This window comes from Pseudomonas sp. NPDC089741 (genome assembly GCF_044748825.1).
Classification (GTDB): domain Bacteria; phylum Pseudomonadota; class Gammaproteobacteria; order Pseudomonadales; family Pseudomonadaceae; genus Aquipseudomonas; species Aquipseudomonas helmanticensis.
On record NZ_JBIVGT010000040.1, the window covers coordinates 1 to 54,751 of the forward strand.

Annotated in this window: 54 protein-coding genes and 3 pseudogenes; 38 read left to right on the top strand and 19 right to left on the bottom strand. The window is 59.2% G+C overall.

Annotated elements, in window-relative coordinates:
- A pseudogene (locus tag ACIPZE_RS25610) lies at window positions 1–1,208 on the top strand (hypothetical protein); the annotation flags it as partial.
- A gap of 306 nt (window positions 1,209–1,514) precedes the next feature.
- On the opposite strand, the gene ACIPZE_RS25615 reads toward ACIPZE_RS25610, so the two are convergent.
- A complete protein-coding gene (locus ACIPZE_RS25615) occupies window positions 1,515–1,835 on the bottom strand; it encodes a DUF2288 domain-containing protein (RefSeq protein WP_283437417.1) in 321 nt (106 codons plus the stop codon).
- Between the two features lie 353 nt (window positions 1,836–2,188).
- On the opposite strand from ACIPZE_RS25615, the gene ACIPZE_RS25620 reads away from it, so the two are divergent.
- The 5 genes from ACIPZE_RS25620 to ACIPZE_RS25640 all read left to right on the top strand — a co-directional run bounded on the left by ACIPZE_RS25620 (window position 2,189) and on the right by ACIPZE_RS25640 (window position 7,189).
- Entirely contained in the window at window positions 2,189–3,316 is a 1,128-nt protein-coding gene (locus ACIPZE_RS25620; RefSeq protein ID WP_129390189.1) for a branched-chain amino acid ABC transporter substrate-binding protein, read from the top strand.
- Between the two features lie 230 nt (window positions 3,317–3,546).
- Window positions 3,547–4,470: a high-affinity branched-chain amino acid ABC transporter permease LivH gene (livH, locus tag ACIPZE_RS25625; RefSeq protein ID WP_034154997.1), complete on the top strand. Its 924-nt coding sequence runs from the start codon at window positions 3,547–3,549 to the stop codon at window positions 4,468–4,470.
- Complete coding sequence (locus ACIPZE_RS25630; RefSeq protein ID WP_129390186.1) at window positions 4,467–5,723, top strand: high-affinity branched-chain amino acid ABC transporter permease LivM; 1,257 nt, start codon at window positions 4,467–4,469, stop codon at window positions 5,721–5,723. The genes livH and ACIPZE_RS25630 overlap by 4 nt, the downstream gene beginning before the upstream one ends.
- Window positions 5,720–6,487: a high-affinity branched-chain amino acid ABC transporter ATP-binding protein LivG gene (gene livG / locus ACIPZE_RS25635; RefSeq protein ID WP_129390183.1), complete on the top strand. Its 768-nt coding sequence runs from the start codon at window positions 5,720–5,722 to the stop codon at window positions 6,485–6,487. Before ACIPZE_RS25630 ends, livG begins: the two co-directional genes overlap by 4 nt.
- A complete protein-coding gene (locus tag ACIPZE_RS25640; protein WP_129390180.1) occupies window positions 6,488–7,189 on the top strand; it encodes an ABC transporter ATP-binding protein in 702 nt (233 codons plus the stop codon).
- Between the two features lie 161 nt (window positions 7,190–7,350).
- Here the strand turns inward: ACIPZE_RS25640 and acpP are convergent, their stop codons facing one another.
- Both acpP and ACIPZE_RS25650 read right to left on the bottom strand, forming a co-directional pair.
- Complete coding sequence (gene acpP / locus ACIPZE_RS25645) at window positions 7,351–7,590, bottom strand: acyl carrier protein (RefSeq protein WP_400776122.1); 240 nt, start codon at window positions 7,588–7,590, stop codon at window positions 7,351–7,353.
- 93 nt (window positions 7,591–7,683) lie between these two features.
- Window positions 7,684–7,935 carry a hypothetical protein gene (locus tag ACIPZE_RS25650; RefSeq protein ID WP_283437421.1) on the bottom strand — a complete coding sequence of 84 codons (252 nt, stop codon included), beginning with the start codon at window positions 7,933–7,935 and terminating at the stop codon, window positions 7,684–7,686.
- A 399-nt stretch (window positions 7,936–8,334) separates the two neighbouring features.
- Here ACIPZE_RS25650 and ACIPZE_RS25655 point away from each other — a divergent pair, with 399 nt between their 5' ends.
- The 5 genes from ACIPZE_RS25655 (at window position 8,335) to ACIPZE_RS25675 (ending at window position 13,087) form a co-directional block, all read left to right on the top strand.
- Complete coding sequence (locus ACIPZE_RS25655) at window positions 8,335–8,637, top strand: DUF2282 domain-containing protein (RefSeq protein ID WP_008086321.1); 303 nt, start codon at window positions 8,335–8,337, stop codon at window positions 8,635–8,637.
- Between the two features lie 25 nt (window positions 8,638–8,662).
- Window positions 8,663–9,550, top strand: a complete 888-nt coding sequence (locus ACIPZE_RS25660; protein WP_400776126.1) for a DUF692 domain-containing protein — start codon at window positions 8,663–8,665, stop codon at window positions 9,548–9,550.
- Window positions 9,547–10,305: a DUF2063 domain-containing protein gene (locus ACIPZE_RS25665; RefSeq protein ID WP_400776128.1), complete on the top strand. Its 759-nt coding sequence runs from the start codon at window positions 9,547–9,549 to the stop codon at window positions 10,303–10,305. Before ACIPZE_RS25660 ends, ACIPZE_RS25665 begins: the two co-directional genes overlap by 4 nt.
- Window positions 10,302–10,778 (top strand): DoxX family protein, encoded by a 477-nt coding sequence (locus tag ACIPZE_RS25670; protein WP_400776131.1) that lies wholly within the window; start codon window positions 10,302–10,304, stop codon window positions 10,776–10,778. Before ACIPZE_RS25665 ends, ACIPZE_RS25670 begins: the two co-directional genes overlap by 4 nt.
- Before the next feature lie 107 nt (window positions 10,779–10,885).
- A complete protein-coding gene (locus tag ACIPZE_RS25675) occupies window positions 10,886–13,087 on the top strand; it encodes a hypothetical protein (protein ID WP_283437425.1) in 2,202 nt (733 codons plus the stop codon).
- Between the two features lie 38 nt (window positions 13,088–13,125).
- Here ACIPZE_RS25675 and ACIPZE_RS25680 read toward each other — a convergent pair whose 3' ends face one another.
- A complete protein-coding gene (locus ACIPZE_RS25680) occupies window positions 13,126–14,034 on the bottom strand; it encodes a LysR family transcriptional regulator (RefSeq protein WP_400776134.1) in 909 nt (302 codons plus the stop codon).
- A gap of 104 nt (window positions 14,035–14,138) precedes the next feature.
- On the opposite strand from ACIPZE_RS25680, the gene ACIPZE_RS25685 reads away from it, so the two are divergent.
- The 3 genes from ACIPZE_RS25685 to ACIPZE_RS25695 all read left to right on the top strand — a co-directional run bounded on the left by ACIPZE_RS25685 (window position 14,139) and on the right by ACIPZE_RS25695 (window position 17,290).
- Window positions 14,139–14,738: a short chain dehydrogenase gene (locus ACIPZE_RS25685; protein ID WP_400776136.1), complete on the top strand. Its 600-nt coding sequence runs from the start codon at window positions 14,139–14,141 to the stop codon at window positions 14,736–14,738.
- 187 nt (window positions 14,739–14,925) lie between these two features.
- A complete protein-coding gene (locus ACIPZE_RS25690; RefSeq protein ID WP_283437428.1) occupies window positions 14,926–15,579 on the top strand; it encodes a COG3650 family protein in 654 nt (217 codons plus the stop codon).
- Between the two features lie 97 nt (window positions 15,580–15,676).
- A complete protein-coding gene (locus ACIPZE_RS25695) occupies window positions 15,677–17,290 on the top strand; it encodes an NAD(P)/FAD-dependent oxidoreductase (RefSeq protein WP_122591545.1) in 1,614 nt (537 codons plus the stop codon).
- A 115-nt stretch (window positions 17,291–17,405) separates the two neighbouring features.
- Here ACIPZE_RS25695 and ACIPZE_RS25700 read toward each other — a convergent pair whose 3' ends face one another.
- Complete coding sequence (locus ACIPZE_RS25700; RefSeq protein ID WP_283437429.1) at window positions 17,406–18,500, bottom strand: PLP-dependent cysteine synthase family protein; 1,095 nt, start codon at window positions 18,498–18,500, stop codon at window positions 17,406–17,408.
- Between the two features lie 250 nt (window positions 18,501–18,750).
- Here ACIPZE_RS25700 and nhaA point away from each other — a divergent pair, with 250 nt between their 5' ends.
- The 4 genes from nhaA (at window position 18,751) to ACIPZE_RS25720 (ending at window position 21,926) form a co-directional block, all read left to right on the top strand.
- The gene (gene nhaA, locus ACIPZE_RS25705) at window positions 18,751–19,941 is read left to right on the top strand and encodes a Na+/H+ antiporter NhaA (protein ID WP_283437430.1); all 1,191 of its coding nucleotides are present in this window, start codon (window positions 18,751–18,753) and stop codon (window positions 19,939–19,941) included.
- Window positions 19,942–20,190: 249 nt separating this feature from the next.
- Window positions 20,191–21,420, top strand: a complete 1,230-nt coding sequence (locus ACIPZE_RS25710) for an S-type pyocin domain-containing protein (RefSeq protein ID WP_283437431.1) — start codon at window positions 20,191–20,193, stop codon at window positions 21,418–21,420.
- A gap of 8 nt (window positions 21,421–21,428) precedes the next feature.
- Window positions 21,429–21,683, top strand: coding sequence for a colicin E3-like toxin immunity protein (locus tag ACIPZE_RS25715; RefSeq protein WP_283437432.1), 255 nt, complete (start codon window positions 21,429–21,431; stop codon window positions 21,681–21,683).
- 9 nt (window positions 21,684–21,692) lie between these two features.
- Window positions 21,693–21,926 carry a hypothetical protein gene (locus ACIPZE_RS25720; protein WP_283437433.1) on the top strand — a complete coding sequence of 78 codons (234 nt, stop codon included), beginning with the start codon at window positions 21,693–21,695 and terminating at the stop codon, window positions 21,924–21,926.
- A 63-nt stretch (window positions 21,927–21,989) separates the two neighbouring features.
- On the opposite strand, the pseudogene ACIPZE_RS25725 reads toward ACIPZE_RS25720, so the two are convergent.
- Window positions 21,990–22,250, bottom strand: a pseudogene (locus ACIPZE_RS25725) (hypothetical protein); the annotation flags it as partial.
- Between the two features lie 10 nt (window positions 22,251–22,260).
- Between ACIPZE_RS25725 and ACIPZE_RS25730 the strand changes: the two are divergent.
- From ACIPZE_RS25730 to ACIPZE_RS25740, 3 genes and pseudogenes are all read left to right on the top strand, one after another.
- Window positions 22,261–22,437: pseudogene (locus tag ACIPZE_RS25730) on the top strand (Na+/H+ antiporter NhaA); the annotation flags it as partial.
- Between the two features lie 249 nt (window positions 22,438–22,686).
- Complete coding sequence (locus tag ACIPZE_RS25735; RefSeq protein WP_400776142.1) at window positions 22,687–23,874, top strand: colicin E3/pyocin S6 family cytotoxin; 1,188 nt, start codon at window positions 22,687–22,689, stop codon at window positions 23,872–23,874.
- A gap of 19 nt (window positions 23,875–23,893) precedes the next feature.
- The gene (locus ACIPZE_RS25740; protein ID WP_283437435.1) at window positions 23,894–24,145 is read left to right on the top strand and encodes a pyocin S6 family toxin immunity protein; all 252 of its coding nucleotides are present in this window, start codon (window positions 23,894–23,896) and stop codon (window positions 24,143–24,145) included.
- Window positions 24,146–24,217: 72 nt separating this feature from the next.
- Here the strand turns inward: ACIPZE_RS25740 and ACIPZE_RS25745 are convergent, their stop codons facing one another.
- Window positions 24,218–24,682 carry a glycine zipper 2TM domain-containing protein gene (locus tag ACIPZE_RS25745; protein ID WP_008086349.1) on the bottom strand — a complete coding sequence of 155 codons (465 nt, stop codon included), beginning with the start codon at window positions 24,680–24,682 and terminating at the stop codon, window positions 24,218–24,220.
- 180 nt (window positions 24,683–24,862) lie between these two features.
- Here ACIPZE_RS25745 and ACIPZE_RS25750 point away from each other — a divergent pair, with 180 nt between their 5' ends.
- A complete protein-coding gene (locus ACIPZE_RS25750; protein WP_400776146.1) occupies window positions 24,863–25,099 on the top strand; it encodes a hypothetical protein in 237 nt (78 codons plus the stop codon).
- A gap of 5 nt (window positions 25,100–25,104) precedes the next feature.
- Here ACIPZE_RS25750 and pdxH read toward each other — a convergent pair whose 3' ends face one another.
- From pdxH to dinG, 5 genes are all read right to left on the bottom strand, one after another.
- Complete coding sequence (pdxH, locus tag ACIPZE_RS25755; RefSeq protein WP_283437437.1) at window positions 25,105–25,752, bottom strand: pyridoxamine 5'-phosphate oxidase; 648 nt, start codon at window positions 25,750–25,752, stop codon at window positions 25,105–25,107.
- Between the two features lie 24 nt (window positions 25,753–25,776).
- The gene (locus ACIPZE_RS25760) at window positions 25,777–26,883 is read right to left on the bottom strand and encodes an OmpA family protein (protein ID WP_283437438.1); all 1,107 of its coding nucleotides are present in this window, start codon (window positions 26,881–26,883) and stop codon (window positions 25,777–25,779) included.
- Window positions 26,884–26,996: 113 nt separating this feature from the next.
- Window positions 26,997–28,142, bottom strand: a complete 1,146-nt coding sequence (locus tag ACIPZE_RS25765; protein ID WP_283437439.1) for a serine hydrolase domain-containing protein — start codon at window positions 28,140–28,142, stop codon at window positions 26,997–26,999.
- Between the two features lie 191 nt (window positions 28,143–28,333).
- Window positions 28,334–30,814, bottom strand: a complete 2,481-nt coding sequence (locus ACIPZE_RS25770) for a beta-galactosidase (protein WP_400776150.1) — start codon at window positions 30,812–30,814, stop codon at window positions 28,334–28,336.
- A 95-nt stretch (window positions 30,815–30,909) separates the two neighbouring features.
- Window positions 30,910–33,054: an ATP-dependent DNA helicase DinG gene (gene dinG / locus ACIPZE_RS25775; RefSeq protein WP_008085357.1), complete on the bottom strand. Its 2,145-nt coding sequence runs from the start codon at window positions 33,052–33,054 to the stop codon at window positions 30,910–30,912.
- Window positions 33,055–33,153: 99 nt separating this feature from the next.
- Between dinG and ACIPZE_RS25780 the strand changes: the two genes are divergently transcribed.
- Window positions 33,154–33,618, top strand: coding sequence for a CopD family protein (locus tag ACIPZE_RS25780; protein WP_400776153.1), 465 nt, complete (start codon window positions 33,154–33,156; stop codon window positions 33,616–33,618).
- A gap of 221 nt (window positions 33,619–33,839) precedes the next feature.
- Here the strand turns inward: ACIPZE_RS25780 and ACIPZE_RS25785 are convergent, their stop codons facing one another.
- The 4 genes from ACIPZE_RS25785 to ACIPZE_RS25800 form a co-directional block, all read right to left on the bottom strand.
- On the bottom strand, window positions 33,840–34,598 hold the full coding sequence (locus ACIPZE_RS25785; protein WP_400776155.1) for a collagen-like protein: 759 nt from the start codon (window positions 34,596–34,598) through the stop codon (window positions 33,840–33,842).
- Complete coding sequence (locus ACIPZE_RS25790; protein WP_400776157.1) at window positions 34,591–34,872, bottom strand: DUF1145 domain-containing protein; 282 nt, start codon at window positions 34,870–34,872, stop codon at window positions 34,591–34,593. The genes ACIPZE_RS25785 and ACIPZE_RS25790 overlap by 8 nt, the downstream gene beginning before the upstream one ends.
- 162 nt (window positions 34,873–35,034) lie before the next feature.
- Entirely contained in the window at window positions 35,035–35,757 is a 723-nt protein-coding gene (locus ACIPZE_RS25795) for an OmpA family protein (RefSeq protein ID WP_283437441.1), read from the bottom strand.
- An 89-nt stretch (window positions 35,758–35,846) separates the two neighbouring features.
- The gene (locus tag ACIPZE_RS25800) at window positions 35,847–36,542 is read right to left on the bottom strand and encodes an OmpA family protein (protein ID WP_064120833.1); all 696 of its coding nucleotides are present in this window, start codon (window positions 36,540–36,542) and stop codon (window positions 35,847–35,849) included.
- Window positions 36,543–36,741: 199 nt separating this feature from the next.
- On the opposite strand from ACIPZE_RS25800, the gene ACIPZE_RS25805 reads away from it, so the two are divergent.
- From ACIPZE_RS25805 to ACIPZE_RS25820, 4 genes are all read left to right on the top strand, one after another.
- Window positions 36,742–37,239, top strand: a complete 498-nt coding sequence (locus ACIPZE_RS25805; RefSeq protein WP_283437442.1) for a DUF6231 family protein — start codon at window positions 36,742–36,744, stop codon at window positions 37,237–37,239.
- Window positions 37,240–37,243: 4 nt separating this feature from the next.
- Complete coding sequence (locus tag ACIPZE_RS25810; RefSeq protein WP_283437443.1) at window positions 37,244–37,720, top strand: YchJ family protein; 477 nt, start codon at window positions 37,244–37,246, stop codon at window positions 37,718–37,720.
- Between the two features lie 119 nt (window positions 37,721–37,839).
- The gene (locus tag ACIPZE_RS25815) at window positions 37,840–38,334 is read left to right on the top strand and encodes an LEA type 2 family protein (protein WP_129390104.1); all 495 of its coding nucleotides are present in this window, start codon (window positions 37,840–37,842) and stop codon (window positions 38,332–38,334) included.
- Window positions 38,331–38,540, top strand: a complete 210-nt coding sequence (locus ACIPZE_RS25820) for an SEC-C metal-binding domain-containing protein (RefSeq protein WP_008083915.1) — start codon at window positions 38,331–38,333, stop codon at window positions 38,538–38,540. The genes ACIPZE_RS25815 and ACIPZE_RS25820 overlap by 4 nt, the downstream gene beginning before the upstream one ends.
- Window positions 38,541–38,688: 148 nt before the next feature.
- Here the strand turns inward: ACIPZE_RS25820 and ACIPZE_RS25825 are convergent, their stop codons facing one another.
- Window positions 38,689–39,246, bottom strand: a complete 558-nt coding sequence (locus tag ACIPZE_RS25825) for a cysteine hydrolase family protein (RefSeq protein ID WP_283437444.1) — start codon at window positions 39,244–39,246, stop codon at window positions 38,689–38,691.
- 146 nt (window positions 39,247–39,392) lie between these two features.
- Here ACIPZE_RS25825 and ACIPZE_RS25830 point away from each other — a divergent pair, with 146 nt between their 5' ends.
- From ACIPZE_RS25830 to pdeM, 11 genes are all read left to right on the top strand, one after another.
- Complete coding sequence (locus ACIPZE_RS25830; RefSeq protein ID WP_400776163.1) at window positions 39,393–40,037, top strand: glutathione binding-like protein; 645 nt, start codon at window positions 39,393–39,395, stop codon at window positions 40,035–40,037.
- A 191-nt stretch (window positions 40,038–40,228) separates the two neighbouring features.
- Complete coding sequence (locus ACIPZE_RS25835) at window positions 40,229–42,679, top strand: penicillin acylase family protein (RefSeq protein WP_400776165.1); 2,451 nt, start codon at window positions 40,229–40,231, stop codon at window positions 42,677–42,679.
- A 163-nt stretch (window positions 42,680–42,842) separates the two neighbouring features.
- The gene (locus ACIPZE_RS25840) at window positions 42,843–43,877 is read left to right on the top strand and encodes a ligase-associated DNA damage response exonuclease (RefSeq protein ID WP_400776168.1); all 1,035 of its coding nucleotides are present in this window, start codon (window positions 42,843–42,845) and stop codon (window positions 43,875–43,877) included.
- On the top strand, window positions 43,874–45,562 hold the full coding sequence (locus tag ACIPZE_RS25845; RefSeq protein WP_400776171.1) for an ATP-dependent DNA ligase: 1,689 nt from the start codon (window positions 43,874–43,876) through the stop codon (window positions 45,560–45,562). Before ACIPZE_RS25840 ends, ACIPZE_RS25845 begins: the two co-directional genes overlap by 4 nt.
- A 373-nt stretch (window positions 45,563–45,935) precedes the next feature.
- Entirely contained in the window at window positions 45,936–46,718 is a 783-nt protein-coding gene (locus tag ACIPZE_RS25850) for a transporter substrate-binding domain-containing protein (protein ID WP_129390082.1), read from the top strand.
- 56 nt (window positions 46,719–46,774) lie between these two features.
- Window positions 46,775–47,503 (top strand): ABC transporter permease, encoded by a 729-nt coding sequence (locus ACIPZE_RS25855; protein WP_400776174.1) that lies wholly within the window; start codon window positions 46,775–46,777, stop codon window positions 47,501–47,503.
- On the top strand, window positions 47,500–48,210 hold the full coding sequence (locus tag ACIPZE_RS25860) for an ABC transporter permease (protein WP_158832068.1): 711 nt from the start codon (window positions 47,500–47,502) through the stop codon (window positions 48,208–48,210). Before ACIPZE_RS25855 ends, ACIPZE_RS25860 begins: the two co-directional genes overlap by 4 nt.
- Before the next feature lie 13 nt (window positions 48,211–48,223).
- Window positions 48,224–49,342 (top strand): succinylglutamate desuccinylase/aspartoacylase family protein, encoded by a 1,119-nt coding sequence (locus tag ACIPZE_RS25865; protein ID WP_283437449.1) that lies wholly within the window; start codon window positions 48,224–48,226, stop codon window positions 49,340–49,342.
- A 13-nt stretch (window positions 49,343–49,355) separates the two neighbouring features.
- The gene (locus ACIPZE_RS25870; protein WP_034154958.1) at window positions 49,356–50,120 is read left to right on the top strand and encodes an ABC transporter ATP-binding protein; all 765 of its coding nucleotides are present in this window, start codon (window positions 49,356–49,358) and stop codon (window positions 50,118–50,120) included.
- Between the two features lie 169 nt (window positions 50,121–50,289).
- Window positions 50,290–52,779 (top strand): ligase-associated DNA damage response DEXH box helicase, encoded by a 2,490-nt coding sequence (locus ACIPZE_RS25875; RefSeq protein ID WP_400776179.1) that lies wholly within the window; start codon window positions 50,290–50,292, stop codon window positions 52,777–52,779.
- Window positions 52,776–53,432, top strand: coding sequence for a ligase-associated DNA damage response endonuclease PdeM (gene pdeM, locus ACIPZE_RS25880; protein ID WP_283437451.1), 657 nt, complete (start codon window positions 52,776–52,778; stop codon window positions 53,430–53,432). The genes ACIPZE_RS25875 and pdeM overlap by 4 nt, the downstream gene beginning before the upstream one ends.
- A 116-nt stretch (window positions 53,433–53,548) precedes the next feature.
- Here pdeM and ACIPZE_RS25885 read toward each other — a convergent pair whose 3' ends face one another.
- Window positions 53,549–53,758: a hypothetical protein gene (locus tag ACIPZE_RS25885; protein WP_283437452.1), complete on the bottom strand. Its 210-nt coding sequence runs from the start codon at window positions 53,756–53,758 to the stop codon at window positions 53,549–53,551.
- A gap of 107 nt (window positions 53,759–53,865) precedes the next feature.
- Window positions 53,866–54,432, bottom strand: a complete 567-nt coding sequence (gene dcd, locus ACIPZE_RS25890; protein ID WP_129390062.1) for a dCTP deaminase — start codon at window positions 54,430–54,432, stop codon at window positions 53,866–53,868.
- Window positions 54,433–54,751: the final 319 nt, after the last annotated feature.

Sequence of the window (54,751 nt, forward strand, 5' to 3'; positions counted from 1 at the left end):
GGCTGCTGTGCAAATACCTCTCGGAAGAATGGGATTTCTCCTACAACTTCGCCAACGACGACAGCAGCGACGCCAGCGTAATGGGCCGTATCCGCCCATGGAACGCGATGAAGCTGATATCCAACGACATCATGCGTTACGCCGAAGAAAGCGATGACGGCAACATCCAGAACATTGATGTCAATGCGATGGAAAAGCACGCCAACCAGTACATCTCGCAGCAGATCTTCAACATTCTGACGGCGCAGGCAGTTACGACTGACTACGACCAGAACTACTTCCGTCGCGCCGGCATCGACATCGGCGAAACTATTCGCCTCGACGCCAACGACCTGTTCATGAGCCTGGCCGGCCCGGTAGCGATTGCCTACGCCGAATCGGTGGTGCCGGAAACCCCGCCGCCGAGCAGCGACAAATTCAAGGTGTTCGACAAAGAGCCGCAGCGCCTGAACATCGATGACCTGTTCTTCCGCTCGATCGACCTGCCGCACTTCAACAAGGTCACCCAGGCGATCGAAGGCATCAGCCTGCTGCCGATCGAGTCCAAGCGTTATCGCGCGTCGCTTGAGCAGTACAAGAATTCCGGCTACGACGCCGCCGCTTTGCACGACCTGCACTTCTTCAAGAACTGCTCGTCGGTGGTCTCGATCGTGTCGTTGCCGAAAGACTACAAGCTGTCGTACATGGACCTGAACCGGTTGAAGACTCACCTCAATAGCCTGTTCCCCAACACCACGCTCAAGCGTTACGCACTGGTGATCGGCGCCTCGGCCAACCTCTCGCTGACCACTTTGATCGCGAAGAGCCCGTGCCTGTCAGACGACTTCCTGACGCTGATCGTGGCGTTCATCAAGCGATGCTTTGCGAAGAACCCGTACCGTTTCGACGAGACCCTCGACAACTCGATTCTCGACTTCATCATCAACGAAGAATTCGACGAAGACCGTATCGACGACCTGCTCAACGAATTCGAAAACCCGGCGAAGATCCTTGATACCAACTGGTACGCGATCAAGCCGATGTACGAGAAGAAGTATCGCGAACTGATCAACGACAAAGAGAAGTTTGTCTCGATCAATGACATTCGCCTGTCGCGCGATTGTGTGAAGAAGTCGATCAAGTACCTGCGCGAGATTTATCGTCACCGGATTGGCAAGACCAAGGTTATTTCGCTGAATAACCATACCGGGAAGTCGTTTACGGTCTGATCCGGAACCGAGTCGCCGCCTTCGCGAGCAGGCTCGCTCCCACGATCGTTCCCACGCTCTGCGTGGGAATGCCGCCCGGGACGCTCTGCGTCCCATGCGGACGCAGAGCGTCCATTGATGCATTCCCACGCGGAGCGTGGGAACGATCATATCCAGAAACAATTAAGCAGCCGTTAGGCTGCTTACTAAACTGTTCCCGTTACGTTTACGTCACCGTGATGCCACCCTCGCTTGGGGTGTTTCTCTACGGCAACGTGCCATCACGCTACTCGGCTACACACTTTTCGCTGACGACCGGTCGCACCATCAAGGTGCGACGTCTGCAGCGACTGCCCTTTCCTGGATCAGAATCCACGGCGAAACCACCACCGCCCACAACGGCGGATCACGTTCGAAAAGATCCAGCGCCCGCGTTTCAGACAGCTTGGCGACCTTGTCTTCGGCCAGCCAGGCAGCCACTTTCTCGCCTTCGTCCGAGGCTACGGCCTCGGCAGCGGCGATCAGATCCAGCGTAGGGTCGACCCACAATAGGGCACCCTTGGCGAAGAACGGCTCCAACTCCTTCCAGGTAATAGATGCGGTTTCACCAAGCAGCTTGGCATAGAGGGTGCTAGGTTCTTGATTCATGGGCGCTGTTCCGGAAAAGAAATCGACGCAAATGATAACGTCGGTGGTCCGTCAGCAAAACCCGGTTGCAAATGGCTGCACCGAACGAAAAGAGCAGGAACGCCAAGGAATGCTGTTGATTGGGATATATGCCCACGAACGCCCCGCCGCAATTCTGTCTTTTTCATTCAAAAATGCGACACCCCCAAGTTTTGCCCCTCGGCGCCCGCTTCCCAGGCTGACAACCGGCGCTCTACACTGTACCGGTACAGTTGCCGGGGGCATTTCCGGAGGGTATCGCAAAGATATCTGACCCGGTTCTGCTGCTACGGCGCCAGAACTCAAAAAAATTACAACAGTAAGAGTGGAGCACTATGACTAAGGCTACTAAGCAGATTTCCAAACTGTTTGCCGCTATGGTTCTGGCCGGGGTTGCCAGCCATTCGTTCGCAGCTGACACCATCAAAATCGGTATCGCCGGCCCTAAAACCGGTCCAGTAGCCCAGTACGGCGACATGCAGTTCAGTGGCGCCCGCATGGCCATCGAACAGATCAACGCCAAGGGCGGCGTCGACGGCAAGAAACTCGAAGCCGTTGAATACGACGATGCCTGCGATCCGAAACAAGCGGTAGCGGTAGCGAACAAGGTCGTCAACGACGGCGTCAAGTTCGTCGTCGGTCACCTGTGCTCCAGCTCCACTCAACCGGCTTCGGACATCTACGAAGACGAAGGCGTGATCATGATCACCCCGGCTGCCACCAGCCCGGACATCACCGCCCGTGGTTACAAAATGGTCTTCCGCACCATCGGTCTGGACAGCGCCCAAGGCCCTGCCGCCGGTAACTACATTGCCGATCACGTAAAACCGAAAATCGTTGCTGTGCTGCACGACAAACAGCAATACGGTGAAGGCATCGCCACCGCCGTCAAATCCACCCTTGAGAAGAAAGGCGTGAAAGTTGCCGTGTTCGAAGGCGTCAACGCCGGCGACAAGGACTTCTCCTCGATCATCGCCAAACTCAAGCAAGCCAACGTCGACTTCGTTTACTACGGCGGCTACCACCCGGAGCTGGGCCTGATCCTGCGTCAATCGGCTGAAAAAGGCCTGAAAGCCAAGTTCATGGGTCCGGAAGGCGTGGGTAACGACTCCATTTCGCAGATCGCCAAAGACGCTTCCGAAGGTCTGCTGGTAACCCTGCCGAAATCCTTCGACCAGGATCCGGCCAACATTGCCCTGGCGGATGCATTCAAGGCGAAGAAAGAAGACCCGAGCGGCCCGTTCGTGTTCCCTTCCTACTCGGCGGTTGAAGTGATTGCCGGCGGTATCGCCGCTGCCAAGAGCGAAGACCCGGCCAAAGTGGCTGAAGCCATTCACGCCGGCACCTTCAAAACCCCGACTGGCGATCTGAGCTTCGACGCCAAGGGTGACCTGAAGGACTTCAAATTTGTGGTTTACGAGTGGCACTTCGGCAAACCAAAAACTGAAGTTTCGCCTCAGTAAGGCGCGCCCTGACTGACTGCCAATAAAGCCCACGGCGTGCCGTGGGCTTTGTTTTACGAATGTATGGGCCGCGCTGGCGTGATCCGCCAGTCTCCCCACCTGAAAATCTCAAAACCGTCATCAGCGGTTCGCTGGCAAAACCCGGATTCGAAGTGGATATAGATCCACGGGGCCGGGCGGGAAAATGACTCCACCAGTGAAATGCGTATCAGGTTTTTAGGAGCGTTGTAATGCCTGACCTCTATCACTTCTTCCAGCAGCTGGTTAATGGCCTGACCATTGGCAGCACGTATGCCCTGATCGCCATCGGCTATACGATGGTTTACGGCATCATTGGAATGATCAACTTCGCCCACGGCGAGGTGTACATGATCGGTTCCTACGTGGCGTTCATCGCCATCGCCGGGCTGGCCATGATGGGAATCGACAACGTCCCGCTGTTGATGACCGCCGCCTTCATCGCGAGCATCGTTGTCACCAGTTCGTATGGTTACAGCATCGAACGGATCGCCTACCGCCCCCTGCGCGGCAGCAACCGTCTGATCCCGCTGATCTCCGCCATCGGCATGTCGATCTTCCTGCAGAACACGGTTCTGCTGGCGCAAGACTCCAAGGACAAATCCATCCCCAACCTGATCCCCGGGAACATTTCCTTCGGACCAGGTGGCGCACATGAAGTGCTGATTTCCTACATGCAAATCGTGGTGTTCGTGGTGACCCTGGTCGCCATGCTCGGGCTGACGCTGTTCATCTCCCGTTCTCGTCTGGGCCGCGCCTGCCGCGCCTGTGCCGAAGACATCAAGATGGCCAACCTGCTCGGCATCAACACCAACAACATCATCGCCCTGACCTTCGTCATTGGTGCTGCGCTGGCGGCCATCGCGGCCGTGCTGCTGAGCATGCAATACGGTGTGATCAACCCGAACGCCGGTTTCCTCGTCGGCCTCAAAGCCTTCACCGCAGCGGTACTCGGCGGTATCGGCAGCATCCCCGGCGCCATGCTCGGCGGGCTGGTGCTGGGGGTGGCGGAAGCGTTTGGTGCCGATATCTTCGGCGACCAATACAAGGACGTCGTGGCTTTCGGCTTGTTGGTTCTGGTGCTGTTGTTCCGTCCGACCGGCATTCTGGGCCGTCCGGAGGTTGAGAAAGTATGACTAGGAATCTTAAACAGGCGCTGTTCAGCGCTTTGCTGGTGTGGGCCGTGGCCTACCCGGTACTCGGTCTGAAACTGACCATCGTCGGCATCAACCTCGAAGTGCACAACACCAGCCCGATGATTCTGGCGACCATCGCCATCTGCTCGGTGCTGATGTTCCTGCGGGTGCTGTTCAACCAGCAGATCAGCAAGGCGTGGAATTCCTCGCCGGGCCTGCCGCTGATCCCGGCCAAGGCCAGTAACTTCCTGACCCTGCCGACCACGCAACGCTACTTCATCATTGCGCTGATCATCGGTGCGCTGGTGTGGCCGTTCTTCGGCTCGCGCGGTGCGGTGGACATCGCGACGCTGATCCTGATCTACGTGATGCTTGGCCTTGGCCTGAACATCGTCGTCGGTCTGGCCGGTCTGCTTGACCTCGGTTACGTCGGCTTCTACGCCGTCGGCGCCTACAGCTACGCGCTGCTGTCGCACTACTACGGTTTGAGCTTCTGGATCTGTCTGCCGATTGCCGGCCTGATGGCGGCGACGTTCGGCTTCCTGCTGGGCTTCCCGGTATTGCGTTTGCGCGGTGACTATCTGGCGATCGTGACCCTCGGCTTCGGCGAGATCATCCGTCTGTTCCTGCGTAACCTGACCGACATCACTGGCGGTCCGAACGGCATCAGCAACATCGAGAAACCGACGTTCTTCGGCCTGACCTTCGAGCGTAAAGCCGCGGAAGGCATGCAGACCTTCCACGAGTATTTCGGCCTGCAATACAACTCGATCAACAAGGTGATTTTCCTCTACCTGGTGGCCTTGTTGCTGGCACTGGCGGCGCTGTTCATCATCAACCGTCTGCTGCGCATGCCGATCGGCCGTGCGTGGGAAGCGCTGCGTGAAGATGAAATCGCCTGTCGGGCACTGGGTCTGAATCCGACGATCATCAAGCTGTCGGCGTTCACCCTCGGCGCGAGCTTCGCCGGTTTCGCCGGTAGCTTCTTCGCTGCCCGTCAGGGCCTGGTGACCCCGGAATCGTTCACCTTCATCGAGTCGGCGATCATCCTCGCCATCGTCGTGCTGGGTGGCATGGGCTCGCAGTTAGGTGTGATCCTCGCCGCTGTGGTGATGATCCTGTTGCCGGAAATGATGCGTGAGTTCAGCGAGTACCGGATGTTGATGTTCGGTGCGCTGATGGTGTTGATGATGATCTGGCGTCCACAAGGTCTGCTGCCGATGCAACGCCCACACATGGAGTTGCGAAAATGAGCCGCGAGATTCTTAAGGTCGAAAACCTGAGCATGCGCTTCGGCGGTTTGCTCGCGGTCAACGGCGTGGCCCTGACCGTCAAAGAGAAACAGGTGGTTGCGCTGATCGGCCCGAACGGCGCCGGCAAGACCACCGTGTTCAATTGCCTGACCGGTTTCTACCAGCCAACGGGCGGCAGCATTCTGCTCGACGGCGAGCCGATTCAAGGCCTGCCGGGCCACAAGATCGCCCTCAAAGGCGTGGTGCGCACCTTCCAGAACGTGCGCCTGTTCAAGGACATGACGGCGGTCGAGAACCTGTTGATCGCCCAGCACCGTCACTTGAACACGAACTTCCTGGCTGGCCTGTTCAAGACTCCGTCGTTCCGCAAAAGCGAGCGCGAGGCCATGGAGTTTGCCGAGTACTGGCTGGAAAAGGTCAACCTCAAGGAGTTCGCCAACCGTACCGCCGGCACCCTGGCCTACGGTCAGCAACGGCGTCTGGAAATCGCTCGCTGCATGATGACCCGTCCGCGGATCCTCATGCTCGACGAACCGGCCGCCGGCCTGAACCCGAAGGAAACCGAAGACCTCAAGGCGCTGATCGGCATGCTCCGTGAAGAGCACAATGTGACAGTGCTGCTGATCGAACACGACATGAAACTGGTCATGAGCATTTCCGACCACATCGTCGTGATCAACCAGGGCACGCCTCTGGCTGACGGCACGCCGGAACAGATCCGCGACAATCCTGAAGTGATCAAAGCCTACCTGGGGGAAGCGTAAATGCTGCAGTTCGAAAACGTTTCCACCTTCTACGGCAAGATCCAGGCCCTGCACAGCGTCAACGTCGAAGTCCGTCAGGGCGAGATCGTCACCCTGATCGGCGCCAACGGTGCCGGCAAATCCACGCTGCTGATGACGCTCTGCGGTTCGCCGCAAGCGCACAGCGGCAGCATCCGCTACATGGGTGAGGAACTGATCGGCCAGGACTCGTCGCAGATCATGCGCAAGAGCATCGCGGTGGTGCCGGAAGGTCGTCGGGTGTTTGCCCGTCTGACCGTTGAAGAAAACCTGTCCATGGGCGGCTTCTTCACCGACAAGGGCGACTATCAGGAGCAAATGGACAAGGTCCTCGGCCTGTTCCCGCGCCTGAAAGAACGCTTCAACCAGCGCGGCGGCACCATGTCCGGCGGCGAACAGCAAATGCTCGCCATCGGCCGCGCGCTGATGAGCAAGCCCAAGCTGTTGCTGCTCGACGAGCCGTCGCTGGGCCTGGCACCGATCATCATCCAGCAGATTTTCGACATCATCGAAATGCTGCGCAAGGACGGTGTGACGGTGTTCCTGGTCGAGCAGAACGCAAACCAGGCGCTGAAAATCGCTGACCGGGCGTACGTTCTGGAGAACGGCCGCGTCGTCATGCAAGGTACCGGTGAAGCACTGCTGACCGACCCGAAAGTACGCGAGGCGTACCTCGGCGGCTGATGCATGCGCCCAACAAAAAAAACGGCCCTCGGGCCGTTTTTTTATACCCCACACATCCCCCCTGTATTATCTGGAAAAATTGCGATGAGTTGAGACTGAGGCGTCAGGTCGAACAAAAAACGGCGTTCTGGCCGTTTTTTGTGTCGTTCAATAAAAAGACCTCAGGTTTTGATATGCGCGTGCAGATAATCAAGCGCCTTTTGCACGGTATGGATTTTTTCGGCTTCTTCTTCTGGGATTTCCGTCTCGAACTCATCTTCTAATGCCATGACCAGTTCAACGGTATCGAGCGAGTCCGCACCCAGGTCATCAATAAAATGGGAAGACAACAAAATATTGCTCTCGGACAAACCTAATTGCTCAGCAACAATTTTAATCACACGCGACTGTATGTCATCCATCTTAAAACCCCACTTTCTCAACCTTGCAAACTTCAATTGCCTTAAGCAAATAAATATTTGCCGGTGATTAATTAGCTAAATTTCAATGCGCAGTTATTTTTCAACTCTCGATCGAAGCGTCTCTTTTGCAGCTAGCACCCCCAACGCCTGCAGGACTTTATTGACTGCGTGCAGGGCGCCCACATCCTCTAACGTAGCCTTTTTATTGAGAATTCTTCGAAAGCAAAAATAAATCTGCATCTCTCCCAATGCGGCACCATCGTGAACCATATCCTCATCAAGGATGATTTGAGCCTTTTCATTGATCTTGATTTCTAGAAACTCCATTAACTCAGCCCTGGTCATAACTCTCTCCTTTTTAAAAACCGCTAGCCTTTGAGTGTATTCAGCTGACTCAGAACCTCGAACTGTCAGAAATAACAGTCTTTTATGACCATTCGCGATTACCAACTGGTGTTTATTCCGCGAAGAACAAAAGACAGACTTCGCAAGTTTGAAAACGCCTGATATCAACGGCAAACACAGTCTCTGTAGGAGCTGCCGCAGGCTGCGATCTTTTGATCTTGATTCACCAGGGAAAAAAGACAGATCAAAAGATCGCAGCCTGCGGCAGCTCCTACAGGGGGTTTTGGATTATTTGGGAAAAATTTGCGGTGGGCTGTAACGCATTGTCGACTGGTTTCTCTAGAGGGGTAAGCAAGCGCAAATCGCTTGTACAAACCCTGACAAGACTGGAGAAACATCATGACTGCTACCACCCGCACCCTGTCCGCCACTGCCCTGGTTCTGGCCCTCGGTTCTGCCCTGAGCATGGCCGCTGTTTCCACCGCCCACGCCGCCGACGACATGGAAAAATGCTTCGGCGTGGCCATGAAAGGTCATAACGACTGCGCCGCAGGTGCAGGCACCACCTGTGCCGGCACGGCGAAAATGGATTACCAGGCCAACGCCTGGAAACTCGTGCCGAAAGGCACCTGCGCCACCACCGAAAGCAAGACCTCGCCGACCGGTTTCGGCCAGATGGAAGCCTTCAAAGCCAAATCCTGATCCCCGGTCTGCCTGAGTGACGATCATGTCCAACGCCCATCAATCTGCCCTCCCCCGCACTCAGGCAGCCCGCGCCGAGCTCCCGCCACGTGCGGGGCTCGGGCTCAAGAGCGAGCACTTTGCGCAAGTGCTCGGTTCGTCACCGGACCTCGGTTTCTTCGAGGTCCACGCCGAAAACTACATGGTCGACGGCGGCCCGTTTCATCATTTTCTGGGTTTGATTCGTCAGCAGTATCCGCTGTCGCTGCACGGTGTCGGGTTGTCCATCGGTGCTGAAGGGCCGCTGGATAAAGACCATCTCAAGCGCCTTGCCGAGCTGATTCGGCGCTATCAACCACAGTCCTTTTCCGAACACCTGGCCTGGTCCAGCCACGGCCCGGTGTTTCTCAATGATCTGCTGCCACTGGCCTACGACGCGCCGACGCTGAACCGTGTCTGCGAGCATATCGTTCAGGTGCAGGACAGCCTCAAACGCCCCATGCTGTTGGAGAATCCGGCGACTTATCTGGCGTTTCAGCGCTCGACCATCGATGAGCCGGAGTTCATCGCCGAGGTCGTCCGCCGAACTGGCTGCGGCCTGTTACTCGACGTGAACAATGTCTACGTGTCGTGCATCAATCATCAGCGCGATCCGCTGGCTTATCTCGACGCACTGCCGCTGCATCGCGTCGGCGAGATTCATCTGGCCGGTTTTGCCGAAGATTCCGACAGCCCCGGTGAACGCCTGCTGATTGACGATCACGGTGCACCGATCGATCAAGCGGTGTGGGATTTATACCGGCAAGTTCTGAAACGCATTGGCCCGGTGGCCACGCTGATCGAACGTGACAATCAAGTGCCGGCGTTCGATGTGCTGCTGGCCGAAGCGCAGCAAGCCGATCACTTGTTGCTGCAAGCCAGGGGGCGCGCATGAGTACGCACAGCGCTTTCGCTTCCGCGCTCATTGACACGCGGCTTCCCTGCCCCGACGGCTTGTGCAGTGCCAGCGGCGCCGATCCGGCCAGGCGCTTCGCGGTGTATCGCAACAACGTGCAAAACTCGCTGATCAACGCGTTGGCCGCCAGTTATCCGGTGGTCAGGCAATTGGTCGGCGAGGAATTCTTTCGGGCGATGGCCGCCGTTTTCTTACAGGTCCAGCCGCCGCAAAGTCCGCTGATGAGTCGTTACGGCGAAGATTTCGCTGACTTCGTTGCCGCGTTCGAGCCGGCGTCCAGCGTGCCCTATCTGGCCGATGTCGCGCGCCTTGAGCGTTTGCGCACCTGTGCTTATCACGCGGCCGATGCGTTGCCGGTGCGGGCGGAAGAAATCACTGCTGCACTCGCCGATCCGCATTCCCTGAGCGCCCTGAGTGTCGAGTTGCATCCGTCGTTGCATCTGCTCGACTCACCCTGGCCGACGGTCGCGATCTGGGCAGCGCATCAACGGCAAGCAACGCTCGCGGGCATCGACTTGCAGCAAGCACAGCACGCGCTGGTGCTGCGCAACCATCTCGTCGTTGAAGTGTTTGTCATCGAGCCCGGCACCAGCGCGTTTATCCGCCATCTCATCGATGGCCAGCCATTACTGGCGGCAGCTGAACACAGCCCTCCCTTCGATCTTGCACAAACCCTCGGCTTGCTGATCGCGCACAACGCCATCACCCACTTGAGCAACAAGGAATCGCCATGAACAACCTCATCGTCCGCGCCATCGCGCTGCTGGAAAAAATCCCCCACAGCCTGATCGCCTTCATCGCACGGTTTTCGATTGCCGCGGTGTTCTGGAAGTCCGGACAGACCAAGGTCGAGGGATTGGCCATTGACCTGATCGACGGCACCTTTCAACTGGGTTGGCCACGACTGGCGGACTCGACGATTCCGCTGTTCAAGAGCGAATACCCTGTGCCGCTGCTGTCGCCAGAGATTGCTGCGCACATGGCCGCATTCGCCGAGCACTTCTTTCCGGTGTTGATCCTGATCGGTTTCGCTACACGGTTTTCTGCGTTGGCATTGCTGGGCATGACCCTGACGATTCAACTGTTTGTGTACCCGGATGCGTATCCGACTCACGGCACCTGGGCGGCGATATTGCTGTACCTGATGGCGAGCGGGCCTGGGAAGCTGTCGATCGATCATCTGATCTCGCGGTATGTACAGCGCTGACCGTTCGTCTAATAGCCCCCGCCACCTGTCAATCCTGACAGTAGGCAGGAGGCTCATTACCGCGTTGACTCATGCCTTCGAACCGTATCACTTCGAAGGAAACGTCCATGAGCGCAAAAGATACCGAACCGGGTGTATTGGCCATTAATCCTCCTCGCATTCCAAATGCGACAGATCCAATCACCCCTTACCCGCCCCCATTACCGGGCGTGTACTACGTTGGTCTTGCGCAATCGGCGTTCACTCTGTCGCTGACCCGTGATCCCACTCGCAAAAACGCGGCGTTGGTCTTGGCCGATCCCCTTTCCGATGATCCTGCCAACCAATATGAAACCCTTGCTCTGAGGGTCAACAACACGCAGGTTTCCAGCCAATACGTAGAGCCGGAAGATCAAAATGGAATCGTGCAGGCACAACTGCCCCAGGCAGAACTCAACGAAGGCTTGAATATCCTGGAGCTGCGCTATATCCGAGCCAGCGGAAACTTTAACGACTCACGAAAGCTGGGAATCCAGTACCACCGAAATCTACCAGGCGGCAATGATGTGCCGGGAACCGGGGATCATCCTGATTTGCACCTGGATTTTGCATCGCAGTTGGGCAGTCCTCCGGTGATCGGGCCCGAGGAGTTCGCCAATGGTCTGGTCCGGCTGAATCTCGACTATCCGTTCAAACGCGCCTACGACACGATCAAATTCGAAATCAACAATGTGCCGTTTTTTTTCACGGTACAGCCGGGCGAGGAAAACAAACCTTTCGTTATCATCGTAACGATGGAGATGTATGTCTCGGCCGGAAAGCCTGGCGTGCTCACGGTCAGCTACACCGTGACCGATCAACTGGGCAATCCCACGCACTTGCGACGTTGGTCAAGACGGATATCGGCAACCGTCGATCCCGTGGACGGTGAGTTAGACGTCATGGGCGCACGCGTGGCCGCAGTGCAATACTGGGCCAACAAAGGCGCGTCGCGCTATATCACGGCCCTCGACGCGCGGACCGGCAAACCTCTCAGAGCACGGTGGCGATATGAGGGTGAAACGCAAGAAGTGGCTACCGCTCACTTCGATGACCTCCACCCCGAGCACCCACTTCATGTGCGATATGGCGGGCGAAGCGTAACCATCAGACCGGCGAATTTTTTCGGTAACGGATTCTGTGACCTCGACAATTTCAACCTTGCTCACTCTGCCTTCGTGGCATTGAAAGATGACGGAAATGTATTCACATGGGGTGTTCCAGACAATGGTGGTCGCACTGTGTCGATTAGCGATGTCAGCGTCGTGGCCTGGTCAATGGCGGCATTCGCTGCACTCAAGCGCGATGGTTCAGTCGTCGCATGGGGGAACTCAGTGTTAGGAGGGGAAGTCCCCGCGCCCATCGCGGCGCGTCGAGACATACGCCGACTGTGTACGGCAGGCCAGGCCATTGCGGCACTGACAAACGACAACTCCGTGGTTGCATGGGGCGTCCCGGCCAATGGTGGACAAGTGCCCGCCAACATCGCTGCGCTGAAAACCATCCGCAACATTCGGGCGAGCGCAACGGCATTCACTGTGCAACTGACGGACGGGTCGCTAATGGCATGGGGGGATGCCTCGCGCGGTGGAGTGGTGCCAGCCGACATCGCTCGTCTACGCAACATCGCCGAGGTGGTCAACAATCATGATTCGTTTGCGGCCCGCCTGACCAACGGCACCGTAGTAGCGTGGGGCAACCCAGACTCAGGAGGTCAACTGATCAGCCCTCTGAGCAATGTTGCCCGAATCATCAGCGCCGGCTACGCCTATGTTGCGCATCTGGACAACGGGCAAATAAAAACATGGGGCAGACCAGACTGGGGGGGCGCTGCACCGGCGTCGATTCTTGCCCTCCACAACATCATCGATATCGTCGGCGCCGGCTATGCATTTGCGGCCATTCTGGATGACTATCGTGTCGTGGCGTGGGGCAACCCGGACCACGGTGGGGAGGTACCCAGAGCGATAGGAGAGTTGCGCAATGTCGTGCAACTCGCCGCGACCAATGGCGCCTTTGCAGCCCTGTGTGCGGATGGCAGCGTGGTGACCTGGGGCAATTCTGTCTGGGGCGGGGACAGTGCTCTGGTCAGCAAGCGCTTGAAGGATGTCGTGGCCATTTACAGTAACTCTGAAGCATTCGTGGCGTTGACCAGGACAGGTGTCGTCATCACTTGGGGGCTGGCCGAGTCGGGAGGCCATGACACCGCGGCTGAATATGAACTGCTGGAAGAAATCTCCTATTCAGCTTCGACGGTCGCACAAGGGATCACAAGCGAACAGTCTATCTAGACACCAACGGCGTTGATACAAGAAGGCGCTGGTGGCCGTCAAAGTTGATCCAGCGCCTCTCCACTGCGCTTGAACCAGCCGATCAGATAGTCCGCCAGCACCTGCGTACGTTTCGGCAGCCCTCCCTGATACGGATGCACCAGGTACATCGGCATGCGTCGGGTCTGAAAATCACGCAGCAGCCATTTCAATCGCCCGTCCGCCAATTCCGCTTGCAGGAGGTACGAAGGCAATCGAGCGATGCCGGCGCCGGACAGCGCAGCTTTTTTGAGCAGGCTGTAATGGTTGCTGGCGAACGGCCCGGACACCCGCACCCGCAACAATTCGTGCTGCTGGTGATACAGCCATTCTTCGCGGCCACTGTAGTGACTGTTCAGCAAGCAGCGATGTTCGGCCAGCGCCTGCGGCATGATCGGTTCACCGAAACGCTCGAGATACGCCGGGCTCGCACAGGTCATTTCCTGCCAGGCCAGCAGCGGTTTGGCCACCAGCCGCTGATCGTTGGCGACCTCGGAACGAATCGCCAGATCAAAACCATCCCGCGACAAGTCGCGATAGCTGTTGTTCAGTTCCAGCTCGATCTGCACCTCGGGGTATTTCTGCGAAAACTCCAGCAGCAAGCCGTCGAAGAAGGTTTCCCCCAACGACACCGGAACCGTCATGCGCACGGGACCGGCCATATCGTCCTTCAAACGCGCCAATGCCTGACGGGCCTTTTCCACCTGAACAACCAGCGCTTGCGCTTGCGGCAGAAGCGCTGCGCCTGCCGCCGTCAGGCTCAAGCGGCGCGTGGTGCGCTGCAGCAACACCACGGAAAACTGCGCTTCAAGCTGGCTGATGCGCTTGGACAACTGGCCCTTGCTACAGCCCAATTGCTGCGCAGCCAGGGTGAAACTGCCAGCCTCGATCAGCACGGCAAACGCCGCCAGGTCATCCATTTCGCTCATGGATTGTTTCCATTTGAAAACCAAAGGTTGCCTATTAGTGCGCTTATCCGCAGAAAAAACCACTCTAGACTGAAACCTCGTTCAATCACTTGAGGTACAGCTCGATGAAAATTCTGTTGATAGGCGCTGGCGGCACCATCGGTTCGGCCGTGGACAAAGAATTGTCGCAACGTCACGAAATCATCCGTATCGGTCGTAACAGCGGTGATCTGAATGTCGATATCAGCGACAGCGCGTCAATCCGCAAGCTCTTCGAGAAAACCGGCAAGTTCGATGCGCTGATCTGCGCCGCCGGCAACGTGACCTTCGCGCCGCTGGATGAGATGACTGGAGACAGCTTCGCCCTCGGCCTAAAGGACAAGCTGATGGGCCAGGTCAATCTGCTGCTGATCGGCAGGGAATTCGCCAATGACGGTGCTTCGTTCACCTTTACCACCGGCGTGCTCAGTCATGATCCGATTCGCAGTGGCGCATCGGCGGCGCTGGTCAACGGAGCAATCGACAGTTTTGTTCGTGCGGCAGCCATTGAATTGCCGCGCGGTCTGCGGGTGAACTCGGTCAGCCCGACCGTGTTGCTGGAGGCTATGGGTAAATATGCGCCGTATTTCCGTGGGTATAAGCCGGTTCCGGCGGCGGATGTGGCATTGGCTTATGCGAAGAGTGTTGAAGGCTTGCAGACGGGTCAGACGTTTCACGTCGGTTAAGATCAAAGGATCGCAGCCTGCGGCAGCCCCTACAAGGGCATGTCGGGGGTTGTGATCTTTTGCATTTTGCCGACGGTCTTCATAACCCGGTGTACACGTATCCATGCAGGAGCTGCCGCAGGCTGCGATCTTTTGCATTTGACCGGCAGGCTGCGTAACGTGGCGGCACTTGTCTGGAGAGCCGAAGATGCGTGTTGCCCGTTCGTTAGTCCTTGTTGCCCTGCTGCCGTTGTTTGCCGCCTGCCAGTTGTTCGATGGCCAGCGAGAAAGTGCCTCGCACGTCGGGCAGACGCGGATGCAGGGGCAGTTGACCGCCGCTGACGGCAAACTGGTGTTCCAGCCGTGTCAGGATCAGCGCCAACTCGTCGTCAATGACATCGGTGGCACCAGCATTCTGCAGGAAGCTGCTACCTTGGCCGACGAGCAAGGCAAACTGTTCGCCGATGTTCGCGGCAAAGTCGCCGGCGATCGACTCGACCTGACTCAGCTGTATCGTGTCGAACGCTCCGGCACCGCCTGCGATGATCCGAATTTCAAACTGCTGATTCTGCGCGCCAGCGGCCACGGTCCTGAGTGGAACGTCAAAGTCAGCGGCAAAGGCATGGTCATCGACCGTGAAGGCCAGCCGCCACTCGCCGTACCTTATGTTGAAGAACAACTGGGCGACGGACGCTTCAACCTCAGCAGCGAAGCCAACAACCAGCGCATCGAATTGTGGGTCGCGCCGCAGCGCTGCGTCGACAGCAGCACTGGCAGCGTGCAGCACATGAGCGCCGAACTGCGCATCGACGGCAAGGTGCAGCGCGGTTGCGGGTATTTCGGCGGATCGCGCAACGACTGAGCGTTTTAGCCTCACCGGATCCGGCCTTTGCGGCTTATAATCGCGGCCTTCAAACGCCCTGGCGCAGTTGTGCGCCCCGCGAACCCGGATCCTCGCCATGTTACGAATCACTGAACTCAAGCTGCCAATCGACCATCCCGAAGAAGACCTGCGCCCTGCCATCGTGCAGCGCCTGGGCATCGCCAGCGATGATCTGCTCGATTTCACCTTGTTCAAGCGCAGCTACGATGCGCGCAAAAAGTCCTCCGAACTGTGCTTCATCTACACCATCGACCTCGAAGTGCGCGACGAGGCCAAGGTGTTGGGCAAGTTCGCCGACGACCGTAACGTCAACGTGGCGCCGGATGTCAGCTACAAATTCGTCGGTGAAGCACCAAGCGATCTGAGCCAGCGCCCGATCGTCGTCGGTTTCGGCCCGTGCGGGATCTTCGCCGGCCTGTTGCTGGCACAAATGGGCTTCAAGCCGATCGTCCTCGAACGCGGTACCGAAGTCCGTCAGCGCACCAAGGACACTTGGGGCCTGTGGCGGAAAAGCGTGCTCAACCCCGAGTCCAACGTGCAGTTCGGCGAAGGCGGCGCGGGCACATTCTCCGACGGCAAACTGTACAGCCAGATCAAGGACCCGAAATTCCTTGGCCGCAAAGTCCTGCACGAGTTCGTCAAGGCCGGCGCGCCGGAAGAAATCCTCTACGTCAGCAAGCCGCACATCGGTACGTTCCGTCTGACCGGCATGGTTGAAAACATGCGCGAGCAGATCCGCGAACTGGGTGGCGAAGTGCGCTTCCAGGAACGCGTCACCGACGTGCTGATCGAAGACGGCCAACTGGTCGGCGTCGAACTGGCCAGCGGTGAAACCCTGCATTCGAAACACGTGGTTCTGGCCCTCGGCCACAGTGCCCGCGACACCTTCCGCATGCTTCACAGCCGTGGCGTGTTCATGGAAGCCAAACCGTTCTCGGTGGGTTTCCGTATCGAACACCCGCAATCGCTGATCGACCGTGCGCGCTTGGGCAAGTACGCCGGACACCCGAAACTGGGTGCCGCCGACTACAAACTGGTGCACCACGCCAAGAACGGTCGTTCGGTCTACAGCTTCTGCATGTGCCCGGGCGGCACCGTGGTCGCGGCGACTTCCGAGCCGAACCGCGTGGTCACCAACGGCATGAGCCAATACTCGCGTAACGAGCGCAACGCCAACTCCGGCATCGTCGTCGGCATCACCCCGGAAGTCGATTATCCGGGCGGCCCGCTGGCGGGGATCGAGTTGCAGGAACGTCTGGAATCCCACGCCTTCATCCTTGGCGGCAGCGATTACAAGGCACCGGCGCAACTGGTTGGCGACTTCATCAACGACATTCCTTCGACCGAACTGGGCGAAGTCGAGCCGTCGTACAAACCAGGTGTAGCGCTGGGCGATCTGGCCCTGGCGCTGCCGGATTTTGCCATCGAGGCAATCCGTGAAGCGTTGCCGGCGTTCGAGAAGCAGATTCGCGGTTACTCGCTGCACGATGCGGTGTTGACCGGGATCGAGACGCGCACTTCCTCGCCGCTGCGCATTACCCGTAACGAGACGCTGCAGAGCATGAACGTGAAGGGCTTGTTCCCGGCCGGTGAAGGCGCGGGTTATGCGGGCGGGATTTTGTCGGCGGGTGTTGACGGGATTCGTATTGCTGAAGCCGTGGCGCGCGACATCCTCGGCCTGACTGACTGACACAAAACCCTGTAGGAGTGAGCCTGCTCGCGATAGCGGTAGTCCATTCAACATCAAAGTTGAATGCTATTCCGCCATCGCGAGCAGGCTCACTCCTACAGTTGATTTCGCTGTGTCAGATGTTGGCGCGTAGCACTGAAGTCGGCAGCGCCTCACCACGCTCGGCGCTCGCCGCCACTGCCTCGATCAACCCAGCCAACTCGTACCCCTGAGCCTTCAGCCAATCCTGATCGTAATAGGTGTCGGCATAGCGTTCGCCGCCATCGCACAGAATCGCCACGATCGACCCCGACTCCCCCGCCGCTTTCATCTGCTGCGCCGCCATCAGTGCACCAATCAGATTGGTCCCGCTCGAGCCGCCAACATGTCGACCCAGGCGCTGCGCCAGATAATGCATGGCCGCCAGCGACAAGGCATCCGGCACTTTGACCATCGCATCGATCACTTTGGGCAGGAACGACGCTTCGACGCGCGGCCGGCCAATGCCTTCAATGCGCGAACCGCAATCCAGGCGCAGACTGGCGTCGCCGGTCTGGTAGTAATCGAAAAACACCGAACGCTCGGCATCGGCGCACAACACGCGGGTGCAATGCTGGCGATAGCGCACGTAACGGCCGAGGGTCGCGGTGGTGCCGCCGGTGCCGGGGCTGGAAATCAGCCAGCTTGGCTCGGGATGCTTTTCGTAACGCATCTGCTGGAAGATCGACTCGGCGATGTTGTTGTTCGCGCGCCAGTCGGTGGCTCGTTCGGCGTAGGTAAACTGGTCGATGAAATGGCCACCATGTTCACGGGCCAGGCGCTCGGATTCGGCGTAGATCTGCGTCGGATCTTTCACCAGATGGCTCTGGCCGCCATAGAAGGCAATCTGCGCGATCTTCTCTTTGGAAGTGGTTGCCGGCATCACCGCAATAAACGGCAGGCCGAGCATCCGCGCGAAATACGCTTCGGAAATCGCCGTCGAACCGCTGGACGCCTCGATCACCGGCGCACCCGGTTTCAACCAGCCGTTACACAATGCATAGAGAAACAGCGAGCGCGCCAGCCGATGCTTGAGGCTGCCGGTCGGGTGGCTCGACTCATCCTTGAAATACAACTCGATGCCTGCAAAACCCGGCAGCGGCAAAGGGATCAGGTGGGTGTCGGCGCTGCGCTGGAAGTCCGCCTCGATAATGCGGATGGCTTCGCGGGCCCACTGTCGGTTGTCGCTCATGGTGATGGTTCTCGTTGAATCGGGCAGGAGATCGGCCTCTATGAAGGCTCACTCATCAGCTTAGGAAAAAACCTACATCGCGCACAGGTACAGCTGAGTCTCAATATGTCAGGCAACTGCTAGGCTCACCGTGGCTTGGGCCAGACACCTTGTAACGACATATAACAAAAAAGAATATAACTTTTGTTTTAACAACTAACAGTACGGGTTAGGGTGTCCCACCTTTTTGACGATTCGATGGAGAGCGACCTTGCCTCTGCGTAGCACTTTCACGCGTTTCTTTCAGTTGGAAGCTGCCAGCGGTCTGTTATTGATCGCCGCGGCCATTCTGGCTCTGATTATCAACAACTCGCCACTGTCGTGGCTGTACACCGGCCTGCTCGACACCCCCGTGGTGGCGCAGATCGGTGCGTTGAAAATCGCTAAACCCCTGCTGCTGTGGATCAACGACGGCCTGATGGCGATGTTCTTCCTGCTCATCGGCCTGGAAGTGAAGCGCGAAGTCCTCGACGGCCAGCTGTCGAAACCGTCGCAGATCGTCCTGCCCGGTGCCGCTGCGATTGGCGGCATGCTGGTGCCGGCGCTGATCTACTGGTTCCTCAACCGTGACAATCCGGCAGCCCTCGACGGCTGGGCGATTCCGACCGCCACCGACATCGCCTTCGCCCTCGGCGTGCTGGCCTTGCTCGGCAAGCGCGTTCCGGTATCGCTGAAGCTGTTTCTGATGACCCTGGCGATCATCGATGACCTCGGCGCCATCGTGATCATCGCGATCTTCTATTCCGGCGAACTCTCGACCCTGTCGCTGGGTCTGGCGGCGGCGTGTATCGCGGCGCTGGTGGCGATGAACCGGCTCGGGGTGGTCAAGCTCGGGCCGTACATGATCATCGGCCTGATCCTTTGGGTTTGTGTACTCAAGAGCGGTGTCCATGCAACGCTGGCGGGTGTCACGTTGGCCTTCTGCATCCCGCTGCGCACGAAAAACGCCGAGCCGTCGCCACTGCTGACCCTCGAACATGCGCTGCACCCGTGGGTGGCTTACGGCATTCTGCCGCTGTTCGCCTTCGCCAACGCCGGCCTGTCGCTGAGCGGCGTCACCGTCGAAAGCTTCACTCACCACGTGCCAATGGGCATTGCGGTTGGGCTGCTGCTGGGCAAGACCGTCGGCGTGTTCGGCCTGACCTGGCTGGCCGTGAAGATCGGCATCGCCACCCTGCCCCAAGGCGCCAACTGGGGCCAGGTCATGGGCGTGGCGATTCTTTGCGGGATCGGCTTCACCATGAGCCTGTTTGTCGGTTCGCTGGCGTTTGAACCGGGTGTGAGCGATTACGCCGGGATGGACCGGATGGGGATTTTGACCGGGTCGATTCTGGCGGCGCTGATTGGTTATGCGGTGACGGCGGCGGCGAGTCGCCGAAACACAGTACTGAATCCTGCGTAGAACACCTGTGGCGAGGGGATTTATCCCCGTTGGGCTGCGAAGCGGCCCCCGCTTTTAAATTAAGAGCTGGGGGACTGCTGCGCAGTCCAACGGGGATAAATCCCCTCGCCACAAGTGCCGCCATACTGATACACAGCGATTAATCCCCACGTCTTTAGAGACGCGTCCTACAGCCACCATTTTCCTGCTTCGTTAACGTTACGCAGCCCTTTGCGAAGGGCTGTCGACGGATGAACGAAAGGACGATCAGTGGCTGGCAACAAGGACATTCCCCGGGTTCAAAACCCACCGCAAGGCGACGGGCATCACGTCACCTACCGCTACATGACGGCCACTGAACTGGCCGAGCGCGACGCCAGACAAAATGCTTACGACGCCATGCTGGCCCGACAGGATGCTTTCGAGCGCAGCCGTGAGGTGGCGGTCAAAAAAGCCGAGCCCGTTCGGGCTGGCTGTGTATTCGCCAAGTCCTGCAATCTGCCGGATGCAATTATCGATTACTCCAGTCCTTCGGGGATGGTGCCGACTGACAGCCTGAAGGATTACGGCGAGCTGATTTTGCTGGGCGCGCGTGAGGCTGATGACAGCGGCGAGGTCCCTCTCAAGAAAATCGGTGCGACAGCCATCCCGGCCGGGTTTGGTAGTCTGGCGTTGGCCGGTTCGGTGTTTGAAACACTGCCCGCTGTGATATCCAGTGCGGCTGTTGCGCCTTTGGTGGGTTTGGTAGCGCTGTTCATGCCATCGAGTCTTGGCGACAGCGCGTTGTATACCGATGAGCAGTTGCGCGGACTTGAGCAGGCGCGAACACGAGTTCGGCTGAGCATCGAACAACAGGCCGACGGCCGCCTGAACGGTTACGGTTTTTACACAGGCAAGAATCGCGACTGGGAAATGGTTGATGTCGTGCAGTTCACCGCGCGCGGTAGCCAGTTCATTGCGGATCTGGGTGAAGGCGTCGAACTGATCTGGACGCCTGCTGTGGATGGCTCAGACATCCTCGGCATCCCCGCTTTAGAGACTGCACCGCAGGCACCCCATATTTGGGTTTATCCGCCGACGAAAGCGGCGGATGGGATTTTGGTCAACCCGGTTTATCCGCCGGAGTATCGGGATTTTATTCTGGTGTTTCCGGCTAATTCGGGTGTTAGGCCGGTATACATCGTAGTCAGCACATCATCACGTAAAGGCTTACCGTCCGCGGGGCATAGTTATCATAGGCCTCCAAAAGCAGAGGAAATCACTGCATTTCCCGGACTGATAAAGGTGCAGAAAAAGAATCCCATACAAGGAGGCGGAGGACTTCGGGAACGGTGGAAAGATGCGAAAGGTAGAAAAATCTACGAGTGGGATTCGATGCACGGAGAGCTGGAGGTTTACCGAGCAAGTGACGGAACTCACCTAGGCGCGTTTGACCCCTTTACAGGGGAGCGACGCGAAGATGCGAAAGATGAAAGAAGCATCAGAAAAAAATATTTGTGAGGTTGATGATGGGATTAAAACTGAGGCTAGAGTGGTACGACAAGCAAAACCATCTATGCGAGGGTGAAGAGTATTCCAAGGATTTAGGTGATGATGAAACCGTTTTGAATGCTTTGGGTATACCTGTGGAAAACAACATAAACAATGGCGGTTTCAATGTTCTCGAAGATTGGATTCGAATCATTCAGCCGTATTTTCAACATGGCATCGTCTTCAAAACTTACGATTATCAGATCTCTTTTGACTACAGCGATGTCTGGTGACGGTCTCTTATGATTTATAGGATTGAAGCATTCGATAGGAAAACAGAGTTTCTCGTTTTTGAAGAAGACCTGCCTAGCGGATGCGACGAGAACCTGGCTGCTATCATGAATTGGTCTTGTAAGCAGGAAGGCTGGGAGGGTTACGATCTTTCAAATAATCAGCTTGCCGCGCTGGAGAAACTGCTGGAAAGGAATGTCTTCGATCCGAAGTACACCTTCCAACTGACGTGCAATGGACGTTGAAACGCATTAAAAAAACCCCGACCAGTCACCTGATCGGGGTTTTCTTTAACAACTCGCTATCGCTTAGTGCGAAACGCGGCTCGTCCCGCCAACAGTCGAAATCCGCACGCGCTCGCCAACGCGGAACACTTCGTTCTCCTGAACCTGCTGCACATAGGCGCGCATGCTGCCGTCGTCTTCACGTACGGTGATTTCCACACCTTGCGTACGGGTCAGGCCTTCTTCAGTGGCCGAACTAATCAAGCCACCCGCCACCGCACCGATGACTGCAGCAACGATGCTGCCCTTGCCACCGCCAACGGCTGCACCGGCGAGGTCGCCCATCGGGGTCGGCGGGATCGGCTTCACCATGAGCCTGTTCGTCGGCTCGTTGGCGTTTGAACCGGGTGTGAGCGATTACGCGGGGATGGACCGGATGGGGATTTTGACCGGATCGATTCTGGCGGCGCTGATTGGTTATGCGGTGACGGCGGCGGCGAGTCGCCGAAACACAGTACTGAATCCTGCGTAGAACACCTGTGGCGAGGGGATTTATCCCCGTTGGGCTGCGAAGCGGCCCCCGCTTTTAAATTAAGAGCTGGGGGACTGCTGCGCAGTCCAACGGGGATAAATCCCCTCGCCACAAGTGCCGCCATACTGATACACAGCGACTAATCCCCACGTCTTTAGAGACGCGTCCTACAGCCACCATTTTCCTGCTTCGTTAACGTTGCGCAGCCCTTTGCGAAGGGCTGTCGACGGATGAACGAAAGGACGGTCAGTGGCTGGTAACAAGGACATTCCTCGGGTTCCCAACCCACCGCAAGGCGACGGGCATCACGTCACCTACCGCTACATGACGGCCACTGAACTGGCCGAGCGCGACGCCAGACAAAATGCTTACGACGCCATGCTGGCCCGACAGGATGCTTTCGAGCGCAGCCGTGAGGTGGCGGTCAAAAAAGCCGATCCCGTTCGCGCTGGCTGCGTATTCGCCAAGTACTGCAAATTGCCGGATGCGATTATCGATTACTCCAGTCCTGCGGGGATGGTGCCGACTGACAGCCTGAAGGATTACGGCGACCTGATTTTGCTGGGCGCGCGTGAGGCTGATGACAGCGGCGACGTCCCTCTCAAGAAAATCGGTGCGACAGCCATCCCGGCCGGGTTTGGCAGTCTGGCGTTGGCCGGTTCGGTGTTTGAAACACTGCCCGCTATGATATCCAGTGCGGCTGTTGCGCCTTTGGTGGGTTTGGTCGCGCTGTTCATGCCATCGAGTCTTGGCGACAGCGCGTTGTATACTGATGAGCAGTTGCGCGGACTTGAGCAGGCGCGAACACGAGTTCGGCTGAGCATCGAACAACAGGCCGACGGCCGCCTGAACGGTTACGGTTTTTACACAGGCAAGAATCGCGACTGGGAAATGGTTGATGTCGTGCAGTTCACCGCGCGCGGTAGCCAGTTCATTGCGGATCTGGGTGAAGGCGTCCAACTGATCTGGACGCCGGCTGTGGACGGTTCCGACATCCTCGGTATTCCGGCGTTGGAGGCTGCACCGCAGGCGCCGCATATTTGGGTGTATCCGCCGACGAAAGCGGCGGATGGGATTCTGGTCAACCCGGTTTATCCGCCGGAGTACAGGGATTTTATTCTAGTTTTTCCACTAGGCTCGTTGGTTCAGCCGGTTTATATAGTTGTAAGTAAACTTCCTGACCACGAGTATTACGACGACCCGGAAACACTTCCCGCATTCCCCGATACGAAAAGGGTGAAGTCAAAAGCTTCCGTACAGGGAGGGGGAAAGAAAAGAGCCCGCTGGCTTGATCGAAAGAGCCGGATATATGAGTGGGACTCCAAAAGCGGTGCTGTCGAAATTTATGACAAATTAGGAATACACCTAGGAGAGTTCGATCACGTAACCGGGAAGCAAACCAAAAAAGCGAAGCCGGGCCGGACGACTCCCAAATAACTCAAGAACGAGAAAAACTATGCGTTACCTATCTATCACTGGATTCTTGCCTGACGAAGCAAAAGACGATTCATTGCAGTTCGAGCTACTGATAAAAGACTACGAGCTAAACCAAGCATTAGCACAATTAACAGAATCAAAATCCCTTGATGATCTGGAACCAGGTGAACTGGAAATGACTGATACTCAAATAAAGCAAGCCGCGGAACTCTTGAACACCGAGTTCCCGGAAGGCTTGGAATATTTCATTGGAACCCGAGCATTATCTTGACGAACGAGGGTGCAAAAAACAAAAACCCCGACCAGTCACCTGATCGGGGTTTTTCTTTACCCTACATCCCGCTTAGTGCGAAACGCGGCTGGTCCCGCCGACGGTGGAGATGCGCACGCGCTCGCCAACGCGGAACACTTCATTCTCCTGAACCTGCTGCACATAGGCGCGCATGCTGCCGTCGTCTTCACGTACGGTGATTTCCACACCTTGCGTACGGGTCAGGCCTTCTTCAGTCGCCGAACCAATCAAGCCACCCGCCACCGCACCGATGACTGCAGCAACAATGCTGCCCTTGCCACCGCCGATCGCGCTGCCGCCGACGCCGCCGACTGCTGCACCGGCGATGCCGCCGATCGGGGTTTTGGTGCCTTCGATTTTCACCGGGCGCAGGGATTCGATGGTGCCCATGCGAATCGTCTGCACGCGACGTGCTTCGTCACGGGAGTAGGAGTCACCGGTCAGGCTCGATTGGCAGCCGGTAAGCAACATCGCCATCGTGGAAAAGGAAGCAACCAGCAGAACAGACTTACGCATAGCATCAACTCCAAAAGAACATATATTCATTAAACTCCGTGGCTTGACGCCTGTCACGACGCAGCCCGGACAAATTCGCTTTCATTCAGGCACGGTACAGACGCCTGCACGCTTTCGCTGACATAGCCCCTACAGTAGCGCCAAATTGGCAAACCTGCGCCACCGAGGCCAAGGATTTTCATGGATTACTTCATCATCGTCGTCACCACTGCCGCCGGTTTGTACTTCCATTGGTCGTTGTACAGACGGATCAAGCGCTGGATGGATCGCGACCTGGCGCTGTCACTGGCGGGTAAGGATGAGGGCAAACGTGCCTTCATGCTTGACCAGCTGGCGCGCGCTCAGGCGCAGAAGATCAAGCGCCGGGATCTGCCGAAGTGGCTTGAGGCCGCGTCAGCAGGCTATCCCGCTCGGTAGACTGTTCAGGGTGCCAGACGTTCAAGAATCCAGTCGGCGCCTTGCACACGGTAGTTGAGGCGATCGTGCAGGCGGCTTGGACGGCCCTGCCAGAACTCGATGCGCTCCGGCAGCAAGCGGTAACCGCCCCAGTGTTCCGGGCAGTCGGGCTGTGTGTCGGAAAAGCGCTGCTCGGTTGCCTTGAGCAAATCTTCCAGTTCACCGCGCCCGTCGATCACCCGACTCTGCGGCGATGCCCAGGCACCGAGACGGCTGCCCAGCGGCCGCACCTGATAATACGCATCGGACTCTTGCGGCGTGACCTTCACCACGCGCCCTTCGATGCGCACCTGGCGCTCCAGGGTTGGCCAGAAAAAGGTCATGGCGGCAAACGGATTTGCCGCCAGTTGCTGGCCCTTGGCGCTGTCATAGTTGGTGAAGAACGTGAAGCCCTGCTCGTCCAGGCCCTTGAGCAGCAGAATGCGGCAATGCGGACGCCCGTCAGCATCGACCGTGGCCAGGGTCATGGCGTTGGCTTCAACCGGCGCCTGTTCGGTTTTCACCGCGTCGGCAAACCACTGGTGAAACAGCGCAAACGGCTCGGCCGGGGCTTGCGCCTCGGTCAGGCCATCGCGGGTGTAATCACGACGCATATCTGCCAGAGCCTGGGTCATGGCGCATTCCTTTTCGTTAGCGGATCACTTTTTGGTGGTATCGGTCGCGGCGACTTTCTTGTCGGTCGCGGCCGCTTTGGCTGGCGTGGTTTTCTTCGCTGGAGCCTTGGCTGGAGCTTTTTTCGCCGGAGCCTTGGCTGCGGCTTTCTTGGCCGGTGCTTTTTTGGTGGCCGGCACCGCTGCTTTTTTCGTTGCTGGAGCCGGGGTGACCGGTTTGGCGACTGGCTTGACGTCTTGCGCAGCGACCATGGTCACTGGTTTCGGCGCTGGCATGTTGTACTTGCTCAGCAGGGCTACCATGGTGTTTTGCGGGGTCACCAGCAGTTCGACGCGACGGTTCAGGGCGCGGCCTTCAACGCTGTCGTTGGCTGCGCGCGGGGCTTCGGAACCCATGCCGCGCAGCATCAGGCGATCACGCTGCAAACCGCTGAGGCGGAAGATCGCCGCAATGGCCTGGGCACGTTCCTGGCTCAGTTTGATGTTGGCCGGTGCGGCGCCACTCGAGTCGCTGTGACCGAGCACCAGAACGGCGGTTTTCGGGTCGGCTTCGAGGATTTTCGCTACACGGGTGAACGGGCCGAGAGTCACCGGCAGCAGCATGGCTGGACGATCCGGGTTGAAGGAGCCTTCGACCGGCGCGGTGACCACCAGCACGTTTTCACGGCGTTCAAGTTGCAGATTGCTGTCCTTGACCGCTTCACGCAGGCGCGGCTCGTAGTCGTCAAGCCAGGCCTGGGTGACTTTTGGATCTGGCATCGGCACGGCTTGGGCGGTTGCTTGATCCTTGCCGCCGAACGGCCACCACCATTTGCTGCCGGTGTCGGCGTCAGCCTTGGCCACGGCGACCGGCTTCCTGGCTTCCGGTGCGACTTCAGCCTTCATGTCAGCCTTGGCCGCTGCATCATCGGAACCGAAAGGCCAGTACCAAGGATTGCTGCTTTCGGTTTTCGCCACCGGAGCAGTGGCGGCAGGTTTCATTGGGGCTGGAACCGGTGCCGGCTCTTTGGCCGCCACTTTGTCGGAAGAACCGAACGGCCACCAACTGCCGCCGTCCGCATCGTTTTTCGGGGTCTGTGCACAACCGGTGATCGCTACACACAGGGCCAGGGCGAGGGTCTTTTTAGATGACATTGAAAATCCACAAAATGAAGTAATGAAAAATCAGAGCACTTTCGCCCGGATAAACAGCCGTTTTGAATCGAAAATCACGCCGAGGTTCCGACCCTGGAACTTCTAATGACGCTTTACAGACAAGTGGCAAGTACCCGCGCGAGCTTTTGCGCGCGCGGATCCATCAAAACGTAAGGCCCAAGGGTATTTGTCACAAAACCAAACGCGACATCATGCTCAGGGTCAGCAAAACCGATGGAACCGCCCGCCCCCGGATGACCGAATGCACGCGGGCCGAGGCCGTACGTGGCATTCGGCACGTCCGGTTGATCGAGCATGCAGCCGAGGCCAAAGCGGGTGCGGGTCAGCAACGTCTTGTCTTCGCCGAGGCTGTGTTCGCGGGTCAGCTCTTCGAGCATGTCGCTTTCGAGCAGGCTGCCGTCGAGCAGACCGGCGTAGAACCCGGCGAGACTGCGCGCATTACCGTGGCCGTTGGCCGCCGGTTGCTGCATGCGTCGCCATTCCGGTTTGTTGGTGCTAGTGAGCACCGACGGCGGATTGGTAAAAGCGCGGGTGGTCATGGCGGTCGGTTCGCGCATGGTCACTTGCAGCAGGCGTTGCGCGGCGGCGTCGCCGGCATTGCCTTTGCCGCGAGCAATATGTGCGACACGGTGAAATTCTTCGTCAGCCAGACCGACATGAAAATCCAGGCCCAACGGCTTGGCCACGCGGGCGACAATCGATTCGCCCGGGCCACGACCGTCGGCGCGTCGGAGCAATTCGCCGACCAGCCAGCCGTAAGTGATCGCGGCGTAACCGTGACCGGTGCCCGGTGTCCACCACGGTGCTTCGGCGGCGAGCGCGTCGACCATGGTTTGCCAGTCGTAGAGGGCTTCTGGCGCCAGCAGTTCGCGCAGGGCCGGCAAACCGGCCTGGTGGCAGAGCAATTGGCGCAGGGTCACGGCTTCTTTGCCGGCAGCGGCGAATTCCGGCCAGTAGCGCGCGACCGGAACATCGAGTTGCAACTTGCCTTCAGCGACCAGTTGCAGCGCAGTGACAGCGGTGAACGTCTTGGTGCAGGAGAACAGGTTGGCGATGGTGTCGCTGTGCCAGGCCTCGGCGCCATCCTTGTCGGCGGTACCGGACCAGAGGTCGAGGACGGTCTCTCCGCCGACCTTGATGCACAGGGCTGCGCCGCGCTCCTGGGGATCGTCGAACAGTGCGGCGAAAGCCTCGCGCACTGCTTCGAATTGAAGCTCGTAATGTCCCTGAATCTGCACCCGCAACTCCCCCGCGACAACGCTCTACAAAGTGGCCCGCATTGTTCCAGCCCTTGAGGGATTTTGGAACAGCTGCGGGCCAGACGGTTAAAAGCAGAATCAAAAGATCGCAGCCTGCGGCAGCTCCTACATGGGGTTGCGTTCCTTTTGTAGGAGCTGCCGAAGGCTGCGATCTTTTAGCGTTTCAAACCTTAATGACCATTCCCCGAATGCCCACCCGCATGCCCTGCTCCCGGCCCTTTGCCGGCCTCGCCCTTGCGCCCGCCCTCAGCTTCATGCCCTGCCGCAGCGGCGGCTTTCTCAGCTTCTTTGCCAAGTTGATCAATCGCCTGAAGATTGCTCTTGCGCACCGTTTCAACAAAGCCCTGATACGGCAGATCTGTAACGCCGACCAGACCGAAGTGACCGTTCTCGCCGTCGAGCAAACGCCCGGTCACCGGTTGATCGAGATACTGGAACCAATGCACGCCGACAATCGACGGCTCGCTCAAGGCCTGCTTGAGGAAGTTGGCGTAGGCCGGGCCGCGATCTTCTTCTTTGCTCAGTTGCGTCACGCCGCCCCAGAACGGGCCGCGATCGGCGGAGCCAAAGTTGAACTCGGTGATCAACACCGGCTTGTCCAGTGCGCCCAGCGCAGCGAAGTCGTAACCGTCCTGAGGCTTGAGCGTGTACATGTTGAAGCTCAGCACATCGCAATATTGCGCGCAGGACGCCACGGCTTCCGGGGTACTGATGGCGAAGCGGCCGCCGAGGAGCATCTGGTTCGGCGCGTGCCATTTCAGCGAGTCGGAAATGGTCTTGAAGTAGGTGTCGGCAAAGACCTTCTGGAAGTATTTGAAATCCGCTTCGATTTCCGGATGTTCCGGGTTCGGCAACGGTGGTTCGAAGCCCGGGTCTTCCATCAACTCCCACGCCGGTAGGTCAATGCCCCAAGCCTTCGACAGTCCGGCCTGGTTGCGGTACTTGTCACGCAGCTGCTTGAGGAAGGCGCGTTTGGCCGGCACGTCGGTGGTCATTTTCAGCGTGCCGTAAGCCAGCGCGTAGCGGGATTTCGGGTCATCGCCGGGGCCGGCCCAAGCCAATTCGTTGTCAGCGTAATAGCCGATCAGCCAGGGATCATCGCGATGATCGCGGGCGGCGATGGCCACGGCACGCTCGGTGGCCATGGCGAAGCGCGGATCGAACGGATCAGGCATGCCGCCCCACCAGTCGCTGCCGGTGCTGATACTGGTGTAATCGCCGACGATAGAAAGGGGCAAGGTGTACGGCACGCGTTCGGCTTCACTCAGCGAATCGGCGCTCCAGTTGCCGACCGTGTTGAAGCCCCAGGCTTGCAGGCGATCGAGCGTGTGGTTGGCCCACTGCTGCTGATCGATCATCGCCTTGCACGGCACGGCAACCTTTTCAGTGGTCACTTGAACGGTTTCAGTCTTGGCCGCTTCAGCGACGCCGGACTTCGGCTCGGCCGGCACGGCGGCAGGTTCTGCGGCTTTGGCGGCGGCGGTCTCAGTGGCTTCAGCCTTCTCCGCTGCAGCGACCCCGGATTTAACTTCGCTTTGCGCTTTGCACGGTTCGCCGTATACACGCTGCAGGTTGGCGCCATAGAAGTCGTACCAACGCCCGTTGCCGTAGCCTCGCCCCTGATCGGCGCCATTGCCGCCACGGTTGTCGCCTTCACCGAAGTGACTGGCCAACGGTTCGTCAGGTTCAGGCAAAGATTCGAACATGTACTCGCGACCGGCCACGTAAGTCTGGCTGACGTCGGGGCTGACGGTATTGACGCCGAGGGAGTAGAACGGATGCCCCTCAGGCGTGACCAGATACCAGCGACCGTCACGCTTTTCCGTGCGGAAAAAGCCACTGGCCTTGAACGCCGGGCCTTTGCTCCAGCCGCCGAATTTGTCCAGCGAGGACTTCTCGCGCTCGGCCAGCCAGGTTTTCAGCTGTTGCTGTTCCTTGGCGGCGGCAGATTTCAGTTGTTCGTCACTGCTGACTTTTTCCGGCCATTTGCTGCGGGTCGATTGCCCGTAAGCGTCGACCAGATTGCCGTACACAGCCTGGGTCACCGAGTCGCCGTCCTGAACACCGAAACGCTCGAGCAGCAAGCTCTGCGCGACTTTCGGCTGATCCATCGACAAGCTCACCGAGACCACCTGGCTGCGATCGATCTCACCGCTGCTGCTGGCGAGCAAAATACGCTGGCCATCGACGGTCATCGGCATCGGCGGCCCGGCCTTCATGCCTTGGCTCAACGGTGTCGAGGCGACCAGCGGCACCAGCAACGTCTGCGCAGGACCGGCCGGCAGATCGACGCGACTGACCAGCGTGCGGCCGTCATTGCTCTGAATTTGCACGTAAACGGTGACGGCCCAGTTCATCGCGCTCTGCAAACGCAGGGTCATCATCGCGGATTGCGACCAGTCCCAGGCACCGGTCTGCGGGGTCAGGCGCAAAGTCGGGCGGGCCACCGGGTTGAAGGTTACCCGGCGCAGCACTTCGCCTTCTGCCGTTTGCTCGGCGTTGGCTTGCGGCAGATCAGCGTTTTCGGTGGCAATTTTCACCACGTCGGCAGGGCGGACAAAGTTGAACAGGGTCTGCTGACCGGCGGGTGCCGCGAACAATGGCGCAGCGAAGATCAAGGCGAAAACGGCAGGCAACGAACGGCGAATCATAAGAACGGAGTTCTCCCTAGCGACCAACATTGGCCAATGGAAAAGCGATGGCAGAGAGATAGACAGCACGGCGGGCAAAACTGCCCACCGATGTCTCAGGATATTTCACGACGGAAGGGAGGCAACGCATTGAGGATCGCTTTGCCATAGCGCTGGGTGACCAGCCGCCGATCCAGCAAAGTGATGGTGCCGCGATCTTCTTCGGTACGCAGCAGTCGCCCGCAGGCCTGCACCAGTTTCAGCGAGGCGTCGGGCACGGATATTTCCATGAACGGATTACCGCCACGGGCCTCGATCCATTCCGACAGCGCCGCTTCGACCGGATCATCCGGCACCGAAAACGGGATCTTGGCGATCACTACGTGTTCGCAATACGCGCCCGGCAAGTCGACGCCTTCGGCAAAACTGGCCAGACCAAACAGTACGCTGGAGTCACCGCCATCAACCCGCGCCTTGTGCTTGTTCAGGGTTTCCTGTTTCGACAGGTTGCCTTGAATGAACACTTGCTTGCGCCAGTCGCGGTCGAGGCCGTCGAACACGTCCTGCATCTGTTTGCGCGAAGAGAACAACACCAGCGTGCCGCGTGAGCCTTCGACCAGATCCGGCAGATCACGAATGATCGCGGCGGTGTGCGCGGGAGCATCGCGCGGATCGGCTTTCAGATCCGGCACTCGCAGCACACCGGCATCGGCGTGATGGAACGGGCTCGGCACCACGGCGGTGACGGCTTTTTTCGGCAGGCCGGCGCGCATGCGGAAGCGGTCGAAAGTGCCCAGCGCGGTCAGCGTTGCCGAGGTCACCAGACAGCCGTAAGCCACGTTCCACAGGCTGCGGCGCAAGGTTTCGGCGGCGAGGATCGGGCTGGCGTTGACCTCGATGTCGAACAACGAACCGCTTTCGGCGAGGGTCAGCCAACGCGCCATCGGCGGGCTGTCTTCCGGGTCTTCGGCGGTAAACGCGGTCCACAGCTCCCAGTTGCCCGACGCTCGGGACAACAGGCTGCCGAACAGCGGATACCACTCTTCGGCCTGATTGCTGGCGATGCCGATGTTGACCTCGCCGTCCATGCCTTCCTTGAGCAGGTCGGTCAAACGCGTGAACAGATCGTTCAAGCGCGAGAAACCTTTCTTCAGCTCGATGCCCATTTCGCGCATGTGTTCAGGAATCACCCCGGCGACGAAACGATGACGCGGACGCTCACGGCCTTCGACGTCCTCGCCGGGCTTGAAGTCGGCAACCTGCTCGCAAGCGCTGAACATGAACTGTTGCTGGGCCTTGATCTCGCGCGCCAGCTCCGGCACCTGCTCGATCAACTTGCCGAGATCGCCCGGCAGCGGGTGCTGGGCGAGCAATTTGGTGAGGTTCTTCGCGGTGGTTTCCAGCCAGTCGGCGGTGGAGCGCAGGCGCGTGTAGTGGGCGAAGTGGCCGATCGCCTTGTCCGGCAGGTGGTGGCCTTCGTCGAACACGTAAATGGTGTCGCGCGGGTCCGGCAGTACCGCACCGCCGCCCAGCGCCAGGTCAGCGAGGACCATGTCGTGGTTGGTGACAATCACGTCGACCTTGCCCATGCCTTCGCGGGCCTTGTAGAAGGCGCACTGGCCGAAGTTCGGGCAATGACGGTTGGTGCACTGGCTGTGATCGGTGGTCAGCCGCGCCCAGTCGGCGTCTTCCAGCGCGTTGGGCCAGCTGTCGCGGTCACCGTCCCATTTATTCCCGGCAAGCTTCTCGATCATGCTGGTGAACAGCTTCTGACTGGCCTCATCGACCTCGATCTTGAAGCCTTCTTCTTCGAACAGCTGGGCGGTGGCGGTTTGCGCGTGACCTTCCTGCAGCAACATGTCGAGCTTGGACAGGCACATGTAGCGGCCACGGCCCTTGGCCAGGGCGAAGGTGAAATTCAGCCCGCTGTTGCGCATCAGGTCGGGCAAATCCTTGTAGACGATCTGCTCTTGCAGCGCGACGGTCGCGGTGGCGATGACCAGTCGCTTGCCGGCGGCTTTCGCAGTCGGGATCGCCGCCATGCTGTAGGCCACGGTCTTGCCGGTACCGGTGCCGGCTTCCACCGCAACAATTGCGGGGTCGCCACTGCGCCGGCCTTCGTCGTCGGTGTCGATATCCCCGAGGACTTTGGCGATTTCAGCGATCATCAGGCGCTGGCCGTAACGCGGCTTGAGGCTCTTGGCTTCAAGAAAACGCGAGTAGGCGCCCTGGATCGTGGTTTTGAGTTCAGTGCTGATCATTGAGTGTCGGGCGCAAAAAACGCTGGATAAATTTTCAGTGGTTTGGATCGGCGGCTATCATACCCCGCGAATCGATCCTGCGCAGAACGGAGTAACCCAATGACACTTTTTAGCCTCGTTTATCCCCTGCATGTCCTGTCCGCCCTGGTCTGGGTCGGCGGCATGTTTTTCGCCTGGATGGTCCTGCGCCCGGCGGCTGTGAAGGCCCTCGACGGCCCTGCCCGACTGACCCTGTGGGTGGAAGTGTTTCAAGGTTTTTTCCGCTGGGTCTGGGTCGCGGTGATCCTGTTGCCGATCAGCGGTGTGGGCATGTTGCATCTGCAGCAGGTCGGCTTTGAGACTGCGCCGAAATATGTGCAAGTGATGATCGGGTTGTACGTGGTGATGACGGCGCTGTTTATCCGGATTCAAGGCTTGATGCTGCCGGAATTGCGCACGGCGGTGGAAGCGAAGGACTGGCCGACAGGCGCGGCGGTGCTGGGGCGGATTCGCCGGGTGGTGGGGATTAACTTGATTGTGGGGTTGGTGCTGGTGGCAATTGCGGCGGCTCGGCCGATGTTTTGAAGATCGGGGATTAGATCAAAAGCCCCTCACCCTAGCCCTCTCCCGGGGGGGAGAGGGGACTGAATGGGGGATATTGAAGAGATACGCCGACTTGAAAATTCTCTGCCGAATCCATAATCGACTCGGTTTTTCAGGTCGATGGATAGCGTGAGTCACCTCGGTCGGCCCCCTCTCCCTCCGGGAGAGGGCTGGGCGGGCGGCGTTCCGATGAGGGTCTGCTTTTACAGGCGCTGCACGGTCACGGCACCCGCCGCGCCCACCGGCCCAGGCTGGCCATCCGTCCCGGCCTTGCCATTTTTGCCGCCATCAGCGCGATACACCAGGCAGCCCTTGGACTTGCCGCCCTTCCCTGCTTTACCGCCAACACCCGCCGGGCCACCGGCACCGCCGGTGACGTTAACCTTGATCAGCTCAGCCGGAAACTCGCGTGGCACTTCAAGGCGCACCAGCGCTCCCGGTGCACCCGGCTGACCGTCACTGCCATTGCTGCCATCAAAACCATGTCCGGCCGAGCCATAAGTGCAGCCCGGATCTTCACCGTTGCCGCCATCCAGCCCGACAAAACCCGGTGCGCCAGTGCCGCCACGGGCATCGACCAACAGTTGCGGCGCACTCAACGCCTTGAATTGCAGATTCAGATTGCGCCCGGCACGCGCGGCTTTTTCATAAGTGCCCGGTGCGCCACGCGCGGTGATCTGGCTGCCATCGCTCAACTCGGCGCGAATGACTTTCAGATCCAGAGCCTGTTCACCCGGGACAATCGCAATACGTGCTTCATGGCCGAGGCGCAATTCACCGACGCTCAACTCGGTCACGTTGGCCGGGATCAGCAGCGTGCCGTAATCGGCGACTTCAAGCTTCTCCAACTGCAACGTGCTGGCGGTGTTGGGCAAGCGCATCAACGAATTGGTTTCGACACTGACCACCTGGGCACAGGCCAAAGGGCTGATGAATGCAGCGAGCAGGCAAAGTTTACGCATGGGAAGAAGCCTCCGGAGCGGCCGGGGCCGGGATGGTTTGCAGGTGGAATACGCCGAACAGCAGGATGCGGCCACGGTCACGCCAAGGGTGCGCACGGCCTTTGAGGCTGCGGTTGCACAGCAGCACTTCGATTATGTGAATCAGCAACAGCAGAGCGCCGGCCAGATTGACCAGCAAATGCAGCGGATGAACGAACGGCACCAATTGATTGGCCAGCACCACGCAGCAGAACAGCAGGGTCAATAAACGCCCCAGCCCCCAGAACACTTTCATACGCTCCCCCGTGTTGCGAATTATTCTTTGGGCGCACAGTAACGGCTTCTGCGGGGGATAAGCCAGAGGGGTAAATGAAAAAACTTCGGTGGCCTGCCAAATGGCTGCCAAACGACGAGGGTCGTCGCCCGGCAGCTCTAGCCCGCGGACTACAGACGCGTCCTAACGATTGATGTGCAACTCGACGCGACGGTTTTTCGCGCGGCCCTCATCGGTTGCGTTATCCGCCACCGGTTCACTCTCGCCACGACCTTCGCTGGTGAGTTTGTTCGGTGCCAGGCCCTGGCTCAGCAAGTACGCGGCGACACTGCTCGCCCGGCGTTCCGACAATGCCTGGTTATAGGCATCCGAGCCCTTGCTGTCGGTATGGCCGACCACCTTGATGCTCACCACATCGGCGTTACGCAGTTTGTCCATCAACGTATCGAGCTGGGCTTTCGCCGACGGGGTCAGGTCGGACTTGTCGAAATCGAACAGCACGTTGCCGGCATCGCTCAAGGTGATGACTTCCGTCTGCGGCGCTGGCTCCGGTACTTTTTCCGCGACTGGATATTGCGGCAATGGGCAACCACGGTGATCAACCGGAGTATTGGCTGGGGTATCCGGGCAACGGTCGCGGCGATCGAATACGCCGTCGCCGTCTTCATCGCCGTCCTGGGCATAACAGATCAGTCCGCCGGTGAGAATCCCCAGCGCTGCGCCGCCACCGGCCCAACCGCCACTTTCAATGGCGCCGAGACCGCCACCGACCAGCCCGCCGATAAGGCTGCAGATCGGCCACGTACGTTGATTGAGGGGTGCCGTGCCATCGCTGTGGGTGGCGCAACCGGTGAGCAAGCCGCCTAGCAGCAGCACCGGCAAGACGGACCTTGAGAATACAGTCATTGTAAAAGCTCCTGTGTCACCGGCCCATACCGGTTACACAGGAGTAAAGACCCGCATCCGCGACTGCACAAGCCGCGGATGCGAGAGGTCTAGCGGACGATTTTGATTTCGGTACGACGGTTTTGCGCACGACCGTCAGCGGTTTTGTTGTCGGCAACAGGCTGGCTTTCACCCAGACCGGACACCGAAACGAAGCTGGCGCGCGGCACACCCTGCTGGATCAGGTATTCCACCACCGAGTGCGCACGACGATCCGACAGTTTCTTGTTGTAGGCATCGCTGCCGACGCTGTCGGTGTGACCGGTCACGGTCAGTTGTGCAGTCGAGGATTCCTGTTTCAGGCGAGTGGCGACTTTGTCGAGCACCTGTTTGTCAGGGCCGGTCAACGTGGCTTTGTCGAACTGGAAGTGAACATCACGGATGACAATGGTTTCTTCCTTGACCACTACAGCTTCTTCGACCACGGGTGCAGGCGCTGGTGGAGGGCAACCGTCAGCGTCGACTTGCACGCCTTTAGGCGTGTGCGGGCACTTGTCGCGGCTATCCGGCACACCGTCGCCGTCTTCGTCGCCATCACCGTGTACCCAGCAATAAGCCGCTGCCGTACCACCGACCAGCAACGCGCCGTAGCCGGCCCATGCCGAACTTTCGGTAGCGCCGAGACCAGCGCCGACCACGCCACCGACCGCCGCACAGGTCGGCCAGTCGGTTTTTTGCAAACCTGCGCAACCAGTCAACACACTGGTTAGCAGAATCAAAGGTAATGCTGTCCGAACTATGCTCATCTGGTTTTCTCCTGAGGGATCGGCTTAGAACCGATTCAGGGAGTAAAGACCGGAGTTTTAATCTCCGCCAGCAATAGGCCACTGCCGTTTGCGACCGTGTTCACAGGACTTTGGCGCTTTTGCCGGAAACCGGCGTCACAGGGCTCTTTGCCGGGACATTCAGGCAGGCTAGTCTTGGCGGTCTGATTGAGGAGCTTCGATGAACGTCGCCATTTCTTCCCGCACGCCGCAACAGGCGTTGGCCGCTTTGCTGGATCGCTACGCCCCGGCGCGTCTGCTGCTGATCGGCGCCAGTGAGTTTCCGGCGTTGAGTGCCTTTAAAGCGGCGCATCCGGATACCGTCGTCGCCCACGCCGCGCCCGGCGCCTTGCCTGCCGAACTGGCGGCGCAGCGTTTCGATCTGGCGCTGGTGGTCGATTGCCTGGAGCATTTGCCCAAGCGCGATGGCCTGAACCTGTTGGGCGGCATCCGCAACCTCAACGCCAGCCGCATCGCTGTACTGGCGGATCTGTCGGCCAGCGGCTGGCAGGAAACCGACTTCTATTCGCTGGCCCTGCAAGCCAGTGAACGTTTTCAACGCGACGAGCAGACGCTGACCTTGTTCACCTACGATCTGCTTGACTACAAACAAGTCCCCGACTGGCTCAACTCACGGTTCTGGGCCAATCCGGAAAATTTCGGGAAATACTGGTGGTAATGCGATGAGTACAGCCATTTGCCCCTGCGGCAGCGGCAATTTGCTGGATGCCTGCTGCGGCCATTATCACGAAGGCCATCCGGCGCCGTGCGCCGAAGCCTTGATGCGTTCGCGCTACAGCGCGTATGTGCTGGGTCTGATCGATTACCTTGTGGCGACCACCCTGCCTGCTCAGCAAGCGGGACTGAATCGTCAATCGATCAGCGACTGGAGCGCGCAAAGCACCTGGCTCGGCCTGGATGTCGAAAGCTCGGAAGTCTTCGGCGGTCAGCCGGAACACGCCTTCGTCACCTTCACCGCGCGCTGGCACGACGATCAGGGTGAACACAGCCATCGCGAGCGCTCCTCGTTCGTGCAGAACACCGGACGCTGGTACTTCATTGATCCGACGGTGCAATTGAAGCTGGGGCGCAACGACAGTTGCCCGTGCGCCAGCGGGCAGAAGTTCAAGAAGTGCTGCGCGGGGTATTTTGGTGCTTGAGGATCAAGATCAAAAGATCGCAGCCTGCGGCAGCTCCTACATGAGATTGCGTACCCTGTAGGAGCTGCCGCAGGCTGCGATCTTTTAGCGTCTAGACTGGCACCAAAGGGAGTTAAACCATGCTCGGTCGTCGGCGCACCTGCCAATGCTTCATTATGATGCTGATCCTGAACCTCGGCGGTTGCGCCTCATGGTTCAGCGACGACAGCGTCGACCCCGCCGTGCACCTGGTAAAAGTCGAGGTGGTGCGGGCGAAATTACTCGAACAGAAATTCATCCTGCACTTTCGCATCGACAACCCCAACGACAGTGACCTGACCGTGCGCGGCCTCGAATACCGCATTCATCTGGCCGACATGTTGCTGGCCGACGGTGAGCACGAACACTGGATTACCGTCGCGCCGAAAAGCAGTTCGTTCTACAAAGTGCCGATCCGCACCAACCTGTGGCCGCAGGTGAAAGAAGTGGTGAAAATGCTGAAAAATCCACACCAGCAGATCCCCTATCGCCTGCAAGGGGAAATGGAAACCGGTTTATTCATCGCGCATTACGTGCACCTTGAGCGCAATGGCGTGATAATCCCCGCCGATTTAATTCCGGAGCAACACCGATGACCCAGCAACCTCATGTCCATGGCCCTGACTGCAACCACGATCATGATCATGACCATCATCACGATCACGACCACGGCCATGTTCACGGCCCGAACTGCGGCCACGCCCACCAGGAACCGGTGCGCAACGCCCTGAAAGACGTCGGCCGCAATGATCCTTGCCCATGTGGCAACGGCAAGAAATTCAAGAAGTGCCACGGCGCTTGATGCTCCGGGCGAAGACCTACTTCGCCTGACCTGCCGCCTTCGCGAGCAGGCTCGCTCCTACATTGAACCGGGTTTCGTCAGTTGGAATGCAATCTATTGTAGGAGTGAGCCTGCTCGCGATGGCGGCGGCATATTCAACGAAGGATTTTCAGCCAGCCACCAGAATCTGCGCAGCACTGACCACCGTCGCATACTCCCCGTGCAAATTCCCCAGCGACATCCCGTGCACCTCTTCAGCCGTGCGCAACGTGCCAAAATAATCGGCCTTGTCGAAGGTAAAGCACGCGTCCTCCGCCACCCACGCAGCAAAGCCAAGATTGCCCGCCGTACGCGCCGTTGACTCCACTGAGTTGTTCGTCGCCACACCGACGATGATCAATTGCGAGATGCCTGCCTCGCGCAACCGCGCCTCTAATCCAGTGGCACAAAACGCATCCGGCACCTGCTTCTGAATCAGCCACTCCCCGTCCTGCGGCAAAAACCGCTGCTGAAACTCCACGCCTTCCTGCTCGGGCCAAAACACCGAATCCGGCTCGCGGGACAAATGCTGAACATGAATCACCGGCCGTCCGCTACGCCGCCAAAGCCCCAGCAGATCGAGGATTCGCGCTTCCGCCTGGGGGTTATTGCGCCGCCCGAGACGCGGCTGCAGGATGCCTTTTTGCTGGTCGATGATGATCAGTGCAGCGGTGGCCTGAAGCTCCATGGCAATTTTTCTCGCGCGGGGTCATTGAATTCTGCGCAGTTCAGCATCACCTCTTCTCACTAAGCAAGCTATCGAACGCACACAGGATGACCTGACGCCGGCGTTTGCTGTCCGCACGCACGTCCCTTTCAGTTTTGGAGTTTTCCATGATCGACCTGTATTACTGGACCACCCCCAACGGCCACAAGATCTCCCTGTTCCTCGAAGAAGCCGGCCTGCCGTACAACCTCCACCCGATCAACATCAGTCAGGGCGAGCAGTTCCAGCCGCACTTTCTGAAAATCGCCCCGAACAACCGCATCCCGGCCATCGTCGATCATCAGCCTGCCGATGGCGGCGAGCCGTTGTCGCTGTTCGAATCCGGGGCGATTCTGTTGTATCTGGCGGAGAAAACCGGCCAGTTCCTGCCCAAGGATCTGCGTGGCCGGCAAACAGCGCTGCAATGGCTGTTCTGGCAAATGGGTGGTTTGGGGCCGATGGCCGGGCAGAATCATCACTTCAGCCAGTTCGCGCCGGAGAAAATTCCTTACGCGATCAAGCGCTACATCGATGAGACGGCGCGTCTGTATGGTGTGTTGAACAAGCAATTGGCCAATAACGAATTCGTTGCCGGCAGCGAATACAGCATCGCCGACATGGCGATTTATCCGTGGATCGTCTCGCACAAGTGGCAGAGCCAGAACCTTGAGGATTTCCCGCATGTGCAGCGCTGGTTCAACCACATCAAGGATCGCCCGGCGACAGTGAAGGCGTATGCGCTGGTGCCGAAGGTCAATCCACCGAAGGCTTGATTGAAGGGTAAAAGATCGCAGCCTGCGGCAGCTCCTACATTGGAATGCGTATCCCTGTAGGAGCTGCCGCAGGCTGCGATCTTTTCCATTCGACAGAAATACACAAATAACCCCTGCCCCCGCTTGCGCGGCATCCTCCTGCTCACTAACGTAGCGCCTTTACTGACGCTACCCCCCGCAGGAGCTTTGCCATGGCCTCGCCAGCCCTCACACATTTTCTTCCCCGGTTCGGCGTTGCCGCAGCAGTGGCCGGTGTTTTGAGCCTGTCCGGTTGCCAGACCTGGAACACTCAGGACACCCTCCCGCCCACCTCCGGCGTGCAACCGCTCAAGGGGCTGGCGCAGAACGTTTCAGTGCGACGCAATGCCATGGGCATGCCGTTGATCGAAAGCAATACCTTCCACGACGCGCTATTCAGCCTCGGCTATGTGCACGCCAGCGACCGCATCAACCAGATGGTCACCCTGCGCCTGTTGGCTCAGGGCCGTCTGGCGGAAATGTCCGGCGCCTCCATGCTCGACGCCGACCGCTACATGCGCGCGGTCAACCTGAAGAAAAGCGCCGGCGAACTCTATAAAGCCTCGTCGCCACGCCTCAAGCGTTTCTTCGAAGTCTATGCGCGTGGCGTCAACGCCTACCTGTTCCGCTACGCCGACAAGCTGCCGGGCGACCTCGCCTCCAGCGGCTACAAGCCGGAATACTGGAAACCAGAAGACTCGGCGCTGATTTTCGCTTTGCTGAACTTCAGCCAGTCGGCCAACCTGCCGGAAGAAATTTCCTCGCTGGTGCTCGCGCAAACCGTGACCACCGACAAGCTCGCCTGGCTGACCCCGTCCGCGCCTGACGAAAACCTGCCTCTGGCCGAGGCCGACAAGCTGCAAGGCATCAAGCTCAACGGGCAGATCCCGGGGCTGACCGAACTAAGCAACGCCAGCCAGCAACTGGCAGCGCTGAACCTGCTGGGCACGCCGTCGGCAAATAACTGGGCAATCGCCCCGCAACGCAGCCGTAGCGGCAAAAGCATTCTCGCCAGCGACGCCCATGGCCCGCTGGCCGCACCGTCGCTGTGGAGCTTCGTGCAGATTCGCGCGCCGAAATATCAGGCAGCGGGCGTCACCGTCGCCGGTTTGCCGATGGTGCTGGGTGGCTTCAACGGCAAAGTGGCGTGGAGCATGACCAGCGTGCTCGGCGACAACCAGGACCTGTTCCTGGAAAAAATCCGCCGCCAGGGCAACAGCCTGACCTACGAGGTCAATGGCAAATGGCAGCCACTGACCGTGCGCAACGAAACCTATTTCGTCAAAGGCCAACGACCGATTCGCGAAGCGGTATACGAAACCCGCCATGGCGCGCTGCTCAATAGTGCGCAAGCAGCGGCGCAGGGCAATGGCTTCGGCCTGGCCTTGCAGACGCCAAGCTTCACCGACGACAAGTCGCTGGACGCGTTTTTTGACCTGAGCCGCGCGCAAACCGTGGAACGTGCTTCGGATGCCAGCCGCGAGATCCGCGCCATTGCGCTGAATCTGGTGTTCGCAGACGCGAGCAATATCGGCTGGCAAGTCACCGGACGTTTCCCCAATCGCCGTGAAGGCGAAGGCCTGCTGCCGTCGCCGGGCTGGGAAGGTCGCTATGACTGGGACGGTTACGCCGACCCGATGCTGCACCCGTACGATCAGGATCCGGCACAGGGCTGGCTCGGCACCGCCAACCAGCGGGTCATCCCGCATGGCTACGGCATGCAGTTGTCGAACTCCTGGGCTGCGCCGGAACGTGGTGAACGCCTGGCGGAACTGGCCGGCAGCGGCAAGCACGACAGCCGCAGCGTGATCGCCATGCAGTACGACCAGACCAGCACTTTCGCCGCCAAGCTGAAGAAGATGTTCGAGGCACCGGGGATGAAGCAATCGCTGAAACAAGCGATCGATGCTTTACCGGAAGCCGATCGCAGCAAGGCGCGTGAAGCGTTCACCCGCTTGATGGCGTTTGACGGCAAGCTCAGCGCGACGTCGGCCGATGCGGCGATTTACGAGCTGTTCCTGCAGGAAAGCATGAAACAGATTTTCCTCGACGAACTCGGTCCGCAAAGCAGCCCGGCGTGGAAGGCGTTCATCGCCAATGGCGACTTGTCCTACGCGGCGCAGGCCGATCATCTGCTCGGTCGCGAAGACAGTCCGTTCTGGGACGACATTCGTACGCCGAACAAAGAAGACAAACCGACCATCCTCGCGCGCAGTCTTGCCGCAGCAATCACCGCCGGCGACAGCCAGTTGGGTGGCGATCACCGTGCTTGGCAATGGGGCAAGCTGCACACCTACCAATGGACCAATGCCAATGGCCAGAACGTGCGCGGGCCGCTGGCGGCGGGTGGCGATCACACCACGTTGAACACTTCGGCGTTCGCCTGGGGCCAGGATTTCACCACCACCCGTGCACCGTCGATGCGCTTCATCGTCGACTTCGGCCAGGCTGAACCGCTGATGGGCCAGAACGGTACCGGCCAATCGGGTAATCCGGTCAGCCCGAATTACCTCAATGGCATCGATGCGTGGCTGAAGGGGCAGTACGTCGGCCTGCCGATGCAGCCGCAGAACTTTGACCGGGTATACGGCAAAGCGCGTTTGACCCTGACGCCGGGCAAGTAACGGCAAGATCGAAAGATCGCAGCCTGCGGCAACTCCTGCACAGATCAATGCAGGAGTTGCCGCAGGCTGCGATCTTTTGCTTTTTACCCCCGCGAAAAAGTCGATAGAACTTCCGGCCCAGCGCCAGCCTCATAGCTAACAAGCCCCCCATTCTGGTAACGACATGGACCTTGTTATCGCGCGCCCGGAAGGTTTGTACTGCCCCGCCGGGGATTTCTACATTGACCCGTGGCGCCCCGTCGAGCGTTCGGTGATTACCCATGCCCACGGCGATCACGCGCGTACCGGCAACCAGCACTACCTGGCCAGCAGCGCCAGCGAAGGGATTCTGCGCGCGCGACTCGGTCAAGACATCAACCTGCAAACCCTCGCCTACGGTCAGCGCCTGAGCCATCACGGCGTCACCCTGAGTTTTCACCCGGCGGGTCACGTCCTCGGTTCGGCACAAGTGCGTCTTGAATACGGCGGTGAAGTCTGGGTTGCGTCCGGCGATTACAAGGTCGAGCCGGACGGTACCTGCGCGCCGTTCGAACCAGTGCGCTGCCACACCTTCATCACCGAATCGACCTTCGGCCTGCCGATCTATCGCTGGCAACCGCAGGCGCAGATCTTCGCCGAGATCAATCAGTGGTGGGCGGCGAACATCGCTGCCGGCAAGGCCAGCGTGCTGTTCTGCTATTCGTTCGGCAAGGCACAGCGGATTCTGCATGGCATCGATGAAAGCCTCGGCCCGATCCTCAGCCATGGCGCGGTCGAACCGCTGAACCGGGTCTACCGCGAGGCCGGGGTGTATTTGCCGGCGACGATCTACGCCGGTGACGTCGCCAAGAACGATCCGCGCATGCGTGAGGCGCTGGTCATCGCCCCGCCCTCGGCGGGAGGCAGCAGCTGGATGCGGCGTTTCGGCGATTTCAGCGACGCGTTCGCCAGTGGCTGGATGCGCTTGCGCGGCACGCGACGGCGGCGCGGTGTCGACCGTGGCTTCGTGCTTTCCGATCACGCCGACTGGCCCGGGTTGCTCTGGGCAATCGAACAAACCGGCGCCGAACGGGTGATGGTCACTCACGGTTCGATCGGCGTGCTGGTGCGTCATCTGCGCGAGCAGGGTCTGGATGCGCAAGGCTTCAACACCGAATACGGCGATGACGAAGAAGACAACATCGCCGCCCAGCCAACCATCGCCGAGATGCCCGCATGAAGGCCTTCGCCGAGTTGTACGCCGAACTCGACGCGACCACGTCGAGCAACGCCAAACTGGCGGCGATGCAGGCTTATTTCGCCCAGGCGGCACCGCAAGATGCAGCGTGGGCAGTGTATTTCCTGTCTGGCGGCCGACCTCGGCAACTGGTGCCGGTGCGCATCCTGCGCGAGATTGCCGTGGACATGTCCGGGCTCGAACCCTGGCTGTTCGAGGAGAGTTATCAGGCTGTCGGCGATCTGGCGGAGACCATTTCGTTGGTACTCCCGGAAAATCTGCACAGTTCTGAAGCCGGCCTTGCGCAATGGATCGAAGACAAACTGCTGCCGTTGCGCGGTGAAACGCCAGAATTTTTGAGCAGGCAACTCCCGGCGCTGTGGGCGCAACTGGATCGTTCAAGCCTGATGCTGTGCATCAAACTGATCACCGGCAGCTTCCGCGTTGGCGTGTCGAAATTGCTCGTTACCCGTGCACTGGCGTCGATGGCCGGTCTGGACAGCAAACGCGTGGCGCAACGCCTGGTCGGCTACACCGACCTGTCCAATCGCCCGAACGCTGCCAGTTATCTGAAACTGATTGCCCCTGAATCCGCCGACGAGCATGCCCAGCGAGGCGGTCAGCCTTACCCGTTTTTCCTCGCCCACGCGTTGTCGCAACCGGTTGAAGAATTTGAAGCGTTGATCGGGCCGGCCAGCGATTGGCAGATCGAATGGAAGTGGGACGGCATCCGCGCACAAGTGGTCAAGCGCGACGGCAAGTTGTGGGTGTGGTCGCGCGGAGAAGAACTGGTCACCGAGCGCTTTCCCGAACTGGATGTGCTGGTTCACGGGCTGCCCGATGGCACGGTGATCGACGGCGAAATCGTCGTGTGGAAAAGCACCCATCCCAGCACCGAAGATGCTTTCGATCCGCAATCCAACGAACCGCCAGCGGTACAGCCGTTCGCCCTGTTGCAGCAGCGCATTGGCCGCAAAACCCTCGACAAAAAGATTCTCGAAGAAGTGCCGGTGGTGGTGCTCGCCTACGACTTGCTGGAATGGCAAGGCGAAGACTGGCGCAATCAACCGCAGGCCAAACGCCGCGCGCAACTGGAAGAGGTCATCGCTCGCTGTAACAGCCCGGTGCTGCTGCCCTCGCCGGTGCTGACCGGCAGCGACTGGTTCGACCTTGCCCGCCAGCGCGAGGCCTCTCGGCGCTTGGGTGTGGAAGGCATGATGTTAAAGGCGCGTGACTCGCTATACGGTGTTGGCCGTACCAAAGACATGGGCGTGTGGTGGAAGTGGAAAGTTGATCCGTTCAGCGTCGATGCCGTGCTGATTTATGCGCAACGCGGCCATGGGCGCCGGGCCAGTTTGTACAGCGACTACACCTTTGCGGTGTGGGATGGTCCGCCGGAGTCGAGCCAACGGGCGCTGGTGCCATTCGCCAAGGCTTATTCAGGGCTGACGGATGCGGAGATGCGTCAGGTCGACAGCATTGTGCGCAAGACCACGGTGGAGAAATTCGGCCCCGTCAGTAGCGTGAAACCGAGCCTGGTGTTTGAGCTGGGCTTCGAAGGCATCGCCCTGTCGCGGCGGCATAAAAGCGGGATTGCGGTGCGTTTCCCGAGGATGCTGCGCTGGCGGCAGGATAAGACCGTCGATGAAGCGGACAGCCTGGCCACTCTGCAAGACCTGCTGGCCTGAACCCTTCTCAGGCGATAAATAACCCCTGTGGCGAGGGGATTTATCCCCGTTCGGCTGCGAAGCGGCCCCCTGCAATTTCACTGGAAAACCGCATACTCAGGTTTTGCGACTGCTTCGCAGCCGAACGGGGATAAATCCCCTCGCCACAGGGAAATCATATTCCGCAAAACCTGGGGTTTGATCCGAAAGGGTGCAACGAAATCGCAATGCCCATTTCCGGGCATTCCATCCCCCTCGCCGCCCCCCGCCCAACCTTTTAAAACACTTGTTCGGGACTCTGGTTCGGAAATTGCTACTTTCTATAGGTCGTACGCGTTCCAGTAACAATAATTCTGCGCCACAAGCGCTCATATTGGTTCTTAGGGATTGAATAATGAAAAAAGCATTGCTGACCCTTTCTGCACTGGCGTTGTGCATGGCCGCTGGCTCCGCGCTGGCCAAGGAATACAAAGAGCTGCGCTTTGGCGTTGACCCTTCGTACGCACCGTTTGAGTCGAAAGCGGCCGACGGCAGCCTGGTGGGCTTCGACATCGACCTGGGCAACGCGATCTGCGCCGAACTGAAGGTCAAGTGCAAGTGGGTCGAAAGTGACTTTGACGGCATGATTCCGGGCCTCAAAGCCAATAAATTCGACGGTGTGATCTCGTCGATGACCGTGACCCCGGCCCGCGAAAAAGTCATCGACTTCTCCAGCGAGCTGTTCTCCGGCCCGACGGCCTACGTGTCGAAAAAAGGTTCCGGTATCACCGCCGACGTCGCGTCGCTGAAGGGTAAAACCGTCGGTTACGAGCAAGGCACCATTCAAGAAGCCTACGCCAAAGCCGTACTGGACAAGGCCGGCGTGAAAACCCAGGCCTATCAGAACCAGGATCAGGTGTACTCCGACCTGACCTCCGGCCGTCTCGACGCTGGTATCCAGGACATGTTGCAAGCCGAACTGGGCTTTTTGAAGTCGCCACAGGGCGCCGACTATGACGTCAGCAAGCCAGTCGACAACGAATTGCTGCCAGCCAAAACCGCTGTCGGTATTAAGAAAGGTAACACTGAGCTGAAGGCGCTTTTAGATAAAGGTATCAAAGCGTTACACGACGACGGCAAATACGCCGAGATTCAAAAGAAACACTTTGGCGATCTGATTCTGTACAGCGGCAAATAATGCCTCGGCGCCCATCTTCGATGGGCGCCTTTTCCATCCGCTCAGGTTGCTGATTTATGTTCGAAACCCTCCTGCAAAATCTGGGGCTCTCCGCCTTCAGCCTCAAAGGCTTCGGTCCTTTGTTGCTGGAAGGCACCTGGATGACCATCAAATTATCGGCGTTGTCGCTGCTGGTGGCCGTGTTGCTCGGTCTGATCGGCGCCAGTGCCAAACTGTCAAAAATCAAATTGGTGCGCCTGCCCGCCCAGCTCTACACCACGCTGATTCGCGGGGTGCCGGACCTGGTGCTGATGCTGTTGATCTTCTACAGCCTGCAAACCTGGTTGACGACGCTGACCGACTACCTGGAATGGGAATACATCGAGATCGACCCGTTCAGCGCCGGGGTGCTGACCCTCGGCTTCATCTATGGCGCGTATTTCACCGAAACCTTCCGCGGCGCGATTCTCGCGGTGCCGCGCGGTCAGGTTGAAGCTGCGACCGCATACGGCCTAAAACGCGGCCAGCGCTTTCGCTACGTGGTGTTCCCGCAAATGATGCGCTTCGCCCTGCCGGGTATCGGTAACAACTGGATGGTGATGCTCAAGGCCACCGCGCTGGTGTCGATCATCGGCCTCGCCGATCTGGTCAAAGCCGCGCAGGACGCCGGTAAAAGCACTTATCAACTGTTCTACTTCCTGGTCCTCGCTGCGTTGATTTACCTGCTGATCACCAGTGCGTCGAACTTCATTCTGCGCTGGCTCGAACGCCGTTATGCCGCCGGTTCCCGGGAGGCCGTACGATGATCGAACTTCTGCAGGAATACTGGCGCGCCTTCCTTTATACCGATGGCCAGAACATCACCGGGCTGGCGATGACGATGTGGCTGCTCACGGCCTCAATCGTTATCGGTTTCCTTGTGTCGATTCCGTTGTCGATCGCGCGGGTGTCGCCGCACTTCTACATTCGCTGGCCGGTGCAGTTCTACACCTACCTGTTCCGGGGCACGCCGCTGTATATCCAGTTGCTGATTTGCTACACCGGGATCTACAGCCTCGCCGCCGTGCGCGCGCAGCCGATTCTCGACAGTTTCTTTCGCGATGCGATGAACTGCACGATCCTCGCCTTCGCCCTCAACACCTGCGCTTACACCACGGAGATTTTTGCCGGGGCGATCCGCAGCATGAACCACGGCGAAGTCGAAGCGGCCAAGGCTTACGGCCTGACCGGCTGGAAATTGTATGCCTACGTGATCATGCCTTCGGCGCTGCGCCGTTCGTTGCCGTATTACAGCAACGAAGTGATCCTGATGCTGCACTCGACCACCGTGGCTTTTACCGCGACCATTCCCGACATCCTGAAAGTCGCGCGGGACGCCAACTCGGCGACCTTCCTGACCTTTCAGTCGTTCGGCATCGCCGCGCTGATCTACCTGACCATTACCTTTGCGCTGGTCGGCCTGTTCCGCCTTGCCGAACGCCGATGGCTGGCCTTCCTCGGGCCGACTCACTAGGACAACACTGCAAATGCGCCACCTGATCCATGACTTGCTGGCCCCGCTGCCGGGGACCGCACGACAGATCCACAGCTTCCACTTCGGCCCGGAACAGGCCAAAGGCAAGATCTACATCCAGTCCTCGCTGCATGCCGATGAACTGCCGGGCATGCTCGTCGCCTGGCACCTCAAGCAGCGTCTGACAGAGCTGGAAGCCGCCGGGCGCCTGCGCAGCGAAATCGTGCTCGTGCCCGTGGCCAACCCGGTCGGCCTCGAACAGGTGCTGATGGATGTGCCACTGGGCCGCTACGAGCTGGAGAGCGGGCAGAACTTCAACCGCTGGTTCGTCGACCTCAGCGAGGAAATCGGCAATGCCATCGAAGGCAAGCTGAACGATGATCCGCAGCACAACCTCGAACTGATCCGCACGCATCTGCGCGCTGCCCTCGCCCGCCAGACCGCCGGCACGCAACTGCAATCGCAGCGCCTGACCCTGCAACGGCTGGCCTGCGATGCCGATATGGTCCTCGACTTGCACTGTGATTTCGAGTCAGTGGTGCACCTCTACACCACGCCCGAAGCCTGGCCGCAGGTCGAGCCATTGGCGCGTTATATCGAGTCGCAGGCGAGCCTGTTGGCCACCGATTCCGGCGGCCAGTCGTTCGACGAATGCTTCACGCTGCTGTGGTGGCAATTGAAGGAACGCTTCGGCGAACACTTCGAGATTCCGCTCGGCAGCTTCTCGGTGACCGTCGAGTTGCGCGGCCAGGGTGACGTCAATCACCCAATGGCCAGCCGCGACTGCCAGGCGCTGATCGACTACCTGATCCAGTTCGATGCGATCGTCGGCGAGACCAAACCGCAGCCGCCATTGCCGTATCCGGCCACTCCGCTGGCCGGCGTCGAACCGGTGACCACGCCGGTTGGCGGCTTGCTGGTGTACTGCGTCACCGCCGGTCAATACCTGGAAGCCGGCCAGCAAATCGCCGAAATCATTGACCCGATCAACGACAAGGTCACCCCCATTCATTGCTCCGCCGCTGGCCTGCTCTATGCCCGCTCGCTGCGGCGCATGGCCACTGCCGGCATGGTCATCGCCCACGTGGCGGGCGCCGAAGCCTATCGCAGCGGCTACCTACTTTCGCCTTGAGGATGTTCGTCCCATGTACAAACTGACCGTTGAAGGCCTGCACAAAAGCTATGGCGACCATCAGGTGCTCAAAGGCGTTTCGCTCAAGGCCAAGACTGGCGACGTGATCAGTCTGATCGGCGCCAGTGGCTCGGGCAAAAGTACCTTTTTGCGCTGCATCAACTTTCTCGAACAACCCAACGACGGGGCGATGAGCCTCGACGGCCAGGCGATCCGTATGGTTACCGACCGCCACGGCATGCACGTCGCCGACGCCGATGAACTGCAACGCCTGCGCACCCGGTTGGCGATGGTTTTCCAGCACTTCAACCTGTGGAGCCACATGACCGTGCTGGAAAACATCACCATGGCCCCGCGCCGGGTGCTGGGTTGCAGCAAACAGGAAGCCGACGACCGCGCCCGACGTTATCTGGACAAGGTCGGCTTGCCGGCACGGGTGGCGGATCAATACCCGGCGTTCCTCTCCGGGGGTCAGCAGCAACGCGTGGCGATTGCCCGGGCGTTGGCGATGGAGCCGGAAGTGATGTTGTTTGACGAACCGACTTCAGCGCTCGATCCGGAGTTGGTCGGGGAAGTGTTGAAGGTGATTCAAGGTCTGGCTGAAGAAGGCCGCACCATGATCATGGTCACCCACGAGATGAGCTTCGCCCGCAAGGTTTCCAGCCAGGTGCTGTTCCTGCACCAAGGCCTGGTGGAAGAAGAAGGCGCTCCCGAGGATGTGTTGGGCAACCCGAAAAGCGAACGCCTCAAACAATTCCTCAGCGGCAACCTGAAGTAACGTCTTGCTCATGTAGGAGCTGCCGCAGGCTGCGATCTTTTGATCTTGTTTTTTACAATCAAAAGATCGCAGCCTGCGGCAGCTCCTACAGGGGTTCGCGTTGTTTTTTAAACCTTTCGCTGGTCAGCGTGGTCACTGGAAGTACACCTCCAGAGCGCGCGCAGCCGGCATGGCGAAATATCCCGACCACGCAAAAACCTGGTTCAGCGCCCGCGACTGGAAGCCGTTCGCCTTTCAGAAGCAGGTCTGGGCGGCGGTCAAACGCGGAGAATCCGGGTTGCTGCATGCCAGCACCGGTGCCGGCAAAACCTATGCGGTGTGGTTCGCTGCACTCAACCGTTTCGCCAAATCCGCTGCCATCGTTGAAACCTCGCGCAAGCGCAAACCACCGGCCGAACCACTGACCGTGTTGTGGATCACGCCCATGCGCGCGCTCGCCGCCGACACCGCGCGCGCTCTGCAAACCCCTGTCGATGATTTGCAAATACCGTGGAGCATCGGTCTGCGCACCGGCGACACCAGCAGCAGCGAACGCGCGCGCCAAAGTCGACGCCTGCCGACCACGTTGATCACTACGCCGGAGAGCCTGACCTTGCTGCTGGCCCGAGCCGATGCGCAGGTCGCGCTGTCGACGCTGCGGATGATCGTCGTCGACGAATGGCACGAACTGCTTGGCAACAAGCGCGGTGTGCAACTGCAACTGGCCCTCGCGCGTTTGCGTCGCTGGCAACCGGATCTGATTGTCTGGGGCGTGTCCGCCACGCTCGGTAATCAATCCCACGCCGAGGAAGTACTGATCCCACAGAGCGGTGGCATCAGTGTTCAAGGGCAAAGCGAAAAATCGCTGAAGGTCGACACCCTGATCCCACCGTCCATCGAGCGCTTTCCGTGGGCCGGACACATCGGCTTGAAAATGCTGCCACAGGTGGTCGCCGAGCTCGACGCCTGCGCCAGCACGCTGGTGTTCACCAACACCCGAGCGCAGTCGGAGATCTGGTATCAGGCGCTGCTCGAGGCACGACCGGATTGGGCCGGATTGATCGCACTGCATCACAGTTCTCTGTCTCGCGACACCCGCGACTGGGTCGAGAAAGCCTTGAAGGATGGCCTGTTGAAAGCCGTGGTCTGCACCTCGAGCCTGGATCTGGGTGTGGATTTTCTGCCGGTTGAGCGCGTCCTGCAAATCGGCTCGGCCAAAGGCGTTGCCCGCTTGATGCAACGCGCCGGGCGTTCGGGCCATGCACCCGGACGTACCTCTCGCGTGACGCTGGTGCCGACCCACAGCCTTGAATTGATCGAAGCCGCGGCTGCCCGCGACGCGGTCGAGCAACGGCGCATCGAACCACGCCTGTCGCCGCATAAATCGCTGGATGTGCTGGTGCAGCATCTGGTCAGCATGGCCCTCGGTGGTGGATTTTTGCCGGATGAGCTGTACGAAGAAGTCCGTACTACGTGGGCTTATCGCGATCTGACGCCTGCGCATTGGGCGTGGGCGCTGGCTTTCGTACGCCACGGCGGGATGTCTCTGACAGCCTATCCGGATTATCGCCGGGTCGAACCGGATGAACATGGCGTCTGGCGTGTACCGGATGCGCGTCTGGCGCGGCGCCATCGCATGAGCGTCGGGACCATCGTCAGCGATGCCAGCATCAACCTGAAATTCTGGAGCAAGGCCGGCGGTGGGAAACAGCTGGGCAGCGTCGAGGAAGGCTTTATCGCGCGGCTCAAACCCGGTGATGGATTTCTGTTCGCCGGGCGTTTGCTGGAGTTGGTGCGCGTGGAAAACATGACCGCTTACGTCAAACGCAGCAGCGTGAAAAAAGCGGCGGTGCCGCGCTGGAATGGCGGGCGGATGCCACTTTCCAACGAATTGGCGCAAGCCGTGGTGGCACGCTTCAGTGCGGCCGCAGAAGGTGAGTTTATCGGCGCGGAAATGCAGGCGCTGCGTCCGCTACTGGAGACTCAGGCACGCTGGTCGGGGCTGCCGACCGTTAACAACCTGCTGGCGGAGGTGCTGAAATCCCGCGAAGGCTGGCATCTTTTCCTCTATCCGTTCGCCGGGCGGCAGGTGCATCTGGGGCTGGCGAGCTTACTGGCCTGGCGCGTCAGTCAGCGCCAACCGGTGACCTTCTCGATCGCGGTAAATGATTACGGTCTGGAGCTGCTCAGTGCCACGCCGGTGGATTGGTCGAAGCAGCTCAACGCTGAACTGCTCGATCCTGCGCATCTTTTGGCTGACGTTCTGGCGAGCCTCAATGCTGGCGAACTGGCTTTGCGGCGTTTCCGCGAAATCGCGCGAATTGCCGGGCTGGTGTTCGCCGGCTACCCCGGCGCGCCGAAAAGCACCCGACAGGTGCAGGCTTCGAGCGGACTGTTCTATGAAGTATTCAAACAATATGACGCGGACAACCTGTTGCTCGCCCAGGCCGGGGAAGAAGTCCTGCGCGAAGAGCTGGATATTCGTCGCCTGGAACAGACCCTGGAGCGCATCAACCGGATGAAACTGGACGTGCAGCAGATCAAACGTCCTACGCCGCTGGGCTTTCCGTTGCTGGTGGAGCGAATGCGCGAAAGCATGAGCTCGGAAAAACTCGCCGACCGGATCAGGCGCATGGTCGGTGATCTGGAAAAATCGGCCGACAAAGGCAAACGCCTATGAATACGCCTTATCCCGTAAGGCTGGCCGGGGAAGAGCTGTGGCTGCTGCCGGAAAAAGCCCTGTACTGGCCGGCGCAACAGGCGCTGCTGATCGCCGATGTGCATTTCGGCAAGGCCGCGGCTTACCGCAGCCTCGGCCAACCGGTTCCGCAAGGCACCACGGCGAGCAACATCGCGGTGATTGATCGATTGCTGGCAACGCTGCCCTGCCGGCAACTGATATTTCTCGGGGATTTCCTGCATGGCCCAGGCTCTCATGCTGCGGGCACCTTGGGGGCCTTGGCGCAATGGCGCGCACGTCACGTTGATCTGCCGATGACGCTGATTCGCGGCAATCATGACAAGCGCGCGGGGGATCCACCGGCGGCGCTGAACATTCGAGTGGTGCCGGAGCCGCTACTGCTGGGCCCATTCGCCCTGCAGCATGAGCCCGAGCCACATCCTGAGCGGCATGTGCTGGCCGGGCATGTGCATCCGGTTTATCGCCTGCACGGCAAGGGCCGCCAGAGTTTGCGGCTGGCGTGTTTCAGGTTGGGCGAACGCATCAGTCTGATGCCGGCGTTCGGCGCGTTTACCGGCGGTTATGCGGTTGAAAAGGATGACAGCTGCAAAATCTTTGTCATCGGTGATAACGAAATCTGGCCAGTCAACTGATCCGCCCCTCATCCCTGTACAAGCAAGCTTGCTTGCGAAGGCGTCCGCCCATTCACCCAAGATGAAACAGACAGACGGCTTCGCGAGCAAGCGTTGCTCCTAGAGAAGCACAAGCATCAGGCCACTGGCGCCGGTGGTGGCTCATCCGGCAGCGTCGGTTCGCCCGGTTCGGTCGGCTGTTCGTTGGGCGAGTCAGGATCAGGCTGACCGGGAATTCCACCGGCCATGCTCAAGGATGGTTGTGCCAACAAGGACCAGGCCAATACGCCAACCTGATTGGGCTCAAGCCTTGCCAGCTCGGCAGTGATATGCGGGTCGATCTTCATGGAGCACTCCTCGGCGAAGGCCCGCTTTGCCAGAAACAAAAACGGGCAGTACACCCCATAGAGTGTCTGCCCGCCAAAGAATTCCCGACATCCGCCGGATGGACGAATCAGGTACGCGGCAGAGTCACGCCACGCTGGCCCTGGTACTTGCCACCGCGATCCTTGTAGGAAACTTCACATTCTTCATCGGATTCGAGGAAGAGCATCTGCGCCACGCCTTCGTTGGCGTAGATTTTTGCCGGCAGGTTGGTGGTGTTGGAGAATTCCAGAGTCACGTGACCTTCCCACTCTGGTTCGAGCGGAGTGACGTTAACGATAATGCCGCAGCGCGCGTAGGTGCTCTTGCCCAGGCAGATGGTCAATACGTTGCGCGGAATGCGGAAATATTCGACGGTGCTGGCCAGTGCGAACGAGTTCGGCGGAATGATGCAGACATCACTGTGGACGTCGACGAAGCTGCCCGGATCGAAGTTTTTCGGGTCGACGATCGACGAGTTTATGTTGGTAAACACCTTGAAATGATTGGTGCAACGCACATCGTAGCCGTAGCTCGACACACCGTAGGAGATCACTCGGTTGTCGTCGTTGCCACGCACCTGGCGCTCAACGAAGGGCTCGATCATGCCGTGTTCCTGCGCCATGCGGCGAATCCACTTGTCCGATTTGATGCTCATGGCGGGGTGTCCTGAATAGCGAGGTGGAAAAATTCTGTCCGGCATCTTACCGGGCGCGCCGCCGGGTTCAAAGTGCGGGCTGCAATTCTCGCCGATCCCCCATGATTTACGCGGTCTGGCGACGAACCGTCACACCGTCGATCCCTAAATCTCAGAAACCTTCGCAAGAAGCATTGGCACGTCTCGGAAAAAGGGTTAAGGTGGCGCCACTGTGCTGCTTGTGTCACTGAGAATCTCTACACGATATGTTGAATTTCGATCCAACCATCTACAAGAATTTTTCCTGCTCTTTGCACTCAGTCTCGGCCATGTTTCTTCC

What these genes read in the sequence shown, in the direction of transcription:
- ACIPZE_RS25615 (WP_283437417.1), bottom strand. Translation starts at nt 1,835, where the DNA reads ATGAATCAAGAACCTAGCACCCTCTATGCCAAGCTGCTTGGTGAAACC.
- ACIPZE_RS25855 (WP_400776174.1), top strand. Translation starts at nt 46,775, where the DNA reads ATGTTCGAAACCCTCCTGCAAAATCTGGGGCTCTCCGCCTTCAGCCTC.
- ACIPZE_RS25740 (WP_283437435.1), top strand. Translation starts at nt 23,894, where the DNA reads ATGCGTTACCTATCTATCACTGGATTCTTGCCTGACGAAGCAAAAGAC.
- ACIPZE_RS25825 (WP_283437444.1), bottom strand. Translation starts at nt 39,246, where the DNA reads ATGGAGCTTCAGGCCACCGCTGCACTGATCATCATCGACCAGCAAAAA.
- ACIPZE_RS25695 (WP_122591545.1), top strand. Translation starts at nt 15,677, where the DNA reads ATGTTACGAATCACTGAACTCAAGCTGCCAATCGACCATCCCGAAGAA.
- ACIPZE_RS25685 (WP_400776136.1), top strand. Translation starts at nt 14,139, where the DNA reads ATGAAAATTCTGTTGATAGGCGCTGGCGGCACCATCGGTTCGGCCGTG.
- ACIPZE_RS25845 (WP_400776171.1), top strand. Translation starts at nt 43,874, where the DNA reads ATGAAGGCCTTCGCCGAGTTGTACGCCGAACTCGACGCGACCACGTCG.
- ACIPZE_RS25780 (WP_400776153.1), top strand. Translation starts at nt 33,154, where the DNA reads ATGACACTTTTTAGCCTCGTTTATCCCCTGCATGTCCTGTCCGCCCTG.
- ACIPZE_RS25630 (WP_129390186.1), top strand. Translation starts at nt 4,467, where the DNA reads ATGACTAGGAATCTTAAACAGGCGCTGTTCAGCGCTTTGCTGGTGTGG.
- ACIPZE_RS25750 (WP_400776146.1), top strand. Translation starts at nt 24,863, where the DNA reads ATGGATTACTTCATCATCGTCGTCACCACTGCCGCCGGTTTGTACTTC.
- acpP (WP_400776122.1), bottom strand. Translation starts at nt 7,590, where the DNA reads ATGGATGACATACAGTCGCGTGTGATTAAAATTGTTGCTGAGCAATTA.
- ACIPZE_RS25820 (WP_008083915.1), top strand. Translation starts at nt 38,331, where the DNA reads ATGACCCAGCAACCTCATGTCCATGGCCCTGACTGCAACCACGATCAT.
- ACIPZE_RS25665 (WP_400776128.1), top strand. Translation starts at nt 9,547, where the DNA reads ATGAGTACGCACAGCGCTTTCGCTTCCGCGCTCATTGACACGCGGCTT.
- ACIPZE_RS25835 (WP_400776165.1), top strand. Translation starts at nt 40,229, where the DNA reads ATGGCCTCGCCAGCCCTCACACATTTTCTTCCCCGGTTCGGCGTTGCC.
- ACIPZE_RS25805 (WP_283437442.1), top strand. Translation starts at nt 36,742, where the DNA reads ATGAACGTCGCCATTTCTTCCCGCACGCCGCAACAGGCGTTGGCCGCT.
- ACIPZE_RS25650 (WP_283437421.1), bottom strand. Translation starts at nt 7,935, where the DNA reads ATGACCAGGGCTGAGTTAATGGAGTTTCTAGAAATCAAGATCAATGAA.
- ACIPZE_RS25800 (WP_064120833.1), bottom strand. Translation starts at nt 36,542, where the DNA reads ATGAGCATAGTTCGGACAGCATTACCTTTGATTCTGCTAACCAGTGTG.
- ACIPZE_RS25675 (WP_283437425.1), top strand. Translation starts at nt 10,886, where the DNA reads ATGAGCGCAAAAGATACCGAACCGGGTGTATTGGCCATTAATCCTCCT.
- pdxH (WP_283437437.1), bottom strand. Translation starts at nt 25,752, where the DNA reads ATGACCCAGGCTCTGGCAGATATGCGTCGTGATTACACCCGCGATGGC.
- ACIPZE_RS25720 (WP_283437433.1), top strand. Translation starts at nt 21,693, where the DNA reads ATGATTTATAGGATTGAAGCATTCGATAGGAAAACAGAGTTTCTCGTT.
- ACIPZE_RS25860 (WP_158832068.1), top strand. Translation starts at nt 47,500, where the DNA reads ATGATCGAACTTCTGCAGGAATACTGGCGCGCCTTCCTTTATACCGAT.
- ACIPZE_RS25840 (WP_400776168.1), top strand. Translation starts at nt 42,843, where the DNA reads ATGGACCTTGTTATCGCGCGCCCGGAAGGTTTGTACTGCCCCGCCGGG.
- ACIPZE_RS25670 (WP_400776131.1), top strand. Translation starts at nt 10,302, where the DNA reads ATGAACAACCTCATCGTCCGCGCCATCGCGCTGCTGGAAAAAATCCCC.
- ACIPZE_RS25865 (WP_283437449.1), top strand. Translation starts at nt 48,224, where the DNA reads ATGCGCCACCTGATCCATGACTTGCTGGCCCCGCTGCCGGGGACCGCA.
- ACIPZE_RS25655 (WP_008086321.1), top strand. Translation starts at nt 8,335, where the DNA reads ATGACTGCTACCACCCGCACCCTGTCCGCCACTGCCCTGGTTCTGGCC.
- dinG (WP_008085357.1), bottom strand. Translation starts at nt 33,054, where the DNA reads ATGATCAGCACTGAACTCAAAACCACGATCCAGGGCGCCTACTCGCGT.
- ACIPZE_RS25810 (WP_283437443.1), top strand. Translation starts at nt 37,244, where the DNA reads ATGAGTACAGCCATTTGCCCCTGCGGCAGCGGCAATTTGCTGGATGCC.
- livH (WP_034154997.1), top strand. Translation starts at nt 3,547, where the DNA reads ATGCCTGACCTCTATCACTTCTTCCAGCAGCTGGTTAATGGCCTGACC.
- ACIPZE_RS25700 (WP_283437429.1), bottom strand. Translation starts at nt 18,500, where the DNA reads ATGAGCGACAACCGACAGTGGGCCCGCGAAGCCATCCGCATTATCGAG.
- ACIPZE_RS25815 (WP_129390104.1), top strand. Translation starts at nt 37,840, where the DNA reads ATGCTCGGTCGTCGGCGCACCTGCCAATGCTTCATTATGATGCTGATC.
- ACIPZE_RS25690 (WP_283437428.1), top strand. Translation starts at nt 14,926, where the DNA reads ATGCGTGTTGCCCGTTCGTTAGTCCTTGTTGCCCTGCTGCCGTTGTTT.
- ACIPZE_RS25830 (WP_400776163.1), top strand. Translation starts at nt 39,393, where the DNA reads ATGATCGACCTGTATTACTGGACCACCCCCAACGGCCACAAGATCTCC.
- ACIPZE_RS25660 (WP_400776126.1), top strand. Translation starts at nt 8,663, where the DNA reads ATGTCCAACGCCCATCAATCTGCCCTCCCCCGCACTCAGGCAGCCCGC.
- ACIPZE_RS25680 (WP_400776134.1), bottom strand. Translation starts at nt 14,034, where the DNA reads ATGAGCGAAATGGATGACCTGGCGGCGTTTGCCGTGCTGATCGAGGCT.
- ACIPZE_RS25790 (WP_400776157.1), bottom strand. Translation starts at nt 34,872, where the DNA reads ATGAAAGTGTTCTGGGGGCTGGGGCGTTTATTGACCCTGCTGTTCTGC.
- pdeM (WP_283437451.1), top strand. Translation starts at nt 52,776, where the DNA reads ATGAATACGCCTTATCCCGTAAGGCTGGCCGGGGAAGAGCTGTGGCTG.
- ACIPZE_RS25760 (WP_283437438.1), bottom strand. Translation starts at nt 26,883, where the DNA reads ATGTCATCTAAAAAGACCCTCGCCCTGGCCCTGTGTGTAGCGATCACC.
- ACIPZE_RS25875 (WP_400776179.1), top strand. Translation starts at nt 50,290, where the DNA reads ATGGCGAAATATCCCGACCACGCAAAAACCTGGTTCAGCGCCCGCGAC.
- ACIPZE_RS25885 (WP_283437452.1), bottom strand. Translation starts at nt 53,758, where the DNA reads ATGAAGATCGACCCGCATATCACTGCCGAGCTGGCAAGGCTTGAGCCC.
- ACIPZE_RS25620 (WP_129390189.1), top strand. Translation starts at nt 2,189, where the DNA reads ATGACTAAGGCTACTAAGCAGATTTCCAAACTGTTTGCCGCTATGGTT.
- ACIPZE_RS25870 (WP_034154958.1), top strand. Translation starts at nt 49,356, where the DNA reads ATGTACAAACTGACCGTTGAAGGCCTGCACAAAAGCTATGGCGACCAT.
- ACIPZE_RS25850 (WP_129390082.1), top strand. Translation starts at nt 45,936, where the DNA reads ATGAAAAAAGCATTGCTGACCCTTTCTGCACTGGCGTTGTGCATGGCC.
- ACIPZE_RS25745 (WP_008086349.1), bottom strand. Translation starts at nt 24,682, where the DNA reads ATGCGTAAGTCTGTTCTGCTGGTTGCTTCCTTTTCCACGATGGCGATG.
- dcd (WP_129390062.1), bottom strand. Translation starts at nt 54,432, where the DNA reads ATGAGCATCAAATCGGACAAGTGGATTCGCCGCATGGCGCAGGAACAC.
- livG (WP_129390183.1), top strand. Translation starts at nt 5,720, where the DNA reads ATGAGCCGCGAGATTCTTAAGGTCGAAAACCTGAGCATGCGCTTCGGC.
- ACIPZE_RS25715 (WP_283437432.1), top strand. Translation starts at nt 21,429, where the DNA reads ATGGGATTAAAACTGAGGCTAGAGTGGTACGACAAGCAAAACCATCTA.
- ACIPZE_RS25640 (WP_129390180.1), top strand. Translation starts at nt 6,488, where the DNA reads ATGCTGCAGTTCGAAAACGTTTCCACCTTCTACGGCAAGATCCAGGCC.
- ACIPZE_RS25785 (WP_400776155.1), bottom strand. Translation starts at nt 34,598, where the DNA reads ATGCGTAAACTTTGCCTGCTCGCTGCATTCATCAGCCCTTTGGCCTGT.
- ACIPZE_RS25795 (WP_283437441.1), bottom strand. Translation starts at nt 35,757, where the DNA reads ATGACTGTATTCTCAAGGTCCGTCTTGCCGGTGCTGCTGCTAGGCGGC.
- ACIPZE_RS25770 (WP_400776150.1), bottom strand. Translation starts at nt 30,814, where the DNA reads ATGATTCGCCGTTCGTTGCCTGCCGTTTTCGCCTTGATCTTCGCTGCG.